Source organism: Embleya sp. NPDC059237 (assembly GCF_042754105.1).
Taxonomy (GTDB): domain Bacteria; phylum Actinomycetota; class Actinomycetes; order Streptomycetales; family Streptomycetaceae; genus Embleya.
In genome coordinates, this window is the sequence record NZ_JBHZAE010000001.1 from 347,743 (window position 1) to 405,192 (window position 57,450).

At 71.6% G+C, this 57,450-nt stretch carries 52 protein-coding genes, 3 tRNA genes and 1 pseudogene (2 of these 56 cut by a window edge); 43 read left to right on the top strand and 13 right to left on the bottom strand.

Annotation, left to right across the window (positions count from 1 at the left end; genetic code table 11):
* The 14 genes and pseudogenes from ACFXKZ_RS01480 to cimA all read left to right on the top strand — a co-directional run.
* Positions 1 to 1,317, top strand: a pseudogene (locus tag ACFXKZ_RS01480) (acetolactate synthase large subunit); its annotated part reaches 456 nt to the left of the window's first position; the annotation flags it as partial.
* 43 nt (positions 1,318 to 1,360) lie between these two features.
* On the top strand, positions 1,361 to 1,888 hold the full coding sequence (gene ilvN / locus ACFXKZ_RS01485; RefSeq protein ID WP_020556335.1) for an acetolactate synthase small subunit: 528 nt from the start codon (positions 1,361 to 1,363) through the stop codon (positions 1,886 to 1,888).
* Positions 1,889 to 2,030: 142 nt separating this feature from the next.
* Positions 2,031 to 3,029, top strand: coding sequence for a ketol-acid reductoisomerase (gene ilvC / locus ACFXKZ_RS01490; RefSeq protein ID WP_078979205.1), 999 nt, complete (start codon positions 2,031 to 2,033; stop codon positions 3,027 to 3,029).
* Between the two features lie 149 nt (positions 3,030 to 3,178).
* Entirely contained in the window at positions 3,179 to 3,559 is a 381-nt protein-coding gene (locus ACFXKZ_RS01495; protein ID WP_379995180.1) for a WXG100 family type VII secretion target, read from the top strand.
* Positions 3,560 to 3,561: 2 nt separating this feature from the next.
* Entirely contained in the window at positions 3,562 to 5,718 is a 2,157-nt protein-coding gene (locus tag ACFXKZ_RS01500; RefSeq protein WP_379995182.1) for a hypothetical protein, read from the top strand.
* A gap of 481 nt (positions 5,719 to 6,199) precedes the next feature.
* Positions 6,200 to 6,715, top strand: coding sequence for a SigE family RNA polymerase sigma factor (locus ACFXKZ_RS01505; protein WP_379995184.1), 516 nt, complete (start codon positions 6,200 to 6,202; stop codon positions 6,713 to 6,715).
* Between the two features lie 257 nt (positions 6,716 to 6,972).
* Positions 6,973 to 8,688 carry a protein phosphatase 2C domain-containing protein gene (locus tag ACFXKZ_RS01510; RefSeq protein WP_379995186.1) on the top strand — a complete coding sequence of 572 codons (1,716 nt, stop codon included), beginning with the start codon at positions 6,973 to 6,975 and terminating at the stop codon, positions 8,686 to 8,688.
* A gap of 55 nt (positions 8,689 to 8,743) precedes the next feature.
* On the top strand, positions 8,744 to 9,574 hold the full coding sequence (locus ACFXKZ_RS01515; protein ID WP_078975295.1) for a hypothetical protein: 831 nt from the start codon (positions 8,744 to 8,746) through the stop codon (positions 9,572 to 9,574).
* Positions 9,575 to 9,605: 31 nt separating this feature from the next.
* The gene (locus tag ACFXKZ_RS01520; RefSeq protein ID WP_379995188.1) at positions 9,606 to 10,430 is read left to right on the top strand and encodes a hypothetical protein; all 825 of its coding nucleotides are present in this window, start codon (positions 9,606 to 9,608) and stop codon (positions 10,428 to 10,430) included.
* Positions 10,431 to 10,510: 80 nt separating this feature from the next.
* Positions 10,511 to 10,903, top strand: a complete 393-nt coding sequence (locus ACFXKZ_RS01525; RefSeq protein ID WP_379995190.1) for an FHA domain-containing protein — start codon at positions 10,511 to 10,513, stop codon at positions 10,901 to 10,903.
* Positions 10,904 to 11,109: 206 nt separating this feature from the next.
* A complete protein-coding gene (gene serA / locus ACFXKZ_RS01530; protein ID WP_379995192.1) occupies positions 11,110 to 12,699 on the top strand; it encodes a phosphoglycerate dehydrogenase in 1,590 nt (529 codons plus the stop codon).
* A 493-nt stretch (positions 12,700 to 13,192) separates the two neighbouring features.
* Positions 13,193 to 14,236 carry a 3-isopropylmalate dehydrogenase gene (locus ACFXKZ_RS01535; RefSeq protein WP_078975292.1) on the top strand — a complete coding sequence of 348 codons (1,044 nt, stop codon included), beginning with the start codon at positions 13,193 to 13,195 and terminating at the stop codon, positions 14,234 to 14,236.
* Positions 14,237 to 14,481: 245 nt separating this feature from the next.
* A complete protein-coding gene (locus ACFXKZ_RS01540; RefSeq protein ID WP_379995194.1) occupies positions 14,482 to 15,609 on the top strand; it encodes a branched-chain amino acid aminotransferase in 1,128 nt (375 codons plus the stop codon).
* Positions 15,610 to 16,151: 542 nt separating this feature from the next.
* A complete protein-coding gene (gene cimA, locus ACFXKZ_RS01545; protein ID WP_379995196.1) occupies positions 16,152 to 17,780 on the top strand; it encodes a citramalate synthase in 1,629 nt (542 codons plus the stop codon).
* Positions 17,781 to 17,799: 19 nt separating this feature from the next.
* Here the strand turns inward: cimA and ACFXKZ_RS01550 are convergent, their stop codons facing one another.
* The 5 genes from ACFXKZ_RS01550 to ACFXKZ_RS01570 all read right to left on the bottom strand — a co-directional run bounded on the left by ACFXKZ_RS01550 (position 17,800) and on the right by ACFXKZ_RS01570 (position 24,006).
* Positions 17,800 to 18,288 (bottom strand): hypothetical protein, encoded by a 489-nt coding sequence (locus ACFXKZ_RS01550; protein WP_379995198.1) that lies wholly within the window; start codon positions 18,286 to 18,288, stop codon positions 17,800 to 17,802.
* A 289-nt stretch (positions 18,289 to 18,577) separates the two neighbouring features.
* On the bottom strand, positions 18,578 to 19,168 hold the full coding sequence (locus ACFXKZ_RS01555) for an ATP/GTP-binding protein (RefSeq protein ID WP_078975288.1): 591 nt from the start codon (positions 19,166 to 19,168) through the stop codon (positions 18,578 to 18,580).
* Entirely contained in the window at positions 19,149 to 19,628 is a 480-nt protein-coding gene (locus ACFXKZ_RS01560; protein WP_371863148.1) for a DUF742 domain-containing protein, read from the bottom strand. The genes ACFXKZ_RS01555 and ACFXKZ_RS01560 overlap by 20 nt, the downstream gene beginning before the upstream one ends.
* On the bottom strand, positions 19,520 to 19,948 hold the full coding sequence (locus ACFXKZ_RS01565; protein WP_020553297.1) for a roadblock/LC7 domain-containing protein: 429 nt from the start codon (positions 19,946 to 19,948) through the stop codon (positions 19,520 to 19,522). The genes ACFXKZ_RS01560 and ACFXKZ_RS01565 overlap by 109 nt, the downstream gene beginning before the upstream one ends.
* Entirely contained in the window at positions 19,945 to 24,006 is a 4,062-nt protein-coding gene (locus ACFXKZ_RS01570; RefSeq protein WP_379995202.1) for a nitrate- and nitrite sensing domain-containing protein, read from the bottom strand. The genes ACFXKZ_RS01565 and ACFXKZ_RS01570 overlap by 4 nt, the downstream gene beginning before the upstream one ends.
* A gap of 527 nt (positions 24,007 to 24,533) precedes the next feature.
* On the opposite strand from ACFXKZ_RS01570, the gene ACFXKZ_RS01575 reads away from it, so the two are divergent.
* From ACFXKZ_RS01575 to ACFXKZ_RS01595, 5 genes are all read left to right on the top strand, one after another.
* Entirely contained in the window at positions 24,534 to 24,716 is a 183-nt protein-coding gene (locus ACFXKZ_RS01575; RefSeq protein WP_379995204.1) for a hypothetical protein, read from the top strand.
* Positions 24,717 to 24,879: 163 nt separating this feature from the next.
* On the top strand, positions 24,880 to 25,680 hold the full coding sequence (locus ACFXKZ_RS01580) for a fumarylacetoacetate hydrolase family protein (protein ID WP_379995206.1): 801 nt from the start codon (positions 24,880 to 24,882) through the stop codon (positions 25,678 to 25,680).
* A 184-nt stretch (positions 25,681 to 25,864) separates the two neighbouring features.
* Positions 25,865 to 25,936: transfer RNA gene (locus tag ACFXKZ_RS01585), tRNA-Gln, on the top strand.
* Positions 25,937 to 25,986: 50 nt separating this feature from the next.
* Positions 25,987 to 26,062 (top strand) — tRNA-Glu (locus ACFXKZ_RS01590).
* A 52-nt stretch (positions 26,063 to 26,114) separates the two neighbouring features.
* Positions 26,115 to 26,187: transfer RNA gene (locus ACFXKZ_RS01595), tRNA-Glu, on the top strand.
* A gap of 185 nt (positions 26,188 to 26,372) precedes the next feature.
* On the opposite strand, the gene ACFXKZ_RS01600 is transcribed toward ACFXKZ_RS01595, so the two are convergent.
* On the bottom strand, positions 26,373 to 27,098 hold the full coding sequence (locus tag ACFXKZ_RS01600) for an IclR family transcriptional regulator (RefSeq protein WP_026218813.1): 726 nt from the start codon (positions 27,096 to 27,098) through the stop codon (positions 26,373 to 26,375).
* A gap of 219 nt (positions 27,099 to 27,317) precedes the next feature.
* Here ACFXKZ_RS01600 and leuC point away from each other — a divergent pair, with 219 nt between their 5' ends.
* The 4 genes from leuC to ACFXKZ_RS01620 all read left to right on the top strand — a co-directional run bounded on the left by leuC (position 27,318) and on the right by ACFXKZ_RS01620 (position 30,629).
* A complete protein-coding gene (leuC, locus tag ACFXKZ_RS01605; protein WP_379995208.1) occupies positions 27,318 to 28,730 on the top strand; it encodes a 3-isopropylmalate dehydratase large subunit in 1,413 nt (470 codons plus the stop codon).
* Positions 28,731 to 28,733: 3 nt separating this feature from the next.
* Entirely contained in the window at positions 28,734 to 29,330 is a 597-nt protein-coding gene (gene leuD / locus ACFXKZ_RS01610; RefSeq protein WP_379995210.1) for a 3-isopropylmalate dehydratase small subunit, read from the top strand.
* 142 nt (positions 29,331 to 29,472) lie between these two features.
* A complete protein-coding gene (locus tag ACFXKZ_RS01615) occupies positions 29,473 to 29,733 on the top strand; it encodes a hypothetical protein (RefSeq protein ID WP_371863149.1) in 261 nt (86 codons plus the stop codon).
* 116 nt (positions 29,734 to 29,849) lie between these two features.
* Entirely contained in the window at positions 29,850 to 30,629 is a 780-nt protein-coding gene (locus tag ACFXKZ_RS01620; RefSeq protein ID WP_379995212.1) for an HU family DNA-binding protein, read from the top strand.
* A gap of 136 nt (positions 30,630 to 30,765) precedes the next feature.
* Here ACFXKZ_RS01620 and ACFXKZ_RS01625 read toward each other — a convergent pair whose 3' ends face one another.
* Positions 30,766 to 30,978 (bottom strand): hypothetical protein, encoded by a 213-nt coding sequence (locus ACFXKZ_RS01625; RefSeq protein ID WP_379995214.1) that lies wholly within the window; start codon positions 30,976 to 30,978, stop codon positions 30,766 to 30,768.
* A 47-nt stretch (positions 30,979 to 31,025) separates the two neighbouring features.
* Entirely contained in the window at positions 31,026 to 31,745 is a 720-nt protein-coding gene (cofC, locus tag ACFXKZ_RS01630; protein WP_379995216.1) for a 2-phospho-L-lactate guanylyltransferase, read from the bottom strand.
* A 253-nt stretch (positions 31,746 to 31,998) separates the two neighbouring features.
* Between cofC and ACFXKZ_RS01635 the strand changes: the two genes are divergently transcribed.
* The 3 genes from ACFXKZ_RS01635 to ACFXKZ_RS01645 all read left to right on the top strand — a co-directional run bounded on the left by ACFXKZ_RS01635 (position 31,999) and on the right by ACFXKZ_RS01645 (position 35,118).
* Positions 31,999 to 32,868, top strand: a complete 870-nt coding sequence (locus ACFXKZ_RS01635; RefSeq protein WP_379995218.1) for a lysophospholipid acyltransferase family protein — start codon at positions 31,999 to 32,001, stop codon at positions 32,866 to 32,868.
* A complete protein-coding gene (locus ACFXKZ_RS01640) occupies positions 32,865 to 33,869 on the top strand; it encodes an NAD(P)H-dependent glycerol-3-phosphate dehydrogenase (RefSeq protein ID WP_379995220.1) in 1,005 nt (334 codons plus the stop codon). Before ACFXKZ_RS01635 ends, ACFXKZ_RS01640 begins: the two co-directional genes overlap by 4 nt.
* A gap of 106 nt (positions 33,870 to 33,975) precedes the next feature.
* A complete protein-coding gene (locus ACFXKZ_RS01645; protein WP_379995222.1) occupies positions 33,976 to 35,118 on the top strand; it encodes a D-alanine--D-alanine ligase family protein in 1,143 nt (380 codons plus the stop codon).
* A gap of 40 nt (positions 35,119 to 35,158) precedes the next feature.
* Here the strand turns inward: ACFXKZ_RS01645 and ACFXKZ_RS01650 are convergent, their stop codons facing one another.
* Together ACFXKZ_RS01650 and ACFXKZ_RS01655 are read right to left on the bottom strand one after the other, a co-directional pair.
* Positions 35,159 to 35,665, bottom strand: a complete 507-nt coding sequence (locus ACFXKZ_RS01650) for a DUF3515 domain-containing protein (protein ID WP_379995224.1) — start codon at positions 35,663 to 35,665, stop codon at positions 35,159 to 35,161.
* 102 nt (positions 35,666 to 35,767) lie between these two features.
* On the bottom strand, positions 35,768 to 36,004 hold the full coding sequence (locus ACFXKZ_RS01655) for an Lrp/AsnC ligand binding domain-containing protein (RefSeq protein ID WP_126642809.1): 237 nt from the start codon (positions 36,002 to 36,004) through the stop codon (positions 35,768 to 35,770).
* 218 nt (positions 36,005 to 36,222) lie between these two features.
* Between ACFXKZ_RS01655 and ACFXKZ_RS01660 the strand changes: the two genes are divergently transcribed.
* Both ACFXKZ_RS01660 and thiD read left to right on the top strand, forming a co-directional pair.
* Positions 36,223 to 37,173: a thiamine-phosphate kinase gene (locus ACFXKZ_RS01660; protein ID WP_379995226.1), complete on the top strand. Its 951-nt coding sequence runs from the start codon at positions 36,223 to 36,225 to the stop codon at positions 37,171 to 37,173.
* A 79-nt stretch (positions 37,174 to 37,252) separates the two neighbouring features.
* Positions 37,253 to 38,053, top strand: a complete 801-nt coding sequence (gene thiD, locus ACFXKZ_RS01665) for a bifunctional hydroxymethylpyrimidine kinase/phosphomethylpyrimidine kinase (RefSeq protein ID WP_379995228.1) — start codon at positions 37,253 to 37,255, stop codon at positions 38,051 to 38,053.
* Between the two features lie 123 nt (positions 38,054 to 38,176).
* Here thiD and rpmB read toward each other — a convergent pair whose 3' ends face one another.
* Positions 38,177 to 38,362, bottom strand: a complete 186-nt coding sequence (gene rpmB, locus ACFXKZ_RS01670; RefSeq protein WP_078975273.1) for a 50S ribosomal protein L28 — start codon at positions 38,360 to 38,362, stop codon at positions 38,177 to 38,179.
* A 243-nt stretch (positions 38,363 to 38,605) separates the two neighbouring features.
* Between rpmB and ACFXKZ_RS01675 the strand changes: the two genes are divergently transcribed.
* From ACFXKZ_RS01675 to ACFXKZ_RS01730, 12 genes are all read left to right on the top strand, one after another.
* Positions 38,606 to 40,273 carry a DAK2 domain-containing protein gene (locus ACFXKZ_RS01675; protein WP_379995230.1) on the top strand — a complete coding sequence of 556 codons (1,668 nt, stop codon included), beginning with the start codon at positions 38,606 to 38,608 and terminating at the stop codon, positions 40,271 to 40,273.
* Between the two features lie 59 nt (positions 40,274 to 40,332).
* On the top strand, positions 40,333 to 42,606 hold the full coding sequence (gene recG / locus ACFXKZ_RS01680) for an ATP-dependent DNA helicase RecG (RefSeq protein ID WP_379995232.1): 2,274 nt from the start codon (positions 40,333 to 40,335) through the stop codon (positions 42,604 to 42,606).
* 85 nt (positions 42,607 to 42,691) lie between these two features.
* Positions 42,692 to 43,237, top strand: coding sequence for an RNA polymerase sigma factor (locus ACFXKZ_RS01685; RefSeq protein WP_379995234.1), 546 nt, complete (start codon positions 42,692 to 42,694; stop codon positions 43,235 to 43,237).
* Entirely contained in the window at positions 43,234 to 43,812 is a 579-nt protein-coding gene (locus ACFXKZ_RS01690) for a hypothetical protein (RefSeq protein ID WP_379995236.1), read from the top strand. Before ACFXKZ_RS01685 ends, ACFXKZ_RS01690 begins: the two co-directional genes overlap by 4 nt.
* 250 nt (positions 43,813 to 44,062) lie before the next feature.
* The gene (gene rsmD / locus ACFXKZ_RS01695; protein ID WP_379995238.1) at positions 44,063 to 44,632 is read left to right on the top strand and encodes a 16S rRNA (guanine(966)-N(2))-methyltransferase RsmD; all 570 of its coding nucleotides are present in this window, start codon (positions 44,063 to 44,065) and stop codon (positions 44,630 to 44,632) included.
* A 60-nt stretch (positions 44,633 to 44,692) separates the two neighbouring features.
* Positions 44,693 to 45,175, top strand: coding sequence for a pantetheine-phosphate adenylyltransferase (gene coaD, locus ACFXKZ_RS01700; RefSeq protein WP_078975266.1), 483 nt, complete (start codon positions 44,693 to 44,695; stop codon positions 45,173 to 45,175).
* 108 nt (positions 45,176 to 45,283) lie between these two features.
* Positions 45,284 to 46,240: a cell division initiation protein gene (locus ACFXKZ_RS01705; RefSeq protein ID WP_379995240.1), complete on the top strand. Its 957-nt coding sequence runs from the start codon at positions 45,284 to 45,286 to the stop codon at positions 46,238 to 46,240.
* Positions 46,241 to 46,503: 263 nt separating this feature from the next.
* Entirely contained in the window at positions 46,504 to 47,019 is a 516-nt protein-coding gene (locus ACFXKZ_RS01710) for a DUF177 domain-containing protein (protein ID WP_246127283.1), read from the top strand.
* A gap of 2 nt (positions 47,020 to 47,021) precedes the next feature.
* Positions 47,022 to 47,195 (top strand): 50S ribosomal protein L32, encoded by a 174-nt coding sequence (gene rpmF, locus ACFXKZ_RS01715; RefSeq protein WP_026218805.1) that lies wholly within the window; start codon positions 47,022 to 47,024, stop codon positions 47,193 to 47,195.
* An 8-nt stretch (positions 47,196 to 47,203) separates the two neighbouring features.
* Positions 47,204 to 47,944, top strand: coding sequence for a ribonuclease III (gene rnc, locus ACFXKZ_RS01720; protein WP_126642820.1), 741 nt, complete (start codon positions 47,204 to 47,206; stop codon positions 47,942 to 47,944).
* 161 nt (positions 47,945 to 48,105) lie between these two features.
* Positions 48,106 to 48,984, top strand: a complete 879-nt coding sequence (gene mutM, locus ACFXKZ_RS01725; protein ID WP_379995243.1) for a bifunctional DNA-formamidopyrimidine glycosylase/DNA-(apurinic or apyrimidinic site) lyase — start codon at positions 48,106 to 48,108, stop codon at positions 48,982 to 48,984.
* 23 nt (positions 48,985 to 49,007) lie between these two features.
* Entirely contained in the window at positions 49,008 to 49,610 is a 603-nt protein-coding gene (locus ACFXKZ_RS01730; protein WP_379995245.1) for a hypothetical protein, read from the top strand.
* Between the two features lie 52 nt (positions 49,611 to 49,662).
* Here the strand turns inward: ACFXKZ_RS01730 and ACFXKZ_RS01735 are convergent, their stop codons facing one another.
* A complete protein-coding gene (locus ACFXKZ_RS01735; protein ID WP_379995247.1) occupies positions 49,663 to 50,406 on the bottom strand; it encodes a CAP domain-containing protein in 744 nt (247 codons plus the stop codon).
* Positions 50,407 to 50,850: 444 nt separating this feature from the next.
* Here ACFXKZ_RS01735 and ACFXKZ_RS01740 point away from each other — a divergent pair, with 444 nt between their 5' ends.
* Both ACFXKZ_RS01740 and smc read left to right on the top strand, forming a co-directional pair.
* On the top strand, positions 50,851 to 51,057 hold the full coding sequence (locus ACFXKZ_RS01740; protein ID WP_379995249.1) for a hypothetical protein: 207 nt from the start codon (positions 50,851 to 50,853) through the stop codon (positions 51,055 to 51,057).
* 304 nt (positions 51,058 to 51,361) lie between these two features.
* Entirely contained in the window at positions 51,362 to 55,015 is a 3,654-nt protein-coding gene (smc, locus tag ACFXKZ_RS01745) for a chromosome segregation protein SMC (RefSeq protein ID WP_379995251.1), read from the top strand.
* A 78-nt stretch (positions 55,016 to 55,093) separates the two neighbouring features.
* Here smc and ACFXKZ_RS01750 read toward each other — a convergent pair whose 3' ends face one another.
* Positions 55,094 to 56,086: an LLM class flavin-dependent oxidoreductase gene (locus ACFXKZ_RS01750; protein ID WP_379995253.1), complete on the bottom strand. Its 993-nt coding sequence runs from the start codon at positions 56,084 to 56,086 to the stop codon at positions 55,094 to 55,096.
* A gap of 201 nt (positions 56,087 to 56,287) precedes the next feature.
* On the opposite strand from ACFXKZ_RS01750, the gene ftsY reads away from it, so the two are divergent.
* On the top strand, positions 56,288 to 57,450 hold the 5' portion of the coding sequence (gene ftsY / locus ACFXKZ_RS01755) for a signal recognition particle-docking protein FtsY (RefSeq protein ID WP_379995255.1). The gene runs 22 nt beyond the window's last position; 1,163 of the gene's 1,185 nt are visible here — the first part of the coding sequence; it begins with the start codon at positions 56,288 to 56,290; its stop codon lies beyond the right edge, outside the window.

The following is a 57,450-nucleotide window of genomic DNA, read 5'->3' on the forward strand; positions in this document are numbered from 1 at the left end:
GCCGCGGCGTTCCACATCGCCTCCACCGGCCGGCCCGGCCCGGTCCTGGTCGACATCTCCAAGGACGCCCTCCAGGCGACCACGGACTTCGTCTGGAACGGCACCCCCGAACTGCCCGGCTACCGCCCGGTCACCCGGCCGCACGCCAAGCAGATCCGCGAGGCCGCCCGGCTGCTCAGCGAGGCCAAGCGCCCGGTCCTGTACGTCGGCGGCGGCGTGCTCAAGGCACACGCGTCGGCCGAGCTGAAGATCCTCGCCGAGCTGACCGGCGCGCCCGTGGTCACCACGCTGATGGCGCTCGGCGCGTTCCCGGACAGCCACCCGCAACACCTGGGCATGCCCGGGATGCACGGCACCGTCGCCGCCGTCACCGCGCTGCAGAAGTCGGACCTGATCTTCGCCCTGGGTGCCCGCTTCGACGACCGGGTCACCGGCCGGCTGGACACCTTCGCGCCGCACGCCACCATCGTGCACGCCGACATCGACCCCGCCGAGATCTCCAAGAACCGCACCGCCGACGTGCCGATCGTCGGCGACGCCCGCGAGGTGATCGCCGACCTGGTGGTCGCGGTCCAGGCCGAGCACGAGGCCGGCCGGTTCGGCGACTACCAGGAGTGGTGGACCGCGCTGAACCGCTGGCGCGACACCTACCCGCTGGGCTACGACCTGCCGGCCGACGGCTCGCTGTCGCCACAGCTGGTGATCGAGCGCCTCGGCGCGATCTCCGGGCCGGACACGATCTTCGCCTCCGGCGTCGGGCAACACCAGATGTGGGCCTCGCAGTTCATCCGCTACGAGAAGCCGTACACCTGGCTCAACTCCGGCGGCGCCGGGACCATGGGTTATTCGGTGCCCGCCGCGATGGGCGCCAAGGCCGGCATGCCGGACACCACGGTGTGGGCGATCGACGGCGACGGCTGCTTCCAGATGACCAACCAGGAACTGGTCACCTGCGCGGTCAACAACATCCCGATCAAGGTCGCCATCATCAACAACGGCACCCTGGGTATGGTCCGCCAGTGGCAGACGCTCTTCTACAACGAGCGCTACTCCAACACCGACCTGCAGAGCCGCCGGCTGCCCGACTTCGTCAAGCTCGCCGAGGCGATGGGCTGCGTCGGACTGCGCTGCGAGAGCCCGGACCAGCTGGACGAGACCATCCACAAGGCGATGTCGATCAACGACGCGCCCGTGGTCATCGACTTCGTCGTCCACCAGGACGCAATGGTGTGGCCGATGGTCGCGGCCGGTTCCTCCAACGACGAGGTCATGGCGGCGCGCGACGTGCGTCCCGACTTCGGCGACTCGGACGACTGAACAGGCCGACAGGGCATCAGGAAGGCATAGGAGTCCAGCGATCATGTCCAAGCACACCCTTTCGGTCCTCGTCGAGAACAAGCCCGGTGTCCTCGCCCGGATCACCGCCCTGTTCTCGCGTCGGGGCTTCAACATCGACTCGCTCGCGGTCGGCACCACCGAGCATCCGGACATCTCCCGGATCACCATCGTGGTCAGCGTGGTCGAGGAACTGCCGCTGGAGCAGGTGACCAAGCAGCTGAACAAGCTGGTCAACGTGCTCAAGATCGTCGAGCTGGACCCGCCCGCGTCGGTGCAGCGCCAACTCCTGCTGGTCAAGGTGCGCGCCGATCACGAGACCCGCTCGCAGGTGGTGGAGATCGTCCAGCTCTTCCGCGCCAAGACGGTCGACGTCTCGCCGGAGGCGGTCACCGTCGAGGCCACCGGCGGCCCCGACAAGCTCGCCGCGATGTTGCGCATGCTGGAGCCGTTCGGCATCAAGGAACTCGTCCAGTCCGGCGTCGTGGCCATCGGCCGCGGCGGCCGCTCGATCACCGACCGCTCGCTGCGGTCGGTGGAGCGCTCGGCCTGACACCGGCTCGGCCGGACCCCCCAACCCCCGGTCCGGCACGGTCCACATTGCAGACCGCGGACCCGCGGCCCGCTCGTGATTTGGGAAGATGACGAGCGGGGCGTGGCCCCCGGAAACACCCGTCTTGAAGGAGAACCCCGAAGTGGCCGAGCTGTTCTACGACGACGACGCCGACCTGTCCATCATTCAGAACCGCAAGGTCGCGGTGCTCGGCTACGGCAGCCAGGGCCACGCCCACGCGCTGTCCCTGCGGGACTCCGGCGTCGACGTGCGGGTCGGTCTGCTGGAGGGCTCGAAGAGCCGGACCAAGGCCGAGGAGGCCGGTCTGCGCGTGGTCACCCCCGCCGAGGCCGCCGCCGAGGCGAGCGTCATCATGATCCTCACCCCGGACCCGGTCCAGGCCAAGGTCTACGCGGAGGCCGTGGAGCCCAACCTCCAGGACGGCGACGCGCTGTTCTTCGGGCACGGCTTCAACATCCGGTTCGGCTTCATCAAGCCGCCGGCCAACATCGACGTGTGCATGGTCGCCCCCAAGGGCCCGGGCCACCTCGTGCGCCGGCAGTACGAAGAGGGTCGCGGCGTGCCGTGCATCGTCGCGGTCGAGCAGGACGCGTCGGGCCAGGCCCTCGCGCTCGCGCTCTCCTACGCGAAGGGCATCGGCGGCACCCGCGCCGGCGTGATCAAGACCACCTTCACCGAGGAGACCGAGACCGACCTGTTCGGCGAGCAGGCGGTGCTCTGTGGTGGCGCCTCGGCGCTGGTCAAGGCGGGCTTCGAGACCCTGGTCGAGGCCGGCTACCAGCCGGAGATCGCCTACTTCGAGTGCATGCACGAGCTGAAGCTGATCGTCGACCTCATGTACGAGGGCGGCCTGGAGAAGATGCGCTGGTCGGTCTCCGAGACCGCCGAGTGGGGCGACTACATCACCGGCCCCCGGATCATCACCGCCGACACCAAGGCGGAGATGAAGAAGGTCCTCGCCGAGATCCAGGACGGCTCGTTCGCGACCGCGTGGATGGCGGAGTACGAGGCGGGTCTGCCCAAGTACAAGGAGTACGTGAAGGCGGACGCCGAGCACAAGCTGGAGACCACCGGCAAGGAGCTGCGCAAGATGATGAGCTGGGTGACCAACGAGGCCTGATCCTCGACGAGTTGCCCGCCACACGGCGGCATGGGTGCCCCGGACCGGATCGGTCCGGGGCACTTTCCGGATCGGGCCCTCGCCGTTCACGCGGGCTTCACCACGCGTCGGTTTCGAGCGCCATCCGGGGATCGCTTGACTCGGCGATCATGAGTGATCCCTCGAAGATCCGCACCGTACTGAACCCCGATATGCCGCAGAGCGTGATCCCGCCCGGCAACGGCGGCACCACCGGTCCGAACGACAAGACCAAGGTCGAGGCGGGACAACTGCGGGCCTCCGCCAAGACGTTGCACGTGGCCGCCGGCGAGGTGAACACCCTACGGTCGGTGCCCGACGCACTGAGTGCCAGGACCGCGTTTGCCGGGTGGCAGTTGGCCGCCCCGCTGACCACCGCGCGGTGGAAGGACCAGATCACGCGGCTGACCGCCGATCTGGGCGAGATCTCCGACGGGCTGTACTCGATCGCCGACAACTACGACCGCAACGAGCACGCCGTCACCATCTCCCTTGCCGGGAAGGTGAGTTGACCGTGGTCGGCTTTGGCCGGCTGCGCGACCTGCGGATCGAGGCGCTACGCGAATCGGCCCAGGAGTTCTACGACTTCGCGTCCTGGTTGGACCACAACCAGCAGCTGATCCGGGTCGACGCGAGGGCGTTGACGGTCACCGGTGAGTGGGACGGGCCCTCCGCCAAGGCCACGCTGGCCCGATACCGGGGCCTGGACCAGGTGTTCGAGGGCGGCAAGACCGAACTCCGGGCGATCTGTGCGATCCTGCGCGACGCGGCGGACGACATCGGCGGGGCGAAGAAGCGGCTGACCGACGCGATCGCCGACGCCCAGGCACACGAGTTGACGGTGGCGAACGACGGCTCGCTCACGTGGGGACCGCTCAAGGCGCAGGGGCACCAGCCGGATCCGCAGGACATCGAGGCGCACACGAACCGGATGCGGGGACTGGCGGAGGAGTTCCGGCACAGGTTCGAGAGCGCGCTCGACGACGCGACCGACGCCGACGCGCGGGCCGCCTCGGCGCTCAAGGGCGACATCGGTACCAGCGGCACCTCGTTCAACGCGAACGCGGTCGGCGGCGGCGAACTGCCGGACTCGATCCGTGCCGCGGAGTTGGCCAAGCGGGTCGATTCGCTGACGCCGGAGGAGATCGAGGAGTTGCGCAACCTCCTGCACGGCAACGAGAAGTCGTCGATCTTCGCCACCAACCTGCTGAACACCCTGGGCCCCGAAGGGCTGTTGCAGCTCGAGACCGACGTGGTGAACAAGGGCCGGAACGGGACCGGCGTCAACATTCCCGAATCCACCATCGCCAAACTGCGCGCGATCCAGGACTCGCTGGGCGCCAACCTGGCCACCGCCACGCAGTCCACCGGTCAGCCGCACGTGACGCAGGCCTGGATCGACGGGCTCAAGGCGGCCGGCCGCAAGTCCTACGAACTCCGGGACATCCCCAAGCACCACCTCGCCGGATACCAGCTGATCGGCAACTGGCTGCACCAGGGGGACTGGGACACGCGGTTCCTCGCCGACGTGGGCAAGGACATGGTCGCCTTCGACCGGGACGGCTACCACCCGCACGAGCCCGTCCCACTGACGTCCGACCGTTTCCCGGTACTGGCTGCGGCGATGGGACCCGACGGGCACGACCTCGATCAGCTGTCCGGTCTGATGCACGCGCTCGGGCGCGACCCGAGCGCCGCCGAGCAGGTCTTCGACCCGAAGTCGGGCGACAACCTGCACTACCTGATGAAGCAGCGGGACTGGGGCAACGAGACCGGGCCCGGCTCGCCGGCCGACCTGTTCGGCCAGGCGTTCGAGGCTGCCACCACCGGGCATCCGGCGGGCACGACCACGGGCGGCGCGCACACCGAGGCGGGCGCGCGGATCTTCGCCGACGCGATGCACACCGTGGGCCAGGAGGGCCCCGGCGGGCACTTCGCCGACTACCGGGACAGTGTCACCAACGCGGTGGCCTCGTACATGCCCGACATCCACAACGAGTTGCGCAACGACCGCGCGGGCGGATCCTCGGGCCCGGACCCGCTGTTCCCGAACTCGGGCGAGGCCCGGGCCGTGTTCCTCGGCGGAACCCCCGACCACGACCTGATGCGCACGATGGCGGTCCTCGCCGAGGACCCCAGGGCGTTCCGGCAGATGACCGACGCCGAACACGCCTTCATCGCGGTCGGCCTGGAACGCATCTCGACCGGCAATCCGCCCGCCGGCATCTCCGCCGACCAACATCTGGCCGACTCGGCCCAGGTGGTCGGCATGCTGGACGAGGTGCGCACCGAGGCGATGCGGCACCAGCAGGTGGTCGGCGACAAGGAGTACAACGACCAGACCACCTGGACCGGCAAGGGCGCCGCCAACGTGGTCGCCGGCGCGGTCAAGATGAGCCCGCTGCCGACCATGGTCGCCGAGCCGCTGTCCCGGGTGGTCACCTTGACCGCCGACTACGCCGCGCAGCACAGCCAGGTGGACACCTCGGCACAGGCCGACCGCGAGATCGCCGACCAACACGCGTGGGGGCGCGGCTACATGCAGCAGATCGCCGCCGACTGGGCGCACACACACGGTCGGGACCACGAACTGCCCGGCTACGACACCACCTCGAACGTCAACTTCACCGTCGGCAAGGACCGGGCCAGGGAGGCGATGGGCCGGCCGTGAGGGCGATCCGCCCGACCGACCACGCGACCGCGCGCCCGGGCGCAACCCCCGCGCGCCGGCGCGCGTGTGCACCGTACCGGACGTGTCACACGGCCCGGCAGGGTGAGTGACGGGGGATGCGACCATGACCGAGGAGGAGGCGATCGCCGGTGTGTTCGGCGCGCTCGAACGTGATGTGGGTCGCCTCCTCGCCGCCGCTCCGGGCGCCGGGCGCCCCTCGATCCGGACGCTGTGCGCCCGGCGCAGGCGCATGCGCCGGGCGCTGTTCGGCGCCGGTCTGACGGTGACGCTGGTATGCCTCGCCGGGACTCGGTTGGCCGGTACACGGAACCGATCACTGCTTCGCGTGCGTGGGTGGGGGAGAGAAACCCGGGCCGGGGATTCGGCGACCCGAACCGGGATCGGATGCCCGCCCGGGGCCGGATAAAGTACCGGGTCACGGCAGGACGAAACACGCCGCGACGGGACGCGGGGGAACACAATGGGACGGGACAAGGGCGATCGCCCCGATTTCGACGTGTTCTACGCGGAGAGCCACGGCGCCCTGGTCGCCCACCTGTACGCGCTGACCGGGGATCTCGGCGAGGCCCAGGAGGCCGCGCAGGAGGCCTACATCCGGGCCTGGAAGGACTGGGACCGGATCAGCTCGTACGAGAACCCGGTCGCCTGGATCCGACTCGTCGGCCAGCGCATTGCGGTCAGCCGCTGGCGGCGCACCCGGACCGCGCTCAAGAGTTGGATCCGGCACGGTCCGGACCGCGACCTGCCCGCGCCGGGCCCCGAATCGGTCGCGCTGGTCACCGCGTTGCGGCAGATCCCCGAGGCGCAGCGGCGCGCGGTGGTGATGCACCACATGGGCGGCCTGTCGGTCGCCGAGATCGCCGCGCACGAGGGGGCGCCGGAGGGGACCATCAAGGCCCGCCTCTCGCGCGGCCGGGCCGCGCTCGCGGGGCTGCTCGCGGACGGCTCGGAAGCGGTCCGGACCGGGCCTTCCTGAACTCGTGTGCGAATCCCGTGTCGAACCCGTGTGCGCGTCGGGTGTCGGTGCGCGTCGGCCGGGCGCCGTGCCGGCGCGCGGGGGACCGTCGCCCGCGCGATCCGGATGCGTCGAAGCTGGCGGATCCGGGAAACCCGAAGGAATTGGCCTCCGGTTCACATGCCACCGGTGCATTCGAGGCAGCATGCTTGAACGAGGCAGTGCTATCGCCGCACCGGACTTGCCGTTCCGGTCCGACATCGTGGAGCGTGAGACACATGAGGGGCAGAGGGGACTCGGGTCGGGAGACGACCGTGCCGGCTCGCGGTGGCTTCCCGGAACGGACGCTGCGGCAGGACGAGTTGCGCGCGGAGCGGCCGGCCGTGGTCGACGACGACATCTTCGGCGACCTCTACCTCGACTTCGAGGACGCGCCGACCCGGGCGCCGGTCGAGCCGCCGGCCGCACCGGAGCCCGCGGCCGAACCGGTCGTCGAGGCACGGGCGCCGCGGGGGTTCGACGACACCTTCGCGGACGGGACGGACGATCCGCCGGCCCCGGCGGACCGGCCGGAATTCGACCACGACGCCGAACCGGCGCAGCGGCCGGATCCCGACCACGCGCCGACCGCGGTCGGCGAGCACGACGGCGCGGCGCGGGCGGCATCCCCGTGGGACCGGGCGCCCCGACCGGCCGAGACCTTCGAGGCCGAGGGGGAGGCCGCCGAGCCCGCGCCCGACCCGGTGCCGCACACGGTGACCCGGCCCGCGGTGGGCGCGCAGTCCCGGGCCGCGGCGGTGCCCCCGCCGCCCACGATCGCCGCCGCCGGCTCCACCGACACCACGGTCCCCGCCGCGCACGCGGTGCCGCCCCCGCCCTCGGTGCCGCCGATGCCCACGGAGCCGCCGCGCGTGCCGGAGCCGCCGCACACGCCCGAGGCGGCCCGCGTGCCGCAGACGCCCTACGCACCCGACGCGGCGCGCGTACCCGAAACGCCCCACGCTCCGGAGGCGGCCCCGACGCCCGACTCGCAGACCGAACTGCTACCGGTCGCCGTGCCCGCCGCCGACGCCGTCGAGGAGCCCGACGAACTCGACGTGCCCACCACCTCGCGCAGCGACAGCCTGCGCCGCGCCGAGGCGACCGAGGAGGAGATCCGCGCCCGCAGCGGCCCGCCGCTCGGCGTGCAGGCGTCCGCCTGGTCCACCTCCTCCCACCCCGGCCGCCGCCGGGCCGCCCGCCGCGAACGGCGCGGCCTGGGCCCGGAGCTGACCGCCCGGGACAACGACGACCGCTACGCCGCGACGGGCGAGGTGTTCATCGTCGCCGACGGCCTCGGCGGCCACCCCGCCGGTTGGTACGCGGCCGACGTCGCGGTCCGCACCCTGGTGTCCGAACTCGCCGCCGCCGACCTGGCCGCGGGCTGGAGCGACCGGCTCGGCGCGGCGATCGCGGTGGCCGACCTGGCGGTGCGCCGGCACGGGGTCGCGCAGTACGAGGGCATGCGTACCACCGTGGTGGCCGCCGTCCTGCAACACGGCCGGCTGCACCTGGCCGGCTGCGGCGACAGCGTGTGCTGGCTGGTCCGCGGCGGTCGGGCGTTCCGGCTCACCGAACAGGGCAACGCCGCGGAGTTCGGCCGCCCCTGGCTGCTCACCTCCACCCCCCTCGGCGGCTCCCAGGCGCCCGAACCCGAATTGCAACGCATCGAACTGCACCCCGGGGACCGTGTGGTCCTCGCCACGGACGGCGTCGGCCACCTGCCCGACGAAACGGTCGCCGACCTGGTGCACGGCGACCCCTTCCACGCCGCAACGACCTTGACCAGGACGGCCGTCGAGAGCGGTGACGACGACGCCACGGCGGTCGTGGTCGAATGCGACGCACTGCCCGTTCCGGAAGGTCATCGCTCCGGCGCCGACCCCAGGGAACAATCGGAGGATGCGTCGGGTACCCCCGGGGCCCTACGGTCGGACGGCGGAACGGCCTGGTGACGGTTCACCGGGCGAAGATGGGCGATGCCCCAGGGCGGGGCACGAGACCGGACGGATGGCGATGCTCGAACTGATCCTCACCGTGGCGACGTCGGACGACGCCGACCAGCAGGAGTCGGACCTGGCCCGGCCGCGCACGGTGAAGGTGCAAAGCGAGCCCGGCAAGAAGATCGCGATCGGCCGGGACCCGTCGCGCTGTGGCCTGGTCACGCCGAAGGACTGGCGTTTCGTATCGCGCGTGCACCTGGAGTTCGTCTACTCCCTGGAACGCGGCTGGAGCGTGGAATGGCTCCAGGGTTCGCATCCGCGCCCGGTGGCGCTGGTCCAGATCGACCGCGAGGGCGTGTCCGAACCGGTGCCCTACGGCGCGACGCTGCCGCTGGGTTCGCTGCGCCCGGGCCGGGTGGTGGTCACCGACCTCGCCCGGCGACGCCGGGTCCTGGTGGAGTGGCGGGTGTCCCTGCCGCAACGCCCCGGCGAGGAGCCGACCGAGCCCGACGTCGGCGTGCCCGAGACCCAGGACGTCGCGCCGTTCGTGCTGCAGAACCGCCTCTCCGAGACGGAGATGGAGGTGCTGGCCGCGCTGTCCTGCGACTGGGTGCACGGCCGTCCGGTCAAACGCGCCAAGTCGACCAAGGAACTGTGCGACCTGCTGCACCTGTCCGCCGCGACGGTCGAGCGGTACAAGACCAAGTTGCGCCGCGAGTTCTACAGCTCCGGCCTGTGCCCGGAGCTGAACTCCCTGCTCGGTCCGAACTACCTCGACACCGTGCGGCACGTGCACGGCGGCTGGGACCTGATAGCGCAGACGGCGGTTACCCACGGAATAACGGGACGCGGTCCCTGTCCGTGTGGTGCCGACGCCCCGCACGCGGGTACCAGGTGAGCGGTGGGACCCGGGAGGGGGCGAGGGGAAAATGCTCGAACTGAACATGTCGTTCACGGCGTTGCAGGACGGCCGCGAGGCGGAACGTGATCCGCTGCCGAGCCCCAAGAGCGTGCGCACGCCCGCCGTGGCGGGCGCGCGGGTGTTCGTGGGCCGCGATCCCAGCACGTGTCGACCGCTGCTGACCCCGCACGACTGGCTGTTCGTCTCCCGCAAGCACCTCGTGTTCGAGTACAGCGAGGATCGCGGCTGGACGGTGGAATGGCCGCGCGGGACACGGGACACACCGGTGGCGATCGTGCGGATCAAGCGCGGCGAGACCTCGCAGGACATGCCGTACGGTGCGATCCTGCCGCTGCCGGCGCGGACCAGCGGCAGCATCCTGGTCAGCGATCTGGCCCGCCGACGCAGCGTGGTGCTCGCGTGGCGCGCGATGCAGCCGATCCGGCCGTCGGACTCGGGCGGTATCGGGTTCGGCGGCATCCAGGACACGATCGACGTGGGCCCGGATCAGTTGCGCGCCAAGCTGCAGGGGGTGCGTCTGGAGGTGCTGGCGGCGATGTCGTGCGACTGGATCCACGGCCGGGCCACCAAGCGTCCGCGCACCACCGACGAGTTGTGCGAGATGTTGTACATGGCCAAGGCCACGGTCGAGCGCTGCAAGACCGAATTGCGCAGGGATTTCTACAGTTCGGAGCTTTGCCCCGAGCTGAACCATCTGTTGGGACCCGACTACCTGGACACCACGCCGCACGTCCACGGCGGGTGGGACCTGATCGCGCAGACCGCGGTCGTCTGCGGCATTGTGGGTGGCGAACCGTGCCCGTGCGCCCGGCGCGGCGGTTCGATCGACTGAACGGCGGGCCGGCCCGAGGGGTGGGACGGCACGGGGGACGGACCGAGGATCTGACGACCAGGAGCGTGGGGGAGGAACCGGTGCTCGATCTCAACATGGCGTCGACGTCGGGGGCGGACGACGCGGCGACGGTTGCCATGCTGATGGCAAGCGCGCCGAGCCGGCCGGGGGCGACGTTGGCGGTCGGTCGCGACGCGACCCGCTGCCACCTCGTGACACCGGCCGACTGGCTGTTCGTGTCCAGGGTGCATCTCGAATTCCAGTGTGGCGACGACGGCGTCTGGTGGGTCACCTGGCGGCGCGGCTCGCAGGACGCGCCGGTGGCCGAGGTACAGGTCGACGACGGCGAAGCGCGCCTGCTGCCCTACGGCGGCACCGCGCCGCTGCCCCGGCCCGGGTCCGGCGAGGTGGTCATCCTCGACCTCAACGGGCAGCGCCGGGTCACCATCGGCTGGTTCCTGGCGGCCGACTGAGCACCGCCCCGGGTCGCCCGGGGAGGCCGTCGATCGGCACCTGTACCTGACTGATCGTCAGAAACCGTGCCTCGCACGCCTGCGTCCACACATCGGACATCTGTGAAGTCCTTCACAAGGCGGCGGTAGGATCGGCCACGCGTCAGGCCACCCGTCGTGCGGCTTCGCGCGCGACCATCCGTCATCGCAGCAGGCGAAGGAAAACCGTGAGCAAGCCCGTCGTTCTGATCGCCGAGGAACTGTCGCCGGCCACCGTCGACGCCCTCGGACCCGACTTCGAGATCCGCCACTGCGACGGTGCCGACCGCGGTGAGCTGCTGTCCGCGATCGCCGACGTCGACGCCATCCTGATCCGCAGCGCCACCAAGGTGGACGCCGAGGCGATTGCCGCGGCCCGGCGGCTCAAGGTCGTCGCGCGCGCCGGCGTGGGTCTGGACAACGTCGACGTCCCCGCCGCCACCAAGGCCGGCGTGATGGTCGTCAACGCGCCCACCTCGAACATCGTCACCGCCGCCGAACTGGCCTGCGGCCTGATCATCTCGGTCGCGCGCAACATCCCGCAGGGCAGCGCCGCGCTCAAGAACGGCGAGTGGAAGCGCAGCAAGTACACCGGCGTCGAGCTGTCCGAGAAGACCCTCGGCGTGGTCGGCCTGGGCCGGATCGGCGTCCTGGTCGCGCAGCGCATGTCCGCGTTCGGGATGAACATCGTGGCCTACGACCCCTACGTGCAGCCCGCCCGCGCCGCGCAGATGGGCGTGCGACTGCTCACCCTGGACGAGGTCCTGGAGCAGTCCGACTTCATCACCGTGCACCTGCCGAAGACCCCGGAGACGCTGGGCCTGATCGGCGAGGACGCGCTGCGCCGGGTCAAGCCGACGGTGCGGATCGTCAACGCCGCGCGCGGCGGGATCGTCGACGAGGTCGCGCTGGCGTCCGCGCTCAAGGAGGGCCGGGTCGCCGGCGCCGGGCTCGACGTGTTCGCCAAGGAGCCGTGCACGGACAGCCCGCTGTTCGAGTTCGACAACGTGGTGGCCACGCCACACCTGGGCGCGAGCACCGACGAGGCGCAGGAGAAGGCCGGCGTCGCGGTGGCCAAGTCGGTTCGGCTCGCGCTCGCCGGCGAACTGGTGCCGGACGCGGTCAACGTGCAGGGCGGCGTGATCGCCGAGGACGTACGTCCGGGCCTGCCGCTCGCCGAGAAGCTGGGCCGGATCTTCACCGCCCTGGCCGGCGGCGTCGCGGTCCGCCTCGACGTCGAGGTGCGCGGCGAGATCACCCAGCACGATGTGAAGGTGCTGGAGCTGGCGGCGCTCAAGGGCGTGTTCGCCGACGTGGTGGAGGAATCGGTCTCCTACGTCAACGCCCCCCTGCTCGCGCAGGAGCGCGGCGTGGAGATCCGGCTCACCACCGGCTCGGAGAGCCCCGACCACCGCAACCTGGTCACGGTGCGCGGCACGCTCGCCGACGGCGAGGAGATCTCGGTCTCCGGCACCCTCGCGGGCCCCAAGAACATCGAGAAGATCGTCGAGGTGCACGGCTTCGACGTGGACCTGGTGCTCACCGCGCACATGGTCTTCCTGCGCTACGCCGACAAGCCCGGCGTGGTCGGCGTGATCGGCCGCCACCTCGGCGAGGCGGGCGTCAACATCGCCGGCATGCAGGTCGCCCGCGCCGCCAAGGGCGGCGAGGCGCTGGTCGCGCTGACCGTCGACACCACGGTCGAGCCGCAGATCCTGAACGCCATCGCCGAGGAGATCGGCGCCGCGTTCGTGCGCTCGGTGAACCTGGAGGACTGAGTTTCGTCCGGTCGACCGGACGAAACCGGTCGAGCGACACGGCGGACTCGATGAGGAAGGGCCCGGATACCCCAAGGGGTGCCCGGGCCCTTCCTCGTTGTCGACCCGCCTCGGCGCGCCGACGACGTTCCGCTACGCCGGGTGGGGGTTGTCGGTCTCAGATAGTAGGAACTCCGAGTAAATTGCAGACATCGATGTCGTTCGTCGCCTACCGTGAAGGAAGACGGCTCCTTCCGTTTCCGGAAATCCCCGTACGGCAGGAAATTTCGGCACGCCCACAAGGCCCTCGCACGTGTCCGTCGCACACCGTGTAATCACCGGCCTTGTGAAGGAAGTGCAGTCATGGACGAAACCACGCGCCGCAACGCCGCCCGAGCCCTCCAGCGCGCCCTCGACCGGCGCGACAACGGAGGCCCGGCCGACGAGGAGCGCTGAGCGTCCCATCATCCGGACGCCGCATGTCGGCCCATGGGACGAAAGGTAGGGTCCCCGCATGTCTCGCAGCATTCGTCTCGCAGTGGTTCCCGGTGACGGCATCGGCCAGGAAGTGGTCGCGGAGGGTCTGAAGGTCCTCGGCGCCGTACTCCCCGCCGACGTCAAGGTGGAGACCACCGAGTACGACCTCGGTGCCCGCCTGTACCACCGCACGGGAGAGACGCTGCCCGACAGCGTGCTCGCCGAGTTGCGCGACCGGGACGCGATCCTGCTCGGCGCCATCGGCGACCCGAGCGTGCCCTCGGGGGTCCTGGAGCGGGGCCTGCTGCTCAAGCTCCGCTTCGCCTTCGACCACCACGTCAACCTGCGCCCGGCCCGCCTGGCGCCGGGCGTCGTCTCACCCCTCGGACCCGACGCGAAGATCGACTTCGTGGTGGTCCGCGAGGGCACCGAGGGCCCGTACACCGGCAACGGCGGCTCGCTGCGCACCGGCACCGAGCACGAGGTGGCCACCGAGGTCAGCGTCAACACCGCGTTCGGCATCGAGCGGGTCGTGCGCGACGCGTTCGCCCGCGCCCAGGCCCGGCCGCGCAAGAAGCTGACCCTGGTGCACAAGAACAACGTGCTGGTCCACGCCGGACACCTGTGGACGCGGATCTTCCAGGCCGTGGCCGCCGACTTCCCCGACGTCACCACCGACTACCTGCACGTGGACGCGGCGACCATCTTCATGGTCACCCAGCCCGAGCGCTTCGACGTGATCGTCACCGACAACCTCTTCGGCGACATCATCACCGACCTCGCCGCCGCCATCGCGGGCGGCATCGGCCTCGCGGCCAGCGGGAACATCAACCCGTCGGGCGAGTTCCCGTCCATGTTCGAGCCGGTACACGGCTCCGCGCCGGACATCGCCGGCCAGGGCAAGGCCGACCCCACCGCCGCGGTGTTGTCGGTGGCCATGCTGCTCGAACACCTCGGCCGGACCGAGGAGGCCCGCCGGGTCGAGGCCGCCGTGTACGCCGACCTCGCCGAGCGGGCGACCCTCGGCGCGCGCACCACGTCGCAGATCGGCGACGCGCTCGCCGCCCGAGTAGCCGGCTGATTCGCCGGCCACCACCACGTCCGTCGACCGGGACCGTCGACGCGTGCCCCCTGCCGGACCGGCGAATCGGTCGTTCGGCGGGACGGGGGCCGCGCCTGTCGGGATCCCGGTCGACTGCGTTAACGTCTCACCGGGTGGAACGCGGGTGCGGTTCCCGGGACACTTCCAGTACGTCCATGTGCGGGAAGCCGGGTACTCGCAGCCCCGGCCCCGCCATACTCCACGGTGAAGGACGAGAACCAGCCATGACGACTGCCGCCCCGCAGGAGCCCTCCCTCCAGGCACCCCTGTCGATCGACCTCAAGCCCACCTCGCATCCGCTGAGCGACGCCGAACGCGCCACGCGTCTGGAGAACCCGGGCTTCGGCCGGGTGTTCACCGAGCACATGGTGACGATCAAGTGGAGCGCCGGACGCGGCTGGTACGACGCGCAGCTCACCCCCTACGCGTCCCTGGACATCGACCCCGCGAACATGACGCTGCACTACGCGCAGTCCATCTTCGAAGGGCTCAAGGCCTACCGCCGCCCCGACGGCAGCGTGGCCACCTTCCGGCCCTACGCCAACGCCGAGCGCTTCCAGCACTCCGCGCGCCGCCTGGCCATGCCGGAGCTGCCCCAGGACCTGTTCGTGGCCGCGGTGGACGCGCTGATCCGCCAGGACATCGCCTGGGTGCCCGGCGCGCCCGAGGAGAGCCTGTACATCCGGCCCTTCATGTTCGCCACCGAGGTCGGACTCGGCGTGCGTCCCTCGAACGAGTTCCTGTTCGTGGTGATCGCCTCGCCCGCGGGCCCGTACTTCGCGGGCGGCGTCAAGCCGGTCTCGGTCTGGCTCTCGCAGGAGTACGTGCGCGCGGTGCCCGGTGGCACCGGCGCGGCCAAGTGCGCCGGCAACTACGCCGCGTCACTGGTTGCCCAGGCCCAGGCCATCGAGCAGGGCTGTGACCAGGTGGTCTGGCTGGACGCGGTGGAGCGTCGCTGGATCGAGGAGATGGGCGGGATGAACCTGTACTTCGTGTACGGGGAGGGCAAGGACGCGCGGATCGTCACCCCGCGCCTGACCGGCTCGCTGCTGCCCGGCATCACCCGCGACTCGCTGCTGCGGCTGGCCGCCGACCGTGGCTACGCGGCGGAGGAGGCGCAGATCTCGGTCGACGACTGGCGCGAGGGCAACGCGGACGGCACCCTCACCGAGGTCTTCGCCTGCGGCACCGCCGCGGTGATCACCCCGGTCGGCTCGGTCAAGTCCACCACCGCGAACTGGACCGTCGGCACGGGCGAGGCAGGCCCGATCACCATGGAACTCCGCAAGGCCCTGGTCGACATCCAAACGGGCCGTGCGGACGACGTGCACGGCTGGACGCACGGGATCTAACCGCGCTTCGCGCGGTGGCGGCTGTGCCGCCGGCGGCCTCCGGCCGCTCTCCTCGCTGCGCTCGTCGATCACCGGTCGACGATCACATCGTGGGCGCTGACGCGCCGGGGAGCGGCCGGATCCGCAGCGGCCACTGCGGGCCGGCCTCATCCCCGCGTCGTCGTCGTGCGCCGTTCACGCCCGCGACCGCGCAGACGGCCGGTCGTGGGCGGCGGCGTGCGCCGTTTTACGCAGTAATCCGCGGCTCGTCCACCTGACGCAACGGGTGGAGCGGGTGGGCGAACAAAAATCCGCACCGACCACATGGTGAGACCGCCCGACCACGCGCCGCCGAGTATGCCAAAATCGAAACCATGCAGCAGTGGCTCATTATTAGCCGCAGCGTGCCGGCAACGGGCCGATCCCCCCACAAGGGGTGAGCGAACCGCCCACCGCCCGCACGCAGACCTCTCGCGACCGCGAGGGGTCTTTTTGTTTGCCGCACCATCCACGCGGTGAGCACCCGCGCGCGGGCCCGCCATTTCTGACCGATGGGAGAACCCATGCACCCCACGACGACCGACCCGAGCGCCTTCCACGTCTTCGACACCACGCTCCGGGACGGTTCACAACGCGAGGGCATCAACCTCACGGTGTCCGACAAGCTCACCGTGGCCCGCCATCTGGACGACTTCGGCGTCGGCTTCATCGAGGGCGGCTGGCCCGGCGCGGTGCCGCGCGATACCGAGTTCTTCCGCCGGGCCAAGGACGAACTGCAGTTGGTCAACGCCGTCCTGGTCGCCTTCGGCTCGACCCGCAAGGCCGGTACCACCGCTGCCGCGGACCCCCAGGTGCAGGCGCTGCTGGACTCCGACGCGCCGGTCGTGTGCCTGGTGGCCAAGTCGCACGACAAACACGTCTCGCTCGCGCTGCGCACCACGCTCGACGAGAACCTGGAGATGGTCCGGGACACCGTCGCGCACCTGTGTGCGCAGGGCCGCCGGGTGTTCGTCGACTGCGAGCACTTCTTCGACGGATACCGGGCCAATCCGGGGTACGCGCTGAGCGTGGTCACCGCCGCGCACGACGCGGGCGCCGAGGTGGTCGTGCTGTGCGACACCAACGGCGGCATGTTGCCCACCGGGGTCCGCGAGATCGTCACCGAGGTGCACGCCGCCACCGGAGCCCGCCTCGGCATCCACGCGCAGGACGACACGGGCTGCGCGGTGGCCAACACCCTCGCGGCCGTCGAGGGCGGTGCCACGCACGTCCAGTGCACCGCCAACGGCTACGGCGAACGGGTCGGCAACGCCAACCTGTTCCAGGTGGTCGGCAACCTCGAACTCAAGCACGACATGCGCGTGCTGCCCGAGGGCAAGCTGCGCGAGATGACCCGGATCTCGCACGCGATCGCCGAGGTGGTCAACCTCGCCCCGTCCACCCACTTGCCCTACGTGGGCGTGTCCGCGTTCGCGCACAAGGCCGGTCTGCACGCGTCCGCGATCAAGGTCGACCCCGACCTGTACCAGCACATCGACCCGGCCCGGGTCGGCAACGACATGCGCATGCTGATCTCGGACATGGCCGGCCGGGCCTCGATCGAACTCAAGGGCCGCGAGCTGGGCTACGACCTCTCCGACGACAAGGACCTGGTCGGCCGGGTGGTCAACCAGGTCAAGGAGCGCGAAGCGGCGGGCTACACCTACGAGGCCGCCGACGCGTCGTTCGAACTGCTGCTGCGCGACGAAAGCCTGGGCCGGGCGCGGTTCTTCACCCTGGAGTCGTGGCGCGCGATCAGCGAACAGCGCGGCGACGGGGTCCCGGTCAACGAGGCGACGGTGAAGCTGTACGCCAAGGGCGAGCGGATCGTGGCGACCGGCGAGGGCAACGGCCCGGTCAACGCGCTCGACCGCGCGCTGCGGCTGGCCCTGGAGCGCATCTACCCGCAGCTCGCGACGTTCGAGCTGATGGACTACAAGGTCCGACTGTTGGAGGGCCGCCACGGCACCGACGCGATCACGCGCGTGCTGGTGGAGACCACCGACGGCAAGCAGGAGTGGAGCACCGTCGGTGTCGCGGAGAACGTGATCGCGGCGTCCTGGCAGGCCCTGGAGGACGCGTACACCTACGGACTGCTCAAGGCGGGCCTGACCCCCGGTGTACGACACACCGAGGGTCCGGACGGCGCGTAGCGGCCGATGTGACGAACCGTCAGGGGCGGCCGGGGCGGAACGAACGCCACCCGTCGCCCCACGGTTCGTCCCAACCCGCCGGCAGCGGCGACAGGGCTCCCGGCGGCGGGGCCGGCAGCACGGACGGAGCGGGTGGGGTGGGTGGAGCGGTGGGCGGCACGGGAGTTGCCGGCGTCACCGTCCGGGGCTGAGGCGGAGCCGGCGGGGCGGGCGGACGCACGGGGGAGGAGGCCAGCGGACTGGCCGCGGTCATCGGGTTCGGCGGCAGCAGCGGTTCGCTCTCCTCGAGACGTGCCAACTCGCGTCCGACGGCGAAGCGTTCCAGGCGCCCCCGGACCTCTTCCGGTTCCCGGGAGACGGAAAGCTCCCGATCGAGGCCGAACTCCTCGGCCGCCGCGCCCGGCAGCAGGTTCGCCTGCGGGGGCCTTCGCGGCAGCCCCGATTCGGTCGTTCCGTCGACCATCGGAAGGCGGGCCGCTTGTGCCGCGCGCCTGCTGTTGTCGTCCACCGAACCCCACCTCGGTTCGTTGTTGGGCCTGCGCCTCAAAACGTTCTGATATCAATTGGGCAACAGATGGCTATGGAAGGACCCTAGCAATGTGCGGGCCGAGGCGGAGACTCGGCCGGGCATGTCGCCGCGTCCTGTCACACGTTTGTCGAATTCCCCGTACAACCCTCGGGAATCCTCCCCGGGCCGTTCGCACGGCGACAACACCTCAGGCGAACCCCGCAATGGGATTCGCCTGAGGTGTGCTGGTGCAAAATACGAAAAAAACAGGTGGAACGTGTACCGAAGGTCAGCGCAGGCGAGCCATCAGAGCATGCTCGACCAGCGTGATCAGGGTCGACTTGGCCGATTCGCGGCGCCGTGCGTCACAGCTCACGATCGGGGTGTCGGGCCCTATTTGCAATGCCTCGCGGACATCCTCCGCGTGGTGGGTCTGCAATCCGTCGAAGCAGTTCAACGCGACGATGAACGGCAGACCGCTGTTCTCGAAGTAGTCGATCGCGGGGAAACAATCGGCGAGTCGGCGGGTGTCCACCAGAACCACGGCGCCGATCGCGCCGCGGACCAGGTCGTCCCACATGAACCAGAATCGGTGCTGACCCGGAGTACCGAACAGGTACAGGATCAGATCCTCGTCCAGCGTGATGCGACCGAAGTCCATCGCGACCGTGGTGGTCTGCTTGTCCGGCGTCGCCGACAGGTCGTCGACCCCGGCGCTCGCGGACGTCATGACCGCTTCGGTACGCAGCGGAGCGATCTCCGAGACGGCACCGACGAGCGTGGTCTTGCCCACGCCGAATCCGCCGGCGACGACGATCTTCGCCGACGTGGTGGAGGACCTGGCGGGAACCGGGCCCGGGCTAGAGCTTGCGAAGTCCACTGAGCACCCTTTCGAGCAGCGTGACGTCCGGCTGCCCCTGGTCGTTCCCGGGCTGGTGGATGACCACCAGGCCGGCTTCGGCGAGATCCGCGACGAGGACGCGGGCGACACCGAGCGGGATGGTGAGCAGAGCCGAGATCTCGGCTACCGACTTGACCTCCCGACACAGCGCGCAGATGCGCTGGTGCTCGGGCAACAGGCCGGGTGGATTGGCCACCTGAGGTGTCGTGGTGACCAAGGCCTCCAGCGCGAGCTGGTAGCGAGGCCGGGTACGACCACCGGTCATGGCATACGGGCGGACCAGGGTCTCGTGAAACTCCTGGTCCCCGTGATCGGACATATCCGAAGGTGTCATCGCGGCAGTGCACCTTGGAGTTCGGCGCGCAGCGCCGGCGTGAGCACGGCGCCCGCGCGATCGACGAGCAGGGCCATCTCGTAGCCGATCAGGCCGATGTCGCACTCCGGCGACGCCAGCACGGCCAACGAGGAGCCGTCCGAAATCGACATGATAAAGAGGAAACCCCGTTCCATTTCCACGACCGTCTGGGTGACGTGCCCGCCCTCGAAGATACGGGACGCACCCTGGGTCAGGCTGGTCAAACCCGATGCGACGGCGGCGAGCTGGTCGGCCCGGTCGCGAGGGAAGCCCTCGGACAGGGCGAGCAGCAGGCCGTCCGCGGAGACCACGACCGTGTGCGACACCCCGGGGGTGTTGTCCACGAAGTTCGTGATCAGCCAGTTCAGGTTCTGCGCGGCCTGGCTCAACGACTTCTCAGTCATGCCTGCTCCTGGTTGTTCTCGTCACGAGGTCGAGGGGCGGATCCCCCGGCCCCGGCGGTGCGACCCTGCTGGATGCCCCGGCGGAAGTTGGTCAGCCGTCCACGGACCTCGTCGGGCGACCGGGACAGGCCCGGCCCGCTCGGCGCGGTCGGTCGACCCGGCTCCCGACGGGACCCGGCCGCGGCAGAGCCCGCACCCGTGTGACCCGGGGCCTGAGCCCCGCCGGACTGCTCGACGCCGCCCGGAACCAGGTTGGCGCGGGGCACACGTCGGGGCAGGCCCGCTCCGGTGGTGCCACCCGAGGACGGCTCACGAGCGGCCTCGGCCGCGCGCCAACCGTCGTCACCCGCGGAGTACCAACCCGACTGCGGCCCCTGCGGGCCGCCGGCGGGGGAGACCGCGGCGGACTGCTCGACGACCTCGTCCGGCTCCGTCGGCGTCCCGAACATGTCGGTGGCGGGCTGCTGACGCCCACCGCCGAACGCCGGTGCCGGCTCGGCCGGTGCCTGCGGCGGATTGGTCGCCATCGGCACCCGACGATCGAGATCGCCCAACGGACCCGGATCCGGGAGCGCCTGCTCGCCTGCCGGTACGGCTCGCTCCCCGCCTCGCGGCGTGGAACGGACCTGCGCGGCACGCATCCGACCGCCGCGGTTGCCCTGGCGGTGGAACCAGTCCGACTCGAGTGTGTCGAAGATGGGAAGCCTACCGTCGTCCCCGGTACTCGGGGGCGCACTCATGTCCAACTCGGACGGAGCAGGCACCTGTTCGGCGATTTCCTGCGCACCGACGGGCGCGAACGGACCGGTTTCCGAACGACCCGGACCGGCCGGCTCGAACGGTGAGACCGCCGGACGCACATCGCCCTGCGGGCCGCGCACCTGCTCGGCCCTGGCGTGCTCGTCCTGCTCCGACCGCACCGGCAGGGGACGCGTCTGCGCCGGACCGCGCAGCACGGGCAGCGCGTCGCCGGTGTCCATCCCGAGTTCGTCTCCGGACTCGGGTGCCCGCTGCGGCAGTTCGTCGCGACGGGTCAACTCCTCCCGGCGCGGCGCGTCGTAGCCGGACGGCACCTCGGCCGGCGGCGCGACGGGCTCGATCGGCGGCAGCGGCGCCACCGGGGTGAGTTCGTCGTACTCGGTGCCCCAGGTCGGGCGCTGCGGCTCGTCCCGGCGCGGTGCGAGCTCCGCACCCGGGCCGCCGAACTGCCCGGACTGCTCGTATCCGAGCGGGTCGAGCGGGTCGATGTCGGCCTCGGGACGCGGCTCGTCCGCGTATCCGAACGGTGACGCGAACTGCGAGGTGTCACCCGCGCGTACGGTGCCGTCGCCGAACTGCGGCGCGGCCGGGAAGGACCCGGTGTCCGTGCCGAACTGCGCCTGCTGTGCCTCGGCTCCGAGGTGGTCCTCGGCGGTGCCGAACATCGGCGCCGGCGGCGCGGCCGGGAAGGCGCCCGTGTCCTGGGCCGACGGCCCGACCGGGGCGAACGGGTTGTCCCGACCGGGCGTGGCCGGCGGCGGCGAACTCGGCGCGCGGTGCGCACCGGTGCTGTGTACGCCCGGCTCGCTCGCGAACGGGTTCACCGTGCCCGGGTACGGCGTGTCCTGCCCGGTCGAGGCGTCCTGGAAGGAGGGCGCCTCGAAGGACTGGGTGCTGCCGTAGGACGGCTCCTGCTGCACCGGCGCCTGGGCGGGCCGGTTGTCCGCGGCCGGCGTCGGCTGGGGCGGCTGGTTGACCGGCTGCACCGGCGTCTCGGCGCTGCGCTGCGGCAGTTCGCGCCGCCGGTTGCGCTCCTGGGCCCGGCTGCCGACCCGAGGACCGGGCAGGGCCGGCGCGGCGGGCGTGGCCGAGGGCAGTTCCTCGCTCCAGCCGGACACCGCGGCCGCGGTCTTGTCGCCGCCCTTGCTCCACCCGTCGCCGCCCCCGGGGCGGTCGCCCTGGATGAGCTCGATCGGGAGCATGACCAGCGCGGTGGTACCGCCACCCTCGCCCGGCCGGAGCTGGACGCGGATGCCGTGGCGGGTGGCCAGTCGGCCGACCACGAACAGACCCATGCGACGCGAGATGGACACGTCCACCACCGGCGGACGGGCCAGCCGCTGGTTGGCGTCGGCGAGGTCGTCGCCGGTGAGCCCGATGCCGTTGTCGTGGATCTCGATCAGCGCCCGGCCGTCGGGAAGGATGTGGCCGGTGACGCGGACCTTGGTGTGCGGGCTGGAGAACGTGGTGGAGTTCTCCAGCAACTCGGCGAGCAGGTGCACGAGGTCGTTGACCGCGCGGCCGGCGATGTCGGTGGTGGGCAGCGCGCCCAACTCGACCCGCTCGTACTGCTCCACCTCGGAGGCCGCGGCGCGCAGCACGTCGACCAGCGGAACCGGTCGGGTCCAGCGCCGGCCCGGCTCCTCGCCTGCGAGCACCAGGAGGTTCTCACCGTTGCGGCGCATGCGGGTGGCGAGGTGGTCGAGCTTGAACAGGTTGGCCAGCTGGTCCGGGTCCGCCTCGCGGTTCTCCAGGTCGGAGATGAGCGCGAGCTGACGCTGGATCAGGCTCTGGCTGCGGCGCGAGAGGTTGACGAACATCGAGTTGACGTTGCCACGCAGCAGGGCCTGTTCGGCGGCGAGTCGTACGGCCTCGGCGTGCACCGCGTCGAACGCGCGCGCCACCTGGCCGATCTCGTCCCGGGACAACACGCCGATCGGCTCGATGGCCAGGTCCACGTCGCCGGGGTCCGACTCGGAGAGTCGGCGCACCGTCTCGGGCAGCCGCTCCTCGGCGACCTCGAGCGCGGACCGACGCAGCGTGTTGAGCGAACGCACCAGCGAACGGGCCACGATCACACCGAGCAGGATGGTGATCAACAGCGCGCCGACGACGAGGATCGTGTTGACCAAGGCGTCGGTACGGGCCTGGTCGCGCAGGTCCTTCGCGGTGGCGGTCAGCTTCTTGCCCAGCTGGGCCTCGACCTGACCGAGCGCGCCGATCTTGTCCGTGGACAGCGTCCACCAGGTCTGCTGGTTGAACTCGCCGATGTTGTCCAGCTTGGCGTTGCCGCCGGGCTTGGGAGCGGACACCGCGGCGCCGACCATGCCCTTGAACTGCTGGAAGGCCTCTTCGACCAGGGTGATCTTGTCCCGGCTGACGCCCGACTTGTACAGCGCGCTCCAGTCGGCGGGGGCGACGCTGATGAACGCGCGGATCGCGTTCTGCTCGCCCTCGTTCAGTCGCGCGAGCGTCTCGCCCGCCTCCAGCGGGAGGTCGTTCGGCTTGAGCGCGTACGCGACGACCGCGGCGCGCTGCGAGGACGCGTACGCCTTTGCCTCGCCGAACGAACCCAGCGCGCGGGCGCCCTGGATCAGGTCGGCGTCACGGGTGACCTCGGGCGCCTCCTGGTTGATCTGCAGCAGCTGCAGGATCATCTTGTTGTAGGCGTCGATGGTGCTGCGGGTGCTGGTCTTGAAGGCGTCCTGACGGGTGCGGTTCAACTCCGTCAGCGAGTGGCCGATGTCCTTGAGCGTGGCACCGAGCACCGGCATCGAGTCGGTGTTCAGCTTCGCGGCGCTTGCGTTGTAGACGGTGACCTGGTCGTCGGTGGTCTTCTTGGCCTTGTTCACCTCGCCCGTCAGATCCGCCGACGGAGCCACGCTCGCCTGCGCGAGCAGGTCGCGTTCCTGCTCCAGCCACGCGGCCAGCGTCGACGCCTGGTCGATGATGGCCGATGCCTTTTGCACCGTGTCCATCTCTTGCGTCTTGTCGATCGACGACTGGATACGCAGGCCGCCGAGCAACGCGGCGACCACGACCGGGAGCAGGAGCAGCGCGGTGATCCGGGTACGGATGCGCCAGTTCCTGATCGAGAACAGCAACTTGAGCCGGGACGGTGCCGTCCCGGCGGGCCGGGCTGCCCCGGCGCCGGCTAGGGAGTCCCCGACGGAGTCGGGGGTCTCGTTGGCGTCCTGGGGTCCGCTGGCTTGCTGCGGGGCTCGCACCTCCGGCGTGGCGGGGCCGGCCGTGGCCGGGGCCCCTGCGGAGTCGTGCTGCTTCTTCCGACGTCCCTGCACTAGCGTCGCAACCTCTTGTGACCAGTCGTTAGACCCGCCGGTAAGGCGAGGCTCGTGTGCGCGTAAATCCCTGGATTCGCGTTCTTCCCAGGGCACCTCCGTCGCGCTCGCGCGACAAGGTGAAGGAACTCCGCTTGTTGGGAACCACCCCCGTGGTCGCAGGCATTTCAGCACAGCCACGGGGCCGCAACAAGATAGCGGGGTCCTGACAAACCGTGATTCAACCCGATCTCGGCGATTAAGCCGTTTCGAGAGGCATTCAGCCGGTATTAACGGACGATCAGGGGCAAAATGCCATACGTTTGTCGAGGTTCCGGGGAGGTGAAAATCACATATTGATGTGCCGGCTCGAACACCTGGTGTAAACCGTGGTGTGCGGTCGGTGAGCAGCAGCCGTGGGTGACCCGTGACCACCCCCGACGTAACCACGGGTAATCTTGGCGGGCAAGACTGCACAGGGTGCACGACATCGCACCCCGCGCGCATCTGTGGACGAGAACGAGCGAGAACAGCGAGAACCGGGAACCGTGGACACCATCAGCACGCACCGCCCCAGCACGGCCAACCCCAGGCGTACGCAGGTCGACGCGGTGCTACCGCGTCAGCGCACGACAGAGGCCGCCCGGTCGGTCATCGCCGAGGTGCGCACCGCGAACCCCCGGCGGACGAACCTGATGGACGTCCCGACCGACGCCGACGCCTCGGCCTGAGCCGCCGACGTCCCGGATCCACCGCCGGCCGCACGCCCCTCGCACCCTTCCCCCGTCACGCCCGTCACCTGCGCATCCGCCGCGGCGCGACGCCGACCCGGGTCGCGCCCGCGTAGCCTTGGGCACGTCTCGTTCGTGACTCTCCGGCAAGGGTGACCCCATCGTGCGCATCGCCAGGTTCTCCACCGACGATTCCGTCTCCTTCGGGGTGGTGACCGGCGACGCCGACCGACCCGAGTCACTGGTCGTACACGCCCTCGCGGGCCACCCCTTCGGCGAACTGCGGCCCACCGGCGCGCAACACGCGCTGTCCTCGGTGCGCCTGCTCGCGCCGGTGTTGCCCAGCAAGGTGGTGGCGATCGGCAAGAACTACGCCGCGCACGCCGCCGAGATGGGCAGTGCGCTCCCGGACGCGCCGATCACCTTCCTCAAGCCGTCCACGTCCGTGATCGGACACGGCGACGGCATCGCGTACCCGCAGATCTCCGACGAGGTGCACCACGAGGCCGAACTGGCCGTGGTGATCGGCCGGATGTGCCGCGACGTGCCCGCCGAGCGGGTGGCGGAGGTGATCTTCGGCTTCACCTGCGCCAACGACGTGACCGCGCGCGATCTGCAGCGCACCGAGGGCCAGTGGGGCCGGGCCAAGGGCATGGACACCTTCTGCCCGCTGGGCCCTTGGGTGGAGACCGACATCACGCTCGACCAGGTCACCGAGGGCGAGGGGTTGACCGTGGCGTGCACGGTCAACGGCGAGGTGCGCCAAGCCGGCAGCACCGGGCAGATGATCCGCACCGTCACCGAGTTGATCGTGCACGTCACCCAGGCGATGACGCTGCTGCCCGGCGACGTGCTGCTGACCGGCACGCCGGCGGGGGTCGGACCGCTGCACGTGGGCGACCGGGTCTCGGTCACCGTGGGTGGCGTCGGCACCCTCACGAACACCGTGGTCAAGCGCGGCTGAACGGGTCTTCCGCGCACGTCGTGGGCGGGCCGGCCGGACTTGTGGTGGTTCGAACGGGGGACCGGTAACCCGTTTTGGTCACGCGCGCCTCATCGGGTAAAGTTCTTCTCGTGCCGCCCCGCAAGGGAGCAGCGCGGAGCGAAGTCCTCGCAAAAACCCCCGGGTAAGGCGAAGGACCGAGCATTGGGGTATGGGGTAATTGGCAGCCCGACGGTTTCTGGTTCCGTTAGTCTAGGTTCGAGTCCTGGTACCCCAGCTGCATCGCCTTCGGGCGATGTCGCTGGTAAGAGTTGATGATTGCGATCTGGCCCCGTTGTGTAGTGGCCTAGCACGCCGCCCTCTCAAGGCGGTAGCGCGGGTTCGAATCCCGTCGGGGCTACCAGATCGTCACCGTGTCGCCTCGCAGGCGGCTCGGAGCAACACCGGCAATACGAGGCCCCGTTGTGTAGTGGCCTAGCACGCCGCCCTCTCAAGGCGGTAGCGCGGGTTCGAATCCCGTCGGGGCTACCTCGAAGAAGAAGACCTCTCGCACTCGCGGGAGGTCTTCTTTGTTTCCCGGGCACGGTGTGCCGACGCGGCGCCGATGTGGGTGCCGACGCGGAGGGTCGGGGGCGCGCCCCGCGCGGGCCGCGTCGGCGATCGCCCCGGCGGCGCCGGCCCGGACGCTCGGCGGCGTCCGCGGTCGACGGGGGTCAGACCTCCACCTGGGCCCGGCGCAGTGCGTCGGACAACTTGGCGGCGGCCTCCATCACGGCCTGCGCGTGCAGCCGCCCGGGGTGCCGGGTCAGCCGCTCGATCGGGCCGGAGACGGACACCGCGGCCACCACGCGGTTGCTGGGGCCGCGCACGGCGGCGGAAACGGACGCGACGCCCGGCTCACGTTCGCCGATGCTCTGCGCCCAGCCGCGGCGCCGCACGCCGGAGAGCGTGGTGGCGGTGAACCGCGCGCCCTGCAGACCCCGGTGCAGCCGCTCCGGCTCCTCCCAGGCGAGCAGGCACTGCGCGGCCGAACCGGCCTTCATCGGCAGCGTGCTGCCGACGGGGACGGTGTCGCGCAGGCCGGAGAGCCGCTCGGCCGCGGCCACGCACACGCGCATGTCGCCCTGGCGCCGGTAGAGCTGCGCGCTCTCGCCGGTGATGTCGCGCATGTGCGCGAGCACCGGGTGCGCGGCGGCGAGCAGCCGGTCCTCGCCGGCCGCGGCGGCCAGCTCGGCCAGCCGCGGGCCGAGCACGAAGCGACCCTGCATGTCGCGGGCGACCAGACGGTGGTGCTCCAGGGCGACCGCGAGTCGATGCGCCGTGGGCCGGGCAAGACCGGTTATGGCGACGAGTCCCGCGAGCGTGGCGGGACCGGCTTCGAGCGCGGCCAGCACGACAGCGGCCTTGTCGAGAACGCCGACTCCGCTAGAATTGTCCATGCCTTGATATTGCCGTCTCGGATTACGAGACGCAAGTCCACCCTCGGGCCCGGTGCCGGCACAGTGGCGCAACGCGCCGAGCCGACCACCGGAGAACAGCCGGGAAGCGTCGGGACGTGGGCACGCGTCAGGGCGTCGATCGCGGATACGGAATCAGCCGCACCCGCGCGACACGAGGGACACACAGCGCCGGCAATGGCGCCGGCCGGAGGGACAGCGATGGGACGGACACTCGCGGAGAAGGTCTGGGACGCACACGTGGTGCGTCGCGCGGAGGGCGAGCCGGACCTGCTCTACATCGACCTGCACCTGCTGCACGAGGTGACCAGTCCGCAGGCGTTCGACGGTCTGCGTCAGGCCGGCCGCCCGGTCCGGCGCACCGATCTCACGATCGCGACCGAGGACCACAACACGCCGACGCTCGACGTCGACAAACCCATCGCGGACCCGGTCTCGCGCGCCCAGATCGAGACGCTGCGCAAGAACGCCGCCGAGTTCGGGGTCCGGATCCACTCGCTGGGCGACGTGGAACAGGGCATCGTGCACGTGGTCGGCCCGCAGCTCGGGCTGACCCAGCCGGGCACGACCGTGGTCTGCGGGGACAGCCACACCGCGACCCACGGCGCGTTCGGCGCACTGGCGTTCGGCATCGGCACCAGCCAGGTCGAGCACGTGCTGGCCACCCAGACACTGCCGATGGCGCCGTTCAAGACGATGGCGGTGACCGTCGAGGGCGCGCTGCCCGAGGGGGTCGGTGCCAAGGACCTGATCCTCGCGGTGATCGCGCGGATCGGCACCGGCGGCGGTCAGGGCTATGTCATCGAGTATCGCGGTCAGGCGATCCGCGACCTCTCGATGGAGGGCCGGATGACCGTGTGCAACATGTCGATCGAGGCCGGCGCCCGGGCGGGCATGATCGCCCCGGACGAGACCACGTTCGCGTACCTGGACGGCCGCCCGCACGCGCCGCAGGGCGCCGACTGGGACACCGCCGTCGCGTACTGGCGGAGCCTGGTCACCGATGAGGACGCGGTGTTCGACAAGGAAGTGGTGATCGACGCGGCCGAACTCTCGCCGTTCGTCACCTGGGGGACCAATCCCGGCCAGGGCGCGCCGCTGGCCGAGTCGGTGCCGGACCCGGTCGCGATCGTGGACCCGGTCGAGCGTGCGGCGGCCGAGAAGGCCATCGCGTACATGGGTCTGACGGCGGGCCAGAAACTGCGCGACATCGCGGTGGACACGGTCTTCGTCGGCTCGTGCACCAACGGCCGGATCGAGGACCTGCGCGAGGTGGCCGACATCGTCAAGGGCCGCAAGGTCGCCGACGGTGTGCGGATGCTGGTCGTTCCGGGTTCGGTGCGGGTCTCGCTCCAGGCCGTTTCCGAGGGCCTGGACAAGGTGTTCACCGAGTTCGGCGCCGAGTGGCGCTATGCGGGCTGCTCGATGTGCCTGGGCATGAACCCCGACCAACTCGCCCCCGGCGAGCGCAGCGCGTCCACGTCCAACCGCAACTTCGAGGGACGGCAGGGCAAGGGCGGCCGTACCCACCTGGTCTCGCCGCAGGTCGCCGCCGCGACCGCCGTGCTGGGCCACTTGGCCGCCCCCGCCGACCTGAGCACCGCAGGAGTCTGAGCCATGGAAGCCTTCACCACCCACACCGGAACGGCCGTCCCGCTGCGCGAGAGCAACGTGGACACCGACCAGATCATCCCCGCGCACTGGCTCAAGAAGGTCACCCGCGACGGTTTCGAGGACGGTCTGTTCGAAGCCTGGCGCAAGAACCCGGAGTTCGTGCTGAACCGGCCCGAGCGCGCCGGCGCCACGGTCCTGGTGGCCGGTCCCGACTTCGGCACCGGGTCCTCCCGGGAGCACGCCGTATGGGCGCTGCAGAACTACGGGTTCAAGGCGGTGATCTCGGCGCGCTTCGCGGACATCTTCCGCGGCAACTCGCAAAAGGGCGGGCTGCTGACCGTGGTGCTGCCGCAGGAGACCGTCGAACGCCTGTGGGCGCTGACCGAGGCGGACCCGACCGCCGAGATCACCGTCGATCTGGTGGGTCGTCAGGTGCGCGCGGGCGAGATCGTCGCCGACTTCGAGATCGACGACTACACCCGCTGGCGCCTCCTCGAGGGGCTGGACGACATCGGTCTGACCCTGCGTCACGAAGAGGACATCACCTCGTTCGAGGCGAACCGACCGAGTTGGCTGCCGCGCACCCAGCCGGTAGGTTGATCACGAACTCCCTTGCAAAATAGGCCGATCGGCCGAAAATGAACGGCGGGACGCGGTTGCGTCCCGCCGTTCGCGTGTTCGGGATTCGCCCCAATGGCCGCCCCGTTGTGCCCATAGCCGGATGAGCTGTCACAATTGCGGTGTGGAGCACCAAGGCCGACACGTGAACGAGTTCGAAGAAGTGGAACTCTTCGCCGAACTGGCCACCCGGTTGAAGGTCGCCCACGCCCGGGTGCGTAGGCTCCGACTACCGAACGAGGCGAAAGTGGCGCTAATCCGCCGCTTGTTGGTCATCACCGACGCGGCAAAGCATGATTTGGCGGACGCCGACCGGCGACTGACCAAGTTGATGGACGAGTTGGACGCGGGGCCCGCGAGTTCGCGGGACACCGCCGAAGCCTGAATCCGTTGCGACACAAGGGTGATTCGCCCGTTCGGTAATTGCTTCGGCACTTTTGGATGCTTAGCGTGCCCAATGCCGGCTGAACTGTCCCGGCATCGGTTTCCGAAGGGGAAGACGTGAACAAGGCGCAGCTCGTCGAGGCGGTCGCTGACCGACTGGGTGGCCGCAAGGCCGCCGCAGAGGCAGTCGATGCCGTCCTCGACACCATCGTTCGTGCGGTGACGGCGGGAGACCGGGTGTCCATCACGGGCTTCGGCTCGTTCGAGAAGGTGGACCGTCCGGCTCGATACGCCCGCAACCCGCAGACCGGTGAGCGGGTGCGCGTCAAGAAGACCTCGGTGCCGCGCTTCCGCGCGGGCCAGGGCTTCAAGGACTACACCAGCGGGACGAAGAAGCTTCCGAAGCCCAACGTGAAGAGCGCGGCTGCCAAGAGCAGCCCCACTCCGCGCGTGGTCGCGACGGACGCCGCGGCGCCCGCCGCGAAGGCGACCACTCGCAAGACCACCGCGACGACCAAGGCGTCGGCGAAGCCGGCGACCTCGCGCGCCGCCGCGGTCAAGACCCCGGCCGCCACCACGCGCAAGACCGCGGCCAAGACCCCGGCGACCGCGAAGCCCGCCGCCAAGAAGGCGACCAAGGCGCCCGCGACCAAGGCGGCGACCAAGCCGGCCGCGGCGAAGAAGGTCACCGCCAAGGCCGCGACCACCACCAAGGCCACCACCACCAAGGCCGTCAAGAGCACCCCGGCCGCGGCCAAGGCTCCGACGACCAAGGCGAAGGCGACCAAGGCCGCGCCGAAGGCCGCGACCGCCAAGCCGGCCGCGGCCAAGCCCGCCGCCGCCAAGGCGCCCGCGGCCAAGAAGACCGCGACCAAGCGCGCGGCCAAGAAGGCCTGACGCGACGGACTTCGTGAGCCGGCGGTAGATGTACGACGGCGACGGGCCGGAACCCCCCGGGGTTTCGGCCCGTCGCCGTATGTTCGATCGTGGTCCGGTCCGTCGGCGCGGGTCGCGGGCGGTGCGGCCGGCGAGGTCAGCGCGGCGGATCCGGCAGCGTGTACAGCGTCACCAGCACCACCCGCCCGCCGGCCGGGTCCAGGGTCATCCGAACCCGCTGGCCGGGGCGCAGGAAACGCATCCCGCCGGCGTCGAACGCCGCCGCGTCGAAGGGCACGGGAGAGCCGTCGTCGAGCAGCACGACGCCCTCACGCGAGTCGGTCTCGAAGGTGTACACGGTGCCCTGCATACCCCCATTGTCACCGCCGTCCGACCCGCCGCGGAACCGACGCGGCGTCAGGAGGCGGCGGCACGCGGCGAAAACGGCACGGACGGGAGCACCGCGGCGGTGGCCGCGCCGACCCCGAGCCCGATCGCGGCCCGCAGATCCTCGCCGGTGTCCACGTCCCGGCGCACCGAATCCACGTCGTAGGGCGTGAGTTCGACCGCACCCGAGGCCAGGTGACGGGCCCGCGAGGGGCCGCCGAAGCCCGGCGCCAACGCCACCCCGGGCGCGGCCGCGAGCAACGTGGTGCCCACCCCCGCCGCGTCTGCCAGGAACGCCCGCCGCACACCCGTCGCGGCGGCCAGCACCCGATCCAACTCCTCGGCCCGCAACGCCGGGAGGTCGGCGGACAGTGCCGCGACGCCGGTGCACGGTCGGGCCGCGCCGGCGATCCGGGCCCCGTGTGCGAGCGCGGCGTTCAGCCCGCCGCCGACATCGGCCACGACGTCGGCACCCAGCCCCCGGATCGCCGCGGCGACCCGGTCGTCGTCGGTGACCACGAGCACCCCGTGCACCCGGTCGCAGGTCAGCGCGGTGCGGACGGTGTCGAGCGCGAAGGCGAGGGCGAGTTCGGGGCGATGGCCGGGACCGATCGCGCCGGCGAGGCGGCTCTTGGCGATCGACAGCGGCTTCACCGGCACCACGAGCCGCCATCGGGGCGGGGCGGAGCGGACGTGGTCGCCGGGGCCCGCGGCGCGGCGCGGGGCGGTGGAATCCGTGGCGGGGGACATCGGCAAGATCCTCGCATCCGTACCGTAAGCCCATATCCTCATCGGTCGACGAGGACGTTTCTCGACAATGCGGAAGGCCCAGGGGAAACTATGGGGTCCGCCGTACAGCATCGATGTTCCGCCAGCATCGATGTTCCACGCCGCACGCGGGGAACGTCGATGGTGTGAGGAGCGACACGGCCGCGGAACATCGCGGTGTGCGTCCGCGCCGACACACTTACGAATTTGAACCACATGAACGGGAGGAACGCCGGTGGCCCGCCGAAGGATCGGTTTCTGGTACCGCCTGGCGGTCGTGGTGGTCAAGCCCCTGCTGTTGCTGTTCACCAAACGCGACTGGCGGGGCACCGAGAACATCCCGACGTCGGGCGGGTTCGTCACGGCGGTGAACCACATCTCCTATGTCGACCCGCTGACCTACGCGCATTTCCAGTACGACACCGGCCGAGTGCCGCGCTTCCTGGCCAAATCCGGCCTGTTCAAGATCCCGTTCGTCGGGCGGGTGCTGGCCGGCGCCGGGCAGATCCCGGTGTACCGGGACTCCGCCGACGCCGCGCTCGCGTTCCGCGCGGCCGTGGAGGCGGTCGAGAAGGGCGAGTGCGTCGCGGTCTACCCGGAGGGCACGATCACCCGGGACAAGACGTTGTGGCCGATGCTCGGCAAGACCGGTGCGGCCCGGATCGCGCTGACCACCGGCGCGCCGGTGATCCCGGTCGCGCAGTGGGGCGCGCACGAGTTGTTGCCGCCGTACACGAAACGACCCCGCTTGTTGCCGCGCAAGACGATGCACGTGCTGGCCGGCCCGCCGGTCGACCTGGACGAGTTCCGGGGGCGCGAGTTGACCGCCGACGTACTGCGCGGCGCGACCGACCGGATCATGGAGTCGATCACCGAGCTGCTGGTCAAGCTGCGGGACGAACCGGCCCCGCCGAACGCCGGTGTGCGCCGGGGACCGGGCCGCAAGGGTGCGGTCGAGGGCGCCGAGGGCGCCGAGGGAGTCGAGGTCGAGCCGACGGACGCCAAGCCGACGGACGCCAAGCCGACGGACGCCAAGCCGACGGACGCCAAGCCGACGGACACCGAGACCGACGGCACCGCCGGCACCGCGGGCGGTCGCGCATGACGCGCTGCGCGGTATTCGGCATGGGGTCCTGGGGGACCGCCTTCTCGATCGTGCTCGCCGAGGCGGGGTGCGACGTGGTGATGTGGGGGCGGCGCCCGGAGCAGGCCGATGCGATCAATACGCGGCACGAGAACGAGGAATACCTCCCCGGTATCGCGCTGCCGGTCGGCATCGAGGCCACCACCGATCCCGCCAAGGCCGCCGAGGGCGCGGAGTTCGTGGTGTTGGCGGTGCCGTCGCAGACCCTGCGCGGCAACCTCACCGCGTGGGCGCCGTTGTTGTCCGACGACGCGATCCTGGTCAGCCTGATGAAGGGCGTCGAACTGGGCACCGCGAACCGGATGAGCGAGGTGATCCGCGAGGTCGCGGGTGTGCCCGAGGGTCGGATCGCGGTGGTCAGCGGCCCCAACCTGGCGATGGAGATCGCCCAGCGCCAGCCCGCCGCGAGTGTGGTCGCGTGCACCGACGAAGACGTCGCCCGGCGACTTCAGGAGGCGTGCCACACGTCCTACTTCCGCCCGTACACCAACACCGACGTGGTCGGCTGCGAACTCGGCGGCGCGGTCAAGAACGTGATCGCGCTCGCCGTCGGGATGGCCGACGGCATGGGCATGGGCGACAACACCAAGGCGACGCTGATCACCCGCGGTCTGGCCGAGACCGCCCGCCTGGGTGCGGCGATGGGCGCGGACGCGCACACCTTCGCGGGCCTGGCCGGTCTCGGCGACCTGGTGGCGACCTGTACCTCGCCGCTGTCGCGCAACCGCACCTTCGGCGAGAAGATCGGCCGCGGCACGCCGATCGAGGAGGCGGTCCGGGACAGCCGGCAGATCGCCGAGGGCTTCAAGTCCTGTGAATCGGTACAGATGTTGGCCCGTCGGTACGGCGTCGAGATGCCGATCACCGACGTGGTCGTGTCGATCATGCACGGCGGCAAGCCCCCGACGGTCGGCATGGCCCTGCTCTCCCGCTCCGCCAAGCCGGAACGCTACGAGTCGTGACCGGCGGCGTCGACCGGGTCGGGGCACCTTCGTCGCGGTCCGGTCGGCGTCGTCACGGCGGGCCGTCCCTGCGCTCGAACGCGCGCCGGGATAGGGTTGTTCGACCATGAACGACCTTTCGGGCACCCCCCACTTCTCCTCGCGCCCCCGCGTCGCGGTCGTCTTCGGCGGCCGCAGCTCCGAGCACGCGATCTCCTGCGTCACCGCAGGGAGTGTGCTGGCCGCGATCGACCGCTCCAAGTACGACGTGTTGCCGATCGGGATCGGTACCGACGGGCGCTGGATGCTCGTCGGGGACGATCCGACCCGGCTGGCGATCCGGGGCGACCGGTTGCCCGAGGTCACCGACGTCGCGGAGTCCAACGCGACGCTGGTCCTGGCCGCCGACCCCACGGCGCGCGAGATCACCGTGCTCGAACCCGGCATGCTGCCCAAGCTGCTGGGCGAGATCGACGTGGTCTTCCCGCTCCTGCACGGCCCCTACGGCGAGGACGGCACGTTCCAGGGCTTCCTGGAAATGGCCCAGGTGCCCTATGTCGGGTCGGGTGTGCTGGCCAGCGCGGCGAGCATGGACAAGGAATACATGAAGGCCCTGTTCGCCGGCTTCGGCCTGCCCTCGGGCCCGTATGCCACGGTCCGCCCCCGGGAATGGGAGCGCGACCCGGCCGCCGTGCGCGAGGCGGTGTCCTCGCTGGGCTTCCCGGTGTTCGTCAAGCCCGCCCGGGCCGGCTCCAGCATGGGCATCACCAAGGTGCACCGGATCGAGGACCTGGACGCGGCGATCGAGGAAGCCCGCCGGCACGACCCCAAGGTGGTCGTCGAGGGCATGCTGACGGGCCGTGAGATCGAGTGCGGCGTACTGGAGTTCGAGGACGGACCGCGGGCGAGTCTGCCCGCCGAGATCCGGGTCGGTGGCGACCACGAGTTCTACGACTTCGCCGCCAAGTATCTGCCCGACAACGGCACCGAACTGGACGTGCCGGCGGCGCTGACCAAGGAACAGACCGCCGAGGTGCAGCGACTCGCGATCGCCGCCTTCGAGGCGCTGTCCTGCGAGGGCCTGGCCCGGGTGGACTTCTTCCTGCTGGAGAACGGGCAGTTCGTGATCAACGAGGTGAACACGATGCCGGGCTTCACGCCGGTGTCGATGTACCCGAGCATGTGGCGGGCCACCGGCGTGGACTACCCCGAACTGGTCGACCGGCTGATCTCGGCGGCACTGCGCCGCCCGAACTCGCTGCTGCGCTAGGACCCGAGACGTGAGTGGCGGCCGACGCTTCGGTCGCCGCTCACTGCTCCGACAGGTCCAGCGTGGCCGGCACCGCGCGGCTGACCGCGTCCGCGACGTCGACCAGCGGCGCGGCCGGCTCGGCGAACTTCTTCGGCACCGACACCTCGACGTTGGCCCGACGGTAGACGGTGGTGAAGCGCACTCCGCCGGCGTAGTTCGAGAACGCCCACGTCACCCCGTTCACCTCGACCGAGTCGGCGGGCTCCGAGTTCACCTTGGTCGGGTCGCTCACCCGCATCGACGCGGGCAACCCCACCCCGCAGCGCAGCACGATCGCCGGATCACCCCACGCGGCGACCAGCGGGGACTTCGGCGAGACCTTGCGCGGCCCGGCGTTCATCACCTTGCTCGGCAGCGCGTCGTGCAGGGCCCGGCACGCCTCGGTCGCCGCCCCCGGCGCCGGCGTCGGCGCGGTCACCTCGATCCGCCCCGACCCGTCGCCGCATCCCGTCGCGGTCAGCGCGAGGACCGGAAACAGGCACGCCAGAGCACGGGGAGAGAGCACGCCCTCGATCCTAGGCCCTGTCCGGCGGATCTCGGCGGGTCCGCCGGACAGGGCCGCCCGACAGGGCCCGGGCGCGTCGGGTGCGGCACTCCTTCGTCGGGGTCAGCCCAGATTGACCACCGGACACGTCAGGGTGCGGGTGATGCCGTCGATGCGCTGCACCTCGGCGACCACCAGGCGGCCCAACTGGTCCACGTCGGTGGCCTCGGCCCGCACGATCACGTCGTAGGGGCCCGTGACGTCGTCCGCCCGGGTCACCCCCGGCAGTGCGGCGACGGCTCTGGCCACCGACGCCGAACGGCCGACCTCGGTCTGGATCAGGATGTATGCCTGTACCACCACGGCCTCCCGGCGCGCAGGATGATGGGATCTTGACGGGATCCCCGCTGCTGCGACCATTGTCGGCCCGGCGGGGCTCGGCGACCACAGCGGTAGCCGATGCATCACAGGTGCCGGATCCCGAACCGGCATCTCGAACAGGCATCCCGAAGACACACCCGGAACAAACATCGTCGACGAGGCGGATCAGGGCTGATGGGCATGGCAGGAGAGCGGCGATGAGCGGGACGCTGGGCGATCTCGGCGAGTTCGGCCTGATCGGGGCGCTGGTCGCGCGCGTGCCGACGGGGCCGCACGTGTCCCTGGGGCCGGGCGACGACGCCGCCGTGGTCGCCGCCGCCGACGGTCGGGTGGTGGCCACCATGGACCTGCTCGTCGAGGGTCGGCACTTTCGGCGCGACTGGTCGACCGCGTACGACGTGGGCCGCAAGGCCGCCGCGCAGAATCTGGCGGACGTCGCGGCGATGGGCGCGGTGCCGACCGCGCTGCTGATCGGGCTGTGCGGGCCGCCCGACCTGCCCACCGGGTGGGCGCTGGAGCTGTACGACGGCCTGCGCGACGAGTGTGCGGTGGTCGGGGCGGGTGTGGCGGGGGGCGACGTGGTCGGCGGCGACACGGTCACGGTCGCGGTGACCGCACTCGGCGACCTCCAGGGGCGCGCCCCGGTCGTGCGCTCGGGGGCCCGACCGGGCGACGTGGTCGCGGTCGCCGGCTGGCTGGGCTGGTCGGCGGCGGGGCTGGCGATCCTGGGCCACGGGCTCCGCGCGCCGCGCGCGTTCGTGGAGGCGCACCGCCGGCCCGAGCCGCCCTACGACGCCGGGCCCGGGGCGGCGGTCCTGGGCGCGACCTCGATGATCGACGTCAGCGACGGTCTGCTCGCCGACCTGGGCCACGTCTCGCGCGCGTCCGGGGTGCGGATCGACGTGTTGTCCGACCGGCTGGACGTACCGGCGCAGATGCGCGACGTGGCGCGTGCGCTCGGCGCCGATCCGCTCAACTGGGTACTCACCGGCGGTGAGGACCACGCGCTCGCGGCGACCTTCCCGGCGGGCACCGCGCTGCCGGCGCGCTGGCGGGTGATCGGACGGGTGCACACGGGCACGGGGGTCACCGTGGACGGGCGCGACCCCGACGTCGCCGGCGGGTGGGATCACTTCGACCGCGGCTGAGGGGCGTGGGTCGAAGATCGGTCGGGGCCGTCGGGGGCGGGAAAGTGGGCCGGAAACGGGCGCGGATAGGCTGCACGGCATGGTGCAGACTCCTCCGCGTGTGCTGACGGTGGCCGGCTCCGACTCCGGCGGCGGCGCCGGGATCCAGGCCGACCTGAAGACGATGCTGGCCCACGGCGTGCACGGGATGAGCGTGATCGCCGCGGTGACCGCGCAGAACTCGCTCGGCGTCCAGGGCTACTGGGAGCTGCCGGCCGAGGCGGTGCGGGCCCAGTTCCGCAGTGTGGTGGACGACATCGGCGTGCAGGCGATCAAGACCGGGATGCTCGCGTCGCCGAACCTGGTGGCGGTGGTCGCCGAATTGCTGGGCGACGTACGGGTGCCGGTGGTGGTCGACCCGGTGGCCTCGTCCAAGCACGGCGACACGCTGCTCGCCAACGACGCGCTGGAGACCCTGCGCACCCGGCTGCTGCCGGTGTCCACGCTGGTCACCCCCAACCTGTACGAGGTCGAGCTGCTCACCGGCCACAAGGTGCGCGAGCGTGCCGACATGCGCGGCGCGGCCGAGGCGATGCTCGGCTTCGGCCCGAGCTGGGTCCTGGTCAAGGGCGGCCACCTGGAAGGCGAGGCCGCGGACCTGCTCTTCGACGGCACCGACGAGCGGTGGTTCACCAGCCCGCGCTACGACAACCGGCACACCCACGGCACCGGCTGCACGCTGGCCAGTGCGATCGCCTCGCGGCTCGCGCTCGGCGACACCGTGCCGGACGCGGTGGCCGCGGCGAAGGAGTACGTCACCGGCGCGATCCGGGCCGGCTTCCCGCTCGGCGAGGGCATCGGTCCGGTGGACCACGCCTGGCGGTGGCGCGACCGGTTCTGAGCGACGCACGGGCCCGGGGGGTACGGCCGATCCCCGGTCCCGTAGCGACCCGCCCCGGACATGCCGAAGGGCCGGTCCACCCAGAGGTGAACCGGCCCTTCGAGAAGTCGAGCAGTCGCGCGACTAGCGGGAAACCTTGCCCGCCTTGATGCACGAGGTGCAGACGTTGAGGCGCTTCGGCGTGGCACCGACCTTCGCACGCACCGTCTGGATGTTGGGGTTCCAGCGACGGGGCGTCCGGCGGTGAGAGTGCGAAATGCTGTTGCCGAAGCCCGGCCCCTTGCCGCAGACGTCGCAGTTGGCAGCCACGGGAACACTCCAAAGACGAATGGGAATTGCGTACGAACGCGTGCCGGCGAATGCCGGACAACCGCAGAAGAGTAACCGACGGACCAGGCGATGCGCGAACCCGGGATGATCCGGGCATGGGCAATCGGTCGATCTCGCCATGCTTCCCGCCAAGCCTAACCCATCCGGGTCGGCCGCTTCACCGCTCCCCGTCTCGATAGCCTGCCGGCGAACGGGACGCGCACAATCGGATTCGTACAGGAGGTGGGCGTGCAGGGCCTGCTGGGAGAGCTGGACGGTCCGGCGGTACGCCGCTGGGGTCGCGTCGCACTGGAGTTGCTGGGCCGGGCGCGCGAGGAGATCGACGCGCTCAACGTGTATCCCGTGCCCGACGGCGACACCGGCACGAACCTGTTCCTGACCCTGGAATCGGGAACCGCCGAGGTCGACGCGCTGTTCGGCGCCGACCTGCCCGAACCCGATCTGCCGACCGCCTTCCGGGCGCTCGCGCACGGCGCGCTGATGGGCGCGCGCGGCAACTCCGGGGTGATCCTCAGCCAACTCCTGCGCGGCATGGCCGAGCGGTTCGAGGCCGAGCAGACCGCGGCGCGCGCGAGCGGCCGGGAGGTGCCCGCCGGGCTCGCCCTCGCGCACGCGCTGCGCACCGCCGCCGACGCCGCGTACGCGGCGGTGGCCCGGCCGGTCGAGGGGACCATGCTCACCGTGGCCCGGGCCGCGGCCGATGCCGCCGCCGGGGCGGGCGAGGAGATCCGACCGGTGGTGCGCGCCGCCGCGACCGCCGCCCGCGGCGCGCTGGCGCGTACCCCCGAGCAGTTGGACGTGCTGCGCCGGGCGGGTGTGGTGGACGCCGGTGGGCGCGGGCTGACCGTGCTGCTCGACGCGCTGCTCGCGGTGGTCACCGGCGAGCGCTCGGCGTACCGGATCCACCCGCACCAGGTGCACACGCCCGTCCCGGTCCCGTACGCCGACCCCGTCGGATCCGAGGAGGACGCCGGCGGTGGGCCCGGGTTCGAGGTGATCTACCTGCTCGACGCGCCCGACGACGCGCTGCCGGCGCTGCGCGAGCGGCTGGGCGCGCTCGGCGACTCGCTCGTGGTGGTCGGCGGCGAGGGGTTGTGGAACGTGCACGTGCACGTGGACGACGCGGGCGCCGCCGTCGAGGCGGGCATCGCCGCGGGCCGCCCGCACCGGATCCGGATCACCCACCTGGAGCGGGTGCTCGTCGGCACCGCGGCCCCCGAACCCGCGCCGACGCGCGGGATCGTCGCGGTCGCCCACGGCGACGGCCTGGCCACGCTGTTCGCGGAGAACGGCGCGCACGTCGTGCAGGCCGGGCCCGGCCGGGGGCCGTCCACGAGCGTGCTGGTGGACGCGATCCGGCGGACCGAGGCGCGCGAGGTGGTGCTGCTGCCCAACGACGCCGACTGCCACGCGGTGGCCGGGGTGGCCGCCCAGCAGGCCCAGGCGGCGGGGGTGCGGGTCCAGGTGATCCCGACAAAGGCGGCCGTCCAGGGCCTGGCCGCGCTCGCCGTGCACGAGCCGGGTCGGCGCTTCGACCAGGACATCGTCGGGATGACCTCGGCCGCCGGCGCGACCCGCTACGGCGCGCTCACCGTCGCCGTCCGCGAGTCGTGGACCATGGCCGGCGTGTGCCAGGCGGGCGACGTGCTCGGCGTGATCGAGGGCGACATCGCGGTGATCGGCCAGGACCAGCGCGAGACCGGCACCGTGGTGGTGGACCGGATGCTCGCGGGCGGCGGCGAACTGGTCACCCTGGTCACCGGCAGCGCCTGCCCGCCGGGCCTGGCCGCCGCGATCGAGCGCCACCTGCGGGCCACTCGGCTCGGCGTGGACGTGATGGTCTACGAGGGCGGCCAGGAGGTGTATCCGCTGCTGATCGGGGTCGAGTAGGCGCCGACCCGGCGGTTGGAACATGTCGATGACACCACCGCCCAGTACCGTTGGGCGGCATGTCGCGCCTTGACGAACCGCTGAAGAAACTCGTCGGCGACCGCACGGCGACGGTGCTGGCCAAATCCCTCAAGCTGGACACCGTCGGAGATCTGCTGCGCCACTACCCCCGGCGCTACGCGGAGCGCGGGCGCCTGACCGACCTCTCGCGCCTGGAGCCCGAGGAGCACGTCACCGTGATGGCGGAGATCGCCAAGGTGACCAAGCGCCAGTTCCGCAACCGGCGCGGCAATCTGCTCGAGGTCGAGGTCACCGACGGGCGCGGCAAACTCACCCTGGTCTTCTTCAACCAGGCCTGGCGCGAGGAGGAACTGCGGCCCGGCCGGCGCGGGTTGTTCGCGGGGAAGGTGGGCCGGTTCAACAACGTGATCCAGCTCAGCCAGCCCGACTACCAGCTGGTCGGCGAGGACGACGAGGACGGCGTGGCGAACCTGTTCGCCGGTGCGCTGATCCCGGTCTACCCGGCGGCGGCGAGCATGCCGTCCTGGAAGATCGCCCAGTGCGTCGGCATGGCGCTGGACACGCTCGGCGAGATCGGCGACCCGCTGCCCGCCGAGATGCGCACCCGGCGCGGCATGCCGGGCCTGGCCGAGGCCCTGGTCCAGGTGCACCGCCCCACCTCCTGGGAGGACGTCGCCGCGGCCAAGGACCGGCTCAAGTGGGACGAGGCGTTCGTCCTGCAGATCGCCCTGGCCCGCCGCCGCCGCGACGCCCGCGCCCAGTCCGCGGTGGCCCGCCCCCGCCGCCCCGACGGCATCCTCGACGCCTTCGACGCCCGCCTGCCGTTCGAACTCACCGACGGCCAGAAGGACGTCTGCGCCGAGATCGAGGCCGACCTGGCCGGCGAACACCCCATGCACCGCCTCCTCCAGGGCGAGGTGGGGGCCGGGAAGACGCTCGTCGCACTGCGCGGGATGCTCACCGTGGTGGACGCCGGGGGGCAGACGGCGTTGTTGGCGCCCACCGAGGTGCTGGCCCAGCAGCACTACCGGTCGATCGTGGAGATGCTCGGACCGCTCGCCGAGGGGGCCGGGATGCTGGGCGGATCCGAGGTCGGGACCAAGGTGACCCTGCTCACCGGGTCGATGGGGGTGGCCGCGCGCCGGGCCGCGCTGCTCGATCTGGTCACCGGGGAGGCCGGGATCGCGATCGGCACGCACGCGTTGATCGAGGACAAGGTCGAGTTCCACGACCTGGGCCTGGTGGTGGTCGACGAACAGCACCGCTTCGGCGTCGAGCAGCGCGACGCGCTGCGCGGCAAGGGCAAACGGCCGCCGCACCTGCTGGTGATGACCGCGACGCCGATCCCGCGCACCGTGGCGATGACCGTGTTCGGCGACCTGGAGACCTCGATCCTGGCCCAACTCCCCTCCGGACGCTCGCCGATCGCCACCCACGTGGTCCCGGCGAAGGAGAAGCCGCACTTCCTCGACCGCGCCTGGGAGCGGGTGCGCGAGGAGGTGGGCAAGGGCCATCAGGCGTACGTGGTCTGCCCGCGGATCGGCGACGAGGAGGACGACCCGAAGGCGAAGAGGAAGGCGGGGGCGAAGGCCGGGCGCAAGGGCACCCGCAAGCGGGACGAGGACCTGCCCGCCGAGGCGTACCTGGACGACCCCGAGGACATCGGCGCCGACGCCGACGGCGGGGCCGAGGAGCGCCGGCCGCCGCTGGCCGTACTCGACATCGCGGCCGCGCTCGGCGAGGGCCCGCTGGCCGGCCTGCGGATCGCCGTGCTGCACGGCCGGATGGCGCCCGAGGACAAGGACGACGTGATGCGCCGGTTCACCGCCGGCGAGGTGGACGTGCTGGTCGCGACCACGGTGATCGAGGTCGGCGTCAACGTGCCCAACGCGACCGCGATGGTGATCATGGACGCCGACCGGTTCGGCGTCTCCCAACTGCACCAGCTGCGCGGCCGGGTCGGCCGGGGCAGCGCCCCCGGACTCACCCTCCTGGTCAGCGAGATGCCCGGCGGCACCTCGGCGCGCGAACGCCTGGACGCGGTGGCGGCCACCCTGGACGGCTTCGAGCTGTCCCGGATCGACCTCGAACAACGCCGCGAGGGCGACGTGCTCGGCGACGCGCAGTCCGGCTCCCGCTCCTCGCTGCGCATGCTGGAGGTGGTCCGGGACGAGGAGCTGATCGTGGCCGCCCGCGAGGAGGCGAGCTCGATCGTGACGACCGACCCCGACCTGACCGAGCACCCCGACCTGCGCAGCGCGCTGGCCAGCATCCTCGACGACGAGCGCGCGGAGTACCTCGACAAGGGCTGACCGCCCTCGCTCCGCTCCGACGCGCCCCCCGCGATCACCCGTTCGGAGCACGCGCGACGCCCGGCCGGTTGGTTACCAATGGGCCATGGACGCACGTACGGGGGACGAGGGCTTCGACGCGCTCTTCTGCGGGTTGCTCCCTCGGTTATACCGGCGGGCAGTGTTGCTCGCCGGCGAGGGCAGCGCCGAGGACGCGGTGCACGAGACCTACCTGAAACTGGCCCGCAGACCCGACCGGCTCCTGGGCCACCCGGAGCCGTACGCGTACGCGTTCCGTGCGCTGGTCAGCGCCACCCGCGACATGTGGCGGGTGCGCAGCCGACAGGTGCTGCTGGCCGAACCGCCCGAACCGGAGCACACGCACGCGGGCGCCGCCGACCCGATCGCCCGGCGCGAGGCCGAGTGGGAGGCGGTGCGGATGCTCGGCTCGCTGCCCGCCAAACAGGCCGCGGCGGTGCTGCTGGTCGACCTGGACGGCTACACGATCGACCAGGCCGCCGAGATCCTGGGCGTGCACCGCGGGACGGTGTCCCGCTCGCGCGAGCGCGCCCTGACCCGACTGCGCGCCGGCCTGGGCGGCCCCACCGGCCGGTTCCGCCGCCGGGATCGGCACGAAGGAGTGACCCGGTGAATCCGTCGCCCCCCGACCTCGACGACCCCGACGACGCGGTCCGCGAACTGCGCGTCCGGCTGCGCGACGCGGACGCGGACTGCGTCGAACCGCCCGGCCTCGCCGCGCGGGCGACGCGCCGGCCGGCCCCGCGCCCGAGGTGGCGCGGGGTGTTCGCGACGGTGCTCACGGCCGTCGTGGTGGTCGCCGTGGTCGGCCTGAGCGCGTTCCTGGCGGGCCGGCACAACCCCGCCGAGCGGCCGACACCCAAGCCGCCCGCCGCGCGTGCGGCAAGCGTGCAGGGCGAGGTGTACAACTCGGAGGAGCCGTGCCGGGCGCTGCGCACGATCGAGTGCTCGCTCGGCGTCTTCCACAAACCGGCCCTGTCGTCGCGGACGGCCGACCTGGCCGAACGGGTCTGGCACGGCGACCGGGTGCTCCTGGTCTGCCTGCTCGCCGACGGCCCGCGCGTCACCGACGAGACCGGCGTCGCCTCCCGGCACTGGTACCGGGTGGTGGTCCTGGGCACCGGCGCCGAGGGCTGGTTGCCCGGCGTGCGCACCCGCAACGAGACCGAGGTCCCGGACTGCACGTGAGCCGGGGCCGCCCTGGCACGGGCCGGACGCGGCCGGGGGAGGGGACACGCCCGCCCCCGGCCGCGCCCGGTCGCGACGCTCGCCACGATACGATCGGGAACCCCCGCGTGTATGGCACGTCACGCACGGTGTTCGGGCCCGGATGCCGCCGGTCGCGACCAGTCGATAGCGTGGACGCCATGCCGGATACGTACGCCGAACCCGTCCCCGTCGCCGCCCACACGGCCGTCGCCCGTCCGCGAGCGCGCGGATGACCCGGGTGATCGCCGGCGCGGCGCGCGGTCGCCGGCTCGGTACCCCGCCGGGGGAGAACACCCGACCGACCTCGGACCGGGCCCGCGAGGGGCTGTTCTCCACCCTCCAGTCGCTGCGCGGCACCATGCACGGCGCGCGGGTGCTCGACCTGTTCGCCGGCTCCGGCGCGGTCGGCCTGGAGGCGCTGTCGCGCGGCGCCGCGCACGCCCTCCTGGTCGAGCCCGACGCCAGGGCGGCCGGCGTGGTCCGGGAGAACATCCGCCTGGTCGGCCTGCCCGGCGCCGAACTGCGGCCGGCCCGGGCGGAGAAGACGGCCGGCACGCCGTGCCCCGGCGAGCCGTACGACGTGGTTTTCCTCGATCCGCCGTACGCGGTCACCGACGGTGAGGTGGGCGCGCTGCTCGACACGCTCGCCGAACACGGCTGGTTGGCGGCCGATGCGCTGATCGCGGTCGAACGGGCCACGCGCGGTGGGCCATTCGCGTGGCCCGCCGATTTCGTCGAGATCAGATCCCGTCGCTACGGCGAGGGAACGCTCTGGTACGGTCGCGCCGCGCAAGCCTGATCAGGCGGCCGGACCGTCGGGTCCGCACCCGCCGGCACCCGATTTCGAGGGGAACCTCCGTTGCGTCGAGTCGTCTGCCCCGGTTCGTTCGACCCGGTCACCAACGGTCATCTGGACATCATCGGCCGGGCCTCCAGCCTCTACGACGAGGTCTACGTGGCGATCGGCTTCAATCGCGCCAAACGCTCCGGTCTGTTCACCATCGAGGAGCGCATCGACATGCTCCACGAGGTGGTCGAGCAGTACGGGAACGTCAGGGTCGAGGCGTTCGAGGGGTTGCTGGTCAACTTCTGCAAGGAGCGCGAGATCCCGGCCATCATCAAGGGGCTGCGCGCGGTCACCGACTTCGACTACGAGTTGCAGATGGCCCAGATGAACTACGGTCTTACCGAAGTGGAGACCCTGTTCGTCGCGACGAACCCCCTCTACAGCTTTCTGTCGTCGAGTCTCATCAAAGAGGTCGCGACGTACGGAGGCGACGTGTCCGGCCTGGTGCCGGAGACGGTGCTACGTCGGCTCACCGAGCGGCTCGCGCAGGGCTGACGCGGCACGTGCCTCGTCACCGGGCCGACCGCCCGGGGCGAGTCGGTCCGTCACGCGATGCCGGCGAACACGACGGCTACCGTCGGTTTGAGGAGAGAGAGCAAGCCCGTGGACGTGCAGCCCAAGCTCGATGAACTGATCGCCCTGGTGGAGAACGCCCGCTCGATGCCGATGTCGGCGTCCTGCGTGGTCAATCGCGCGGACGTGGTGGCCCGGCTCGAGGAGCTCAAGAACCTGCTGCCCGAGGAGTTCCAGCACGCCCGCCGGGTGCTCGGCGACCGCGAGTCGGTGATCGAGGAGGGGCGCCGCGAGGCCGAGCGGGTGCTGGCCAAGGCGCGCGAGGAGCGTGGTTCGCTGGTCGCCGACACCGAGGTGGCGCGCGAGGCGTACGGCGAGGCGGAGCGGATCCTGACCGAGGCCCGCCGCGAGGCCCAGCGCATTCGCGAGGAGGCCGACGACTACGTCGACCAGAAGCTGGCCAACTTCGAGGTGGTGCTCACCAAGACGCTCGGCGCGATCGGCCGGGGTCGCGACAAGATGCGCGGCCGGCGCCCCTCCGACGAGCTGGGCGAGTACATGCAGGCGCAGGAGCTGGCCGACGCGCAGGCCAAGGCCCGCCCCGGCAGCCTCCAAGCCCAGCTCGACGGCCACGAGGAGACCTTCGCCGCTCCGCAGCAGCAACAGCCGCAGCAGCCCGGCCGGCCGGAGTACCCGAGCGGGCCGCCCGCCGCGCCGACCGTGCCAGCGCAGACCGGCCCCTACGGCCAGGACACCTACGCGCAGCCCGGCTACGGACAGCCCGCGTACGCGCAGGGCACGGGCGTCGACAACGGCTACGCCGGCGGCTACGAGGGCCAGTACGACATGGGCCAGTACGATCAGCACGGGCAGCCGCAGTACCCGGGCCCGCACGACCAGGCACAACACCACGCCGGTCCGAACACCGGACAGCAGCCCGCCTACGACCCGCAGGGCGGCTACGGCCAGTCGCTGGACGAGACCAGCTTCTTCGACACGAGCCTGATCGACGTGCGCCAGTTCCAGCAGGACGGCGGCCGGCAGTAGCCGGCTCGCCCGACCCGGTCCGGCGCTTCGCGCGGCCCGCTCGAATGGCCCCGTTTGGGGCCTGGCGCGCGGGCTGCGATACTCTTACGGACCGACCCTGCCCGAGGCGTGTTTTTCGCGTGCCCCGAGGGTCGGCACCCTGACCATTCGAGCCTCCCGGCGACGGGAGGTGGCATTGCATGAGGTAGGACACCCTGGACCGCTTGGATCACCGCAAACCGCTCGTCGTCGACACACGCGAGCTGGGGCGCCGGCCTGGATCCATGCTGAAGGTGTCCCGCACCGTGCCGGCCCCGGTGGACATGGGTGTGGCGGATGTGATCGGCGCTCCCGAAGGTGTCCCGATCCGGCTGGGTGTCCGGCTGGAAGCGGTCATGGAGGGTGTGCTGGTCACCGGCGTCGCGCAGGTGCCGCTGACCGGTGAGTGCGTCCGGTGCCTGGAACCGCTCGAGCGCGAGCTCACGGTGCGTTTCCAGGAGCTGTACGTCTACCCGGACACGGACGCCGACGAGGACGCCCTCCGGCTGCAGGACGACCTGTTCGACCTGGAGCCGGTCCTGCGGGACGCGACGGTGCTCGCACTGCCGCTCTCGCCGCTGTGCCGGGAGGATTGCCCGGGTCTGTGCTCCGAATGCGGAGCGCTGCTCGCGGAGGACCCCGACCACAGTCACGAGCTCGCCGACCCCCGGTGGGCGAAGCTGACCAGCATCTTCGACGGACCTTCCGCCGAAGCCGACGTTGACGGCGCCTCCGGCGCCGACGAGAACCAGGAGAAGTAGCCGTGGCTGTTCCGAAGCGGAAGATGTCGCGCAGCAACACCCGGCACCGCCGGAGCCAGTGGAAGGCCACTGCCGCCAACCTGGTGACCTGCGAGCGCTGCCGTGAGCCCAAGCTGTCGCACATCGCGTGCCCGAGCTGCGGCACCTACAACCGCCGCCAGGTCCTCGACGTCTGATCAGGCCGGTGGTAGTTCCGGTGACGGAATCACTCGCGCAGTACGCGGATCTGGAAGGGCGGCTGGGCTGGTCGCTCGACGCCGCCCTTCTGGAACGCGCCCTCACCCATCGTTCGTACGCCTACGAACACGGCGGGCTGCCGACCAACGAGCGCCTGGAGTTCCTGGGCGACTCGGTGCTCGGCCTCGTCGTCACCGACACGCTCTACCGCAGGCACCCCGACCTGCCCGAGGGCCAGCTCGCGAAGTTGCGGGCCGCGGTCGTCAACTCGCGCGCCCTCGCGGGCGTCAGTCGGCGACTGGACCTGGGCGCCTTCATCCGGCTCGGCCGCGGTGAAGTGGGGACCGGCGGGCGGGACAAGTCCTCGATCCTGGCCGACACGCTCGAGGCCATCCTCGGTGCGGTGTACCTGGACCAGGGCCTGGACGCGGCGACCGAGCTGATCCACCGGTTGTTCGATCCGCTGATCGAGCAGTCGGCGAATCTCGGCGCGGGCCTGGACTGGAAGACCAGCCTCCAGGAGCAGACCGCCGCGGCGGGCATCGGAGTCCCCGAGTACGTGGTCTCCGAGACCGGCCCCGACCACGAGAAGACCTTCACGGCCCTGGCCCGGGTCGCCGGTGTCGATTACGGCACCGGCGTCGGACGGAGCAAGAAGGAGGCGGAGCAGCAGGCCGCCGAAAGCGCTTGGCACTCGATCCGCGCCAAGTACGGAGACGGTTCCGGCACCCCGTCGGCCACCGCCTAGTCTCCGAGCCAATGCCTGCCGATAGGTAAGTTCGAACCGGTCGACGACCCCCGTGGTCGCCCGGCACGACCTCACCTACCGGCAGGCATTTTCGCATTCCCGAACCCGGCCCCATCGGGTCCGGCTTCCTCAGTCGCGCCGTCTCCAGGGGGAGTGCCCACGTGCCCGAACTGCCCGAGGTCGAGGTCGTCCGTCGCGGACTGGAGACGTGGGTGGTGGGCCGCACCATCGCACGTGTCGAGGTCACCCACGAGCGGGCGATCCGCCGCCATCTCGCGGGTTCGGCGGACTTCGCCGACGCGCTGGTCGGCACCCGCGTGCACGCCGCGCGCCGGCGCGGCAAGTATCTGTGGTTGCCGCTGGTGGCACCCGGCGCCGACGAGCCCGAGGACGCGCTGCTGGCGCACCTGGGGATGAGCGGCCAACTGCTCGTGCAACCGGCCGAGGCACCCCGGGAGAAACACCTGCACGTGCGCTTCGGCTTCACCGACGGCGGGCGCGAGTTGCGCTTCGTCGACCAGCGCACGTTCGGCGGGCTCGCGGTCGAGCGTGGCGGCGCCGAACTGCCGCCCTCGATGGCGCACATCGCGCGCGACCCGCTCGATCCGCTGTTCGACGACGCGCTCTTCCACGCCGCGCTGCGCCGGCGCAATACCGAGGTCAAGCGCGCGCTCCTGGACCAGTCGCTGGTCAGCGGCATCGGCAACATCTACGCCGACGAGGCGCTGTGGCGCAGTCGACTGCACGGCGCGCGCCCGACCGGACGGTTGACCCTCGCGCAGACCACACTGCTGCTCGCCTCGGCCCGCGACGTGATGAACGACGCGCTCGCGGCGGGCGGCACCTCGTTCGACAGTCTGTACGTCAACGTGAACGGGGAGAGCGGCTACTTCTCCCGCGGCCTGGACGCCTACGGCCGCGAGGGCGAGCCGTGCAACCGGTGCGCGACGCCGATCCGGCGCATCTCGTTCATGAATCGCAGCAGTTACTTCTGTCCGTCCTGTCAGCGCGCGCCACGCAGGGCGACGGTCGGGGCGTAGGCACGGTAGTCAGGGAGCGTGTCATGGCATTCAACGGGGACATCGTCGTCGTGCGTGGGGCACGACCGTTGTCCGAGTTCGCGCCGCACGTGGACGTCGCGGCGCACCCGGCCCGAACGATGTGGGAGTCGCCGGACGGCTGGACCGCGACGCATGTCCGGCACGACGACGATCCGTTCGCGTTCGAGCGGCCGTGGGTCGCCGCGCTGGCGGCCAAGGCCGACTCGCCGGTGCTGGTGTGCTGGGTGTTCGAGACGCACGTGGCGCACGTCCAGGGGGTGAGCGAGGCCGGGGAGTGGGAGGCCTGGCTCAACCCCGGCGAGGCGGCGGCGCATCTGGCGATGAGTCGGCTCGAACTGGAGGCGGCGCGCACCGGCGACGACGTCTTCGACGGCGACGGCGACCTGCTTCGGCCGGCGCGTTACGCCGAACTGCGTGACGAGGTGGCCGAGGTGCTCGTCCGGGCCCGGCCGAAGGTGGCCGCGGCGGCGGTGCGCTGGGCCCGGGCGGCGGGTCGGCCCACCACCCGGCCGGCGATCGAGGGGGTACTCGCGCGCAACCAGGGCGAGTCGGGGCTGCGCGTGTTCGGCCTGCTGGCGGATCGACTCGGGGTGGGCCCCTGCTGACCGGAGCCCGCGGTAACGGGGTGCCCTGAGGTGTCGGGGTGCGCGGAGCGGGTCAGCGGCCGAATTCCTGGGTCCACCACGGGCCGCCGGTGCCCTCGTGGATGCCGACGCCGAGTTTGGTGAGCGAGCAGTCGAGGATGTTGCGGCGGTGGCCCGGGCTGTTCATCCAGGCGCGCATCACCGCGTCGGCGGTCTTTTGGCCGCGCGCTATGTTCTCCGCGCCCAGGTAGCTCACGCCGGCCTTCTCGGCCCGGTCCCACGGGGTCTGCCCGTCGGGCGTGTTGTGGTCGAAGTAGTCGCGGGCGGCCATGTCGGCGCTGTGCGCGCGGGCCAGCGCGACCAGCTTCGCGTCGTTTTTGACCGGGCCGCAGCCCGCGCTCGCCCGTTCGTCGTTGACCAGCGCGAGCACCCGCTCCTCGGGGTCGCTCGGCAGTTTCGGCGCGCTCGTGGACGGCGTCGCCGCGGGCTTGCTCGGCGTGGGGGTGCTCGGGCTCGGCGTGCCGGTACCGGTGCCGGCGGTGCTCGGAGTGCTCGGCGGCGCGGTCGTTGTGGGGGCGGTGCCGGCGCCGGGATCCGGCAGGGCGGTGCGGCCGGTGGTCGCCGCGCCCGGCAGCAGGCTGCGGGACGCCTCGTCGCCGGTGCGGTCGGCTCCCGCGAGGCCGGCCGGCCCCGATCCGTCGAGGGGCCGCCCGGCGCGGTCGCCGTCGGGGCCGCTCGCGTGCCGCGTGGAGGACTCGCCGGCGTGCTCCGAGACGACCATGCCGGCCACCGTGCCGCCCACGGCGAGTACGGCCAACAGGGCGAGCAGGGGCGCGAGTCGTCGCCGTCGCGACCTCGCGCGTCGTCGATGCGGGCGTGCCGACGTCGGAGTGCGACTGTGCCGGGCCATGGAGGGTCGAGTCACCTTCCGGCAGGGGGAGGTCGATTCACCCGAACGGGTGTGGTGCCGGTGTGACTCTAGGGCACGGCTGTCGGGAGTTGGCGGACAACCGCAATCTTCTTGACGCCGACGTCGAAAGATGATCTCGTACACCCAGCACGACGACCGTCGCCCCAGTCCGCAGGAAAACTGCGTTGATCGGGTGAAGGTCCCGTTATCGTGCCGTTATGATATTGACCTCCTGCGCTTTTGGTGCGACGCTGGAAGCCCGCGCACCCTATCAGGAGCCTTGCGGCCGGGTGCCACATTTAGACCCGCGAATCTGCGTGGTCATTCATTTTCAGCGTGGAGGACCCTCTCATGGCGAAGGCGCTTCTCGGTTACGTCGGTGGCCCCGATCCCCGACTGCTCGCCGAGAATCGACGGCTCCAGCAGCGTGTTCGTGACCTGGAAACGGAACTTGTCCGTGCCCAGGAGCGCAACGACGCGCTCAACGCCGCCGCTTCGGACGAGCTGCTTGCCGGCTTCGACGTCTCCACGGCGGAACCCGCGCTGTCGCGAGCGTAGGTCCGTAACCGATAACCAGGGACGCCTTCAGGCGTCCCTTTGTCGTTTCCGACCCCGTTCGCTGTGCCTTGCTGTGCCTTGTTCGCTGTGCCTTCGGTCCCCGCGCGACCCGTGTGCGGCGCGCCCGCCGATCCGCGCGCCCGGTGTTTTCGCCAACCGCCCCGTGTGTTGTCCCCGCCGATCCCCCTTGCCCGCCCACCCGCTCGCTTCCAGCGTTTGATACCCCCATACGGGGCACTCGACACGCCGTCCCGTCGACGGAGCGCGGCCATCGTGTGGGCACCGCCGACTACCCTTTTGTCGCGTGCACCTCAAGAGTCTGACCCTGCGTGGCTTCAAGTCCTTCGCGTCGGCGACGACGCTGCGCTTCGAGCCCGGCATCACGTGCGTGGTGGGGCCCAACGGCTCCGGCAAGTCGAACGTGGTCGACGCGCTGTCGTGGGTGATGGGCGAGCAGGGCGCCAAGACGCTGCGCGGCGGCAAGATGGAGGATGTCATCTTCGCCGGCACCGCCGGCCGGCCGCCGCTCGGGCGGGCCGAGGTGAGCCTGACCATCGACAACACCGACGGCGCGCTGCCCATCGACTACGCCGAAGTCACCATCACCCGGCGGATGTTCCGCAACGGCGGCTCCGAGTACGAGATCAACGGCAGCACCTGTCGGCTGCTCGACATCCAGGAACTGCTCTCCGACTCCGGGATCGGTCGGGAGATGCACGTGATCGTCGGCCAGGGCCGGCTCGACTCCGTGTTGCAGGCCGACCCCACCGGGCGCCGCGCGTTCATCGAGGAGGCCGCGGGCGTCCTCAAGCATCGCAAGCGCAAGGAGAAGGCGCTGCGCAAGCTGGACGCGATGCAGGCGAACCTGAACCGGGTCCAGGACCTGACGGGCGAGCTGCGCAGGCAGCTCAAGCCGCTCGGCCGGCAGGCCCAGGTGGCCCGGCGGGCGGCGGCGATCCAGGCCGATCTGCGGGATGCGCGGCTGCGGCTGCTCGCCGACGACCTGGTGGCACTACGGCGGGCGCTGGCCGAGGAGGTCGCCGACGAGACGGCGCTGCGCGAGCGGCGCACGGTGGTCGAGCGCGAGTTGGGCGTGGTCCAGGCCCGGGAGGCCGAACTGGAGGCCGAGGTGCGGGCGATGGCGCCGCGCCTGGCCCGGGCGCAGGAGACCTGGTACACGCTGTCCGCGCTGGCCGAACGGGTGCGTGGGACGGCGGGGCTTGCGGGCCAGCGGCTGCGGCACGCGAGCGCGGCGCCGGCCGACGAGCGGCGGGGGCGCGACCCGGAGGAGATGGAGCGCGAGGCCGAGCGTATCCGCGAGCAGGAGGCGGAGTTGGCCGCCGCGCTGGAGTCGGCGCAGGTCGAACTGGCCGAGACGGTGGAGCGCCGCGGCGAGCTGGAGCGGGCCTTGGTCGCCGAGGAGGGCCGGCTCAAGGTGGTCGCCCGGGCGCTTGCGGACCGCAGGGAGGGACTGGCCCGGCTGGTCGGACAGGTCGGCGCCGCGCGCAGCCGGGTGGCCGCCGCGGAGGCCGAGATCGGACGGCTGGCGGGCGCCCGGGACGAGGCGCGGGAGCGGGCGGTCGCGGCGCGCGAGGAGTACGAGGAGCTGCGGCTCGGGGTCGAGGGTTCGCCCGAGGACGGTGCCGGCGGGTCCGGGCTTGCCGCGATCGAGGCCCGGTTGGCGCTCGCCGAGGAGGCGCTGGCCGCCGCGGAGGAGGAGTTGGCCCGGGCGCGTGACGCGGAGCAGGCGGTGGAGCGGGAGCGGTCGGCGGTGACCGCGCGCAAGGAGGCGTTGGAGCCGGCGTTGCGCCGCCGGGACGGTAGCGGTGCGCTGCTCGCGGCCGGTGACCGGCTCTTTGGCGTGCTCGGCACGGTGGCCGCGCTGATCACCGTGGAGCACGGCGCCGAGCAGGCGGTGGCGGCGGCCCTGGGGGCGGCCTCGGAGGCGGTCGCGGTGGACGGCGTGGAGCCGGCCGTGGACGCGTTGCGGCTGCTGCGCAAGGACGACGCGGGGCGGGCGGCGCTGGTGCTCGCCGGGGCCGCGGCGGAGGGGCCGGCGGCCGGGGGGCCGGACGGGTGGCCCGCGCTGCCGGCGGGAGCGGTGTACGCGACGCGGTTGGTGGTCGTTCCCGAGGCGTTGCGCGGGGCGCTGGCCGTGCTGCTCGATCGGGTCGCGGTGGTCGACGACCTCGGCGCCGCGGCGGACCTGGTCCGGGCGGTGCCCGGGGTGCGGGCGGTGACCCGGGACGGGGATCTGGTCGGCGAGGGCTTTGCGTCCGGCGGGTCGGCCGGTGCGCCGAGCCTGCTGGAGGTGCAGGCCGCGGTGGACGAGGCGGTCGCGCGGCTGGACGTGTTGGCCCGGGGGTGCGCCACGGCCAAGGACGCGCTGGCCGACGCGGTGGCGGGCCGGCGGGAGGCCGCGGCGGCGGTCGAGCGGGCCCGGGCGGAGCGGCGCGAGGCGGAGCGCCGGGCGGCCGCGGCCGCGCAGCAGTTGGGCCGGCTCGGCGGACAGGCCCGGGCGGCGGCGGGTGAGGCCGAGCGGTTGGCGGGCGCGGTGGCCACGGCCGAGGCGGCGCGGGAGCAGGAGGAGGCGAAGGCCGAGGAGTTGGCGGCCCGGCTGGAGAGCGCCGAGGAGTACAACGCGGCCGAGGGCGATGAGGAGCCGGACCACGCCGAGCGCGATCGGCTCGCGGGCGCGGCGAGCGCCGCGCGGCAGGCCGAGATGGAGGCCCGGCTCGCGGTGCGCACCCATGAGGAGCGGGTGCGCTCGCTCGCGGGTCGGGCCGACGCGCTGGACCGCGGCGCGCGGGCGGAGCGGGAGGCGCGCGCGGCGGCCGCGCGGCGCCGGGAGCGGTTGGCGGTGGAGGCGCGGATCGCGCGGGCGGTGCTCGTGGGCGCGGAGACGCTGTTGCGCCACGTCGAGGCGTCGTTGGCGCGGGCCGGCGGCGAGCGCGAGGCGGCGGAGGCGGCGCGGGCCGCGTGCGAGGCGGATCTGGCCCGCGAGCGGGGTCGGTCCCGGGAGTTCGCCGCCGAGTTGGAGAAGTTGACCGACTCGGTGCACCGGGACGAGATGTTGCGGGCGGAGAAACGGTTGCGGGTCGAGCAGTTGGAGGCCCGGTCGTTGGAGGAGCACGGGATCGAGGCGGAGGGGCTGGTCGCCGAGTACGGCCCGGACCGCCTCGTGCCCGCGTCGTTGCCCGCCGAGGGCGAGACGCGCGATCCGGATTCGGCCGAGGCGCGGCCGCGTCCGTACGTCCGGGCCGAGCAGGAGAAGCGGCTGCGCGCGGCGGAGAAGGCGCATGTACAGCTCGGCAAGGTGAATCCGCTCGCGTTGGAGGAGTTCGCCGCGCTGGAGGAGCGGCACAACTTCCTGACCGAGCAGTTGGAGGATCTGAAGAAGACCCGCCGCGATCTGATGACCGTGGTCAAGGAGGTGGACGAGCGGGTCGAGCAGGTCTTCACCGCGGCCTTCCACGACACCGCGCGGGAGTTCGTGGGGGTGTTCGCCCGGCTGTTCCCCGGCGGCGAGGGGCGGTTGGTGCTCACCGACCCGGAGGACATGCTGACCACGGGCATCGAGGTCGAGGCCCGGCCGCCGGGCAAGAAGGTCAAGCGGCTGTCGCTGTTGTCCGGCGGCGAACGTTCGCTGACCGCGGTGGCCCTGCTCGTGGCGATCTTCAAGGCCCGGCCCAGTCCGTTCTATGTGATGGACGAGGTCGAGGCGGCGCTGGACGACATGAACCTCCAGCGGCTGATCGGGATCTTCGCCGAGCTGCGGGAGAGTTCGCAGCTGATCGTGATCACGCACCAAAAGCGCACGATGGAGGTCGCCGACGCGCTCTACGGCGTCTCGATGCGCGGCGACGGCGTGACGACGGTGATCAGCCAGCGGTTGCGACAGGAGGACCGACGGGAGGCGACGGAGCACGCCGAGCCGATGAGCGGGGCGGTGCGCTGAGATACACCCGGGCGGTGCGGACGGGCCCGGACCGGACGAGGGCCGCGCTCCGGGGTGGAGCGGGGCCCTCGGTGGGTGTCACGCCGGGACGTTGCGCGGCATGACCTTGTCGTTGAACAGCTGCAGGCTGGCCCAGCCCGCGTCGATCGGCAGGCCGCCGACCAGCGGGTGCAGGATCAGCGCGTCGGTGAGGCCGCCGACCTGCCCGATCTCGACACACTCGTCGGGGGTGAGGCAGCAGTAGATGCCCTCCTCGCGCAGCGCCGCCACGGTGGTGGCCGACGACTCGACGACGGAGGCGATGTCGGGGGTCTGCCAGCCGGCGTAGGTGGTGGCCTCGTGCAGGAAGTATTCGCCGTACTCGGCCCACGCCTTGTCCGGGTCCTCGGTGCAGTGGATCATCCGGGTCTTCACCGGCGGCAGGATCGCGAAGCCGCCCTCGAAGCCCTCCTCCGCGGCGAGTTCGTAGTAGTACTGCTCCAGCTCCGGGATCGGTGCCGCCGCGTAGAACGGCAGGCGCAGCCGGACCGCGCGGCGCACGGACGCCTTCGCGGTGCCGCCGACCATGACCATCGGGTGCGGGTCGGTGAACGGCTTCGGGGTCACCCGTACGGTGGTGCCGCGGTATTCGAACGGCTCGCCGGTCCAGGCCTTGAGCAGGGTCTCCAGGACCTCGTCCTGGATTTTGCCGCGTCGCTTCCACTCCTTGCCGAGCGCCGCGTACTCCTCGGGCCGGTAGCCGATGCCCGCGACGAGGGAGAGCCGGCCGCCACTGATGTTGTCCAGGACGGCGATGTCCTCGGCGAGCCGGATCGGGTCGTAGAGCGGGGCGAGCAGCGCGCAGACGATCACGCCGATGCGCTCGGTGGCGCCGAAGATCGCGCCTGCGGTGCTCAGCGGTGACGGGCTCCAGGCGTTGTCCGCGCCGTGGTGCTCCTCCAGGCTGATCATGTCGAACCCGTTCTTGTCCGCGAAGGCCGCCATCTCGACGGTGGCCCGATAGCGGGCGGACATCTCCTGCCGGTCGAGACCGGGGAGCACCTGGTTGAACCGCAGATTCGTGACAGCCATGGACCGTGAACACCTTCCGGGTCGGGCCGAGCCGTCTCGGACACGTGTCGTCGGCCGGACGGTGCTTGGCATCGGCAAGCTATCTGACGCAGTGTCAGGATTCAACGGTCTCCGGGTGATCGCAGCGCCCGCCGGGCGAGGACCCGCCGGAGGCGGCCGGTCGCGGTTCGCCGCCGGGTGGTCTGGGAGACTGGAGGTCCTATGGAGACTGTGATCCTGATCGTCGTCATTGCCCTTGTCGTCCTCGGCACCGCCGGCTGGTTCGTGGTCGGCTCGCGCCGCAAGGGCGTCCCGCCGGCGCCGCCGCGCACGCCGGTCGAGCCGGGTGTCGGTGACGAGGCCGCGCCGAGCGTCGAGGCGCCGCGGCGTACCGTCGCCACGGTCGACCTGCCGGAGACCACGGTGGTGGTGCCGGCCGAGCCGGAACCGGCGCCGCTGGAGATTCCCGACCCCACCGCCGGCCGGCTGGTCCGGCTGCGGGCCCGGCTGGCCCGTTCGCAGACCTCGCTGGGCAAGGGGCTGCTGGCCCTGCTCGCGCGCGAGCACTTGGACGAGGACACCTGGGAGGAGATCGAGGACACCCTGCTGACCGCCGACGTCGGCGTCGCGTCCACGCAGGAGCTGGTGGACCGGCTCCGTACCCGGGTGAAGGTGCTCGGTACTCGGACGCCGGCCGATCTGCGGGCGTTGTTGCACGAGGAGCTGCTCACGCTGGTCGGGCCGGACCTGGACCGTACGCTGAAGACCGCCCGGCACACCGGGGGAGAGACGGGCGACCGGCCGGCCGTGGTGCTGGTGGTGGGCGTCAACGGGACCGGGAAGACCACCACGACGGGCAAGCTGGCCCGGGTGCTGGTGGCCGACGGGCGCAGCGTGGTGCTGGGCGCGGCGGATACGTTCCGGGCCGCGGCGGCCGACCAGTTGCAGACGTGGGGCGAGCGGGTCGGCGCGCGTACCGTGCGGGGGCCGGAGGCCGGGGACCCGGCCAGCGTCGCGTTCGACGCGGTCAAGGAAGGCATCGCCGAGGGCGTGGACACGGTGCTCGTGGACACCGCCGGGCGACTGCACACCAAGACCGGGCTGATGGACGAGCTGGGCAAGGTCAAGCGAGTGGTGGAGAAGCACGGGCCGGTGGACGAGGTGCTGCTCGTGCTGGATGCCACGACCGGGCAGAACGGGCTGGTCCAGGCTCGGGTGTTCGCGGAGGTGGTGGACATCACCGGCATCGTGCTCACGAAGCTGGACGGGACCGCCAAGGGGGGCATCGTGGTTTCGGTGCAGCGGGAGTTGGGCGTGCCGGTGAAGTTGATCGGGCTTGGGGAGGGGCCGGACGATCTGGCGCCGTTCGAGCCGTCGGCGTTCGT

What these genes read in the sequence shown, in the direction of transcription:
- ilvN (WP_020556335.1), top strand. Translation starts at nt 1,361, where the DNA reads ATGTCCAAGCACACCCTTTCGGTCCTCGTCGAGAACAAGCCCGGTGTC.
- ACFXKZ_RS01495 (WP_379995180.1), top strand. Translation starts at nt 3,179, where the DNA reads ATGAGTGATCCCTCGAAGATCCGCACCGTACTGAACCCCGATATGCCG.
- ACFXKZ_RS01505 (WP_379995184.1), top strand. Translation starts at nt 6,200, where the DNA reads ATGGGACGGGACAAGGGCGATCGCCCCGATTTCGACGTGTTCTACGCG.
- ACFXKZ_RS01510 (WP_379995186.1), top strand. Translation starts at nt 6,973, where the DNA reads ATGAGGGGCAGAGGGGACTCGGGTCGGGAGACGACCGTGCCGGCTCGC.
- ACFXKZ_RS01515 (WP_078975295.1), top strand. Translation starts at nt 8,744, where the DNA reads ATGGCGATGCTCGAACTGATCCTCACCGTGGCGACGTCGGACGACGCC.
- ACFXKZ_RS01520 (WP_379995188.1), top strand. Translation starts at nt 9,606, where the DNA reads ATGCTCGAACTGAACATGTCGTTCACGGCGTTGCAGGACGGCCGCGAG.
- ACFXKZ_RS01535 (WP_078975292.1), top strand. Translation starts at nt 13,193, where the DNA reads ATGTCTCGCAGCATTCGTCTCGCAGTGGTTCCCGGTGACGGCATCGGC.
- ACFXKZ_RS01540 (WP_379995194.1), top strand. Translation starts at nt 14,482, where the DNA reads ATGACGACTGCCGCCCCGCAGGAGCCCTCCCTCCAGGCACCCCTGTCG.
- cimA (WP_379995196.1), top strand. Translation starts at nt 16,152, where the DNA reads ATGCACCCCACGACGACCGACCCGAGCGCCTTCCACGTCTTCGACACC.
- ACFXKZ_RS01565 (WP_020553297.1), bottom strand. Translation starts at nt 19,948, where the DNA reads ATGACTGAGAAGTCGTTGAGCCAGGCCGCGCAGAACCTGAACTGGCTG.
- ACFXKZ_RS01600 (WP_026218813.1), bottom strand. Translation starts at nt 27,098, where the DNA reads ATGGACAATTCTAGCGGAGTCGGCGTTCTCGACAAGGCCGCTGTCGTG.
- leuC (WP_379995208.1), top strand. Translation starts at nt 27,318, where the DNA reads ATGGGACGGACACTCGCGGAGAAGGTCTGGGACGCACACGTGGTGCGT.
- leuD (WP_379995210.1), top strand. Translation starts at nt 28,734, where the DNA reads ATGGAAGCCTTCACCACCCACACCGGAACGGCCGTCCCGCTGCGCGAG.
- ACFXKZ_RS01625 (WP_379995214.1), bottom strand. Translation starts at nt 30,978, where the DNA reads ATGCAGGGCACCGTGTACACCTTCGAGACCGACTCGCGTGAGGGCGTC.
- cofC (WP_379995216.1), bottom strand. Translation starts at nt 31,745, where the DNA reads ATGTCCCCCGCCACGGATTCCACCGCCCCGCGCCGCGCCGCGGGCCCC.
- ACFXKZ_RS01640 (WP_379995220.1), top strand. Translation starts at nt 32,865, where the DNA reads ATGACGCGCTGCGCGGTATTCGGCATGGGGTCCTGGGGGACCGCCTTC.
- ACFXKZ_RS01645 (WP_379995222.1), top strand. Translation starts at nt 33,976, where the DNA reads ATGAACGACCTTTCGGGCACCCCCCACTTCTCCTCGCGCCCCCGCGTC.
- ACFXKZ_RS01660 (WP_379995226.1), top strand. Translation starts at nt 36,223, where the DNA reads ATGAGCGGGACGCTGGGCGATCTCGGCGAGTTCGGCCTGATCGGGGCG.
- thiD (WP_379995228.1), top strand. Translation starts at nt 37,253, where the DNA reads ATGGTGCAGACTCCTCCGCGTGTGCTGACGGTGGCCGGCTCCGACTCC.
- recG (WP_379995232.1), top strand. Translation starts at nt 40,333, where the DNA reads ATGTCGCGCCTTGACGAACCGCTGAAGAAACTCGTCGGCGACCGCACG.
- ACFXKZ_RS01685 (WP_379995234.1), top strand. Translation starts at nt 42,692, where the DNA reads ATGGACGCACGTACGGGGGACGAGGGCTTCGACGCGCTCTTCTGCGGG.
- rsmD (WP_379995238.1), top strand. Translation starts at nt 44,063, where the DNA reads ATGACCCGGGTGATCGCCGGCGCGGCGCGCGGTCGCCGGCTCGGTACC.
- ACFXKZ_RS01710 (WP_246127283.1), top strand. Translation starts at nt 46,504, where the DNA reads ATGCTGAAGGTGTCCCGCACCGTGCCGGCCCCGGTGGACATGGGTGTG.
- ACFXKZ_RS01730 (WP_379995245.1), top strand. Translation starts at nt 49,008, where the DNA reads ATGGCATTCAACGGGGACATCGTCGTCGTGCGTGGGGCACGACCGTTG.
- ACFXKZ_RS01740 (WP_379995249.1), top strand. Translation starts at nt 50,851, where the DNA reads ATGGCGAAGGCGCTTCTCGGTTACGTCGGTGGCCCCGATCCCCGACTG.
- ACFXKZ_RS01750 (WP_379995253.1), bottom strand. Translation starts at nt 56,086, where the DNA reads ATGGCTGTCACGAATCTGCGGTTCAACCAGGTGCTCCCCGGTCTCGAC.